The organism is Microcoleus sp. Pol12B3 (assembly GCF_036701355.1).
Classification (GTDB): Bacteria; Cyanobacteriota; Cyanobacteriia; order Cyanobacteriales; family Microcoleaceae; genus Microcoleus.
In genome coordinates, this window is record NZ_JAUBQS010000042.1 from 1 (window position 1) to 50,915 (window position 50,915).

The 50,915-nt window shown below is 44.5% G+C and carries 43 protein-coding genes and 1 pseudogene; 18 read left to right on the plus strand and 26 right to left on the minus strand.

The window, feature by feature from the left end:
* Positions 1-299: pseudogene (locus tag QUA53_RS19775) on the plus strand (hypothetical protein); the annotation flags it as partial.
* A 110-nt stretch (positions 300-409) separates the two neighbouring features.
* Here QUA53_RS19775 and QUA53_RS19780 read toward each other — a convergent pair.
* The 16 genes from QUA53_RS19780 to QUA53_RS19855 form a co-directional block, all read right to left on the minus strand.
* Positions 410-3,619: an eCIS core domain-containing protein gene (locus QUA53_RS19780; RefSeq protein ID WP_333099395.1), complete on the minus strand. Its 3,210-nt coding sequence runs from the start codon at positions 3,617-3,619 to the stop codon at positions 410-412.
* Positions 3,620-3,726: 107 nt separating this feature from the next.
* Entirely contained in the window at positions 3,727-5,088 is a 1,362-nt protein-coding gene (locus QUA53_RS19785; RefSeq protein WP_333099394.1) for an ATP-binding protein, read from the minus strand.
* The gene (locus tag QUA53_RS19790; protein ID WP_333099393.1) at positions 5,073-6,626 is read right to left on the minus strand and encodes a contractile injection system tape measure protein; all 1,554 of its coding nucleotides are present in this window, start codon (positions 6,624-6,626) and stop codon (positions 5,073-5,075) included. The genes QUA53_RS19785 and QUA53_RS19790 overlap by 16 nt, the downstream gene beginning before the upstream one ends.
* A gap of 6 nt (positions 6,627-6,632) precedes the next feature.
* Positions 6,633-9,353 carry a hypothetical protein gene (locus tag QUA53_RS19795; protein ID WP_333099392.1) on the minus strand — a complete coding sequence of 907 codons (2,721 nt, stop codon included), beginning with the start codon at positions 9,351-9,353 and terminating at the stop codon, positions 6,633-6,635.
* Between the two features lie 37 nt (positions 9,354-9,390).
* Positions 9,391-12,378: a hypothetical protein gene (locus QUA53_RS19800; RefSeq protein WP_333099391.1), complete on the minus strand. Its 2,988-nt coding sequence runs from the start codon at positions 12,376-12,378 to the stop codon at positions 9,391-9,393.
* A gap of 46 nt (positions 12,379-12,424) precedes the next feature.
* Entirely contained in the window at positions 12,425-15,592 is a 3,168-nt protein-coding gene (locus tag QUA53_RS19805) for a baseplate J/gp47 family protein (RefSeq protein ID WP_333099390.1), read from the minus strand.
* 33 nt (positions 15,593-15,625) lie between these two features.
* A complete protein-coding gene (locus QUA53_RS19810) occupies positions 15,626-16,045 on the minus strand; it encodes a GPW/gp25 family protein (RefSeq protein ID WP_333099389.1) in 420 nt (139 codons plus the stop codon).
* 16 nt (positions 16,046-16,061) lie between these two features.
* Positions 16,062-16,340 carry a PAAR domain-containing protein gene (locus tag QUA53_RS19815; RefSeq protein ID WP_333099388.1) on the minus strand — a complete coding sequence of 93 codons (279 nt, stop codon included), beginning with the start codon at positions 16,338-16,340 and terminating at the stop codon, positions 16,062-16,064.
* 22 nt (positions 16,341-16,362) lie between these two features.
* Positions 16,363-18,105: a type VI secretion system tip protein VgrG gene (vgrG, locus tag QUA53_RS19820; RefSeq protein ID WP_333099386.1), complete on the minus strand. Its 1,743-nt coding sequence runs from the start codon at positions 18,103-18,105 to the stop codon at positions 16,363-16,365.
* A gap of 2 nt (positions 18,106-18,107) precedes the next feature.
* A complete protein-coding gene (locus QUA53_RS19825) occupies positions 18,108-18,776 on the minus strand; it encodes a CIS tube protein (RefSeq protein WP_333099384.1) in 669 nt (222 codons plus the stop codon).
* Positions 18,777-18,779: 3 nt separating this feature from the next.
* The gene (locus QUA53_RS19830) at positions 18,780-18,941 is read right to left on the minus strand and encodes a DUF5908 family protein (RefSeq protein ID WP_333099383.1); all 162 of its coding nucleotides are present in this window, start codon (positions 18,939-18,941) and stop codon (positions 18,780-18,782) included.
* Between the two features lie 3 nt (positions 18,942-18,944).
* On the minus strand, positions 18,945-19,391 hold the full coding sequence (locus QUA53_RS19835; protein WP_333099381.1) for a phage tail protein: 447 nt from the start codon (positions 19,389-19,391) through the stop codon (positions 18,945-18,947).
* Positions 19,391-19,831 (minus strand): phage tail protein, encoded by a 441-nt coding sequence (locus QUA53_RS19840; RefSeq protein ID WP_333099380.1) that lies wholly within the window; start codon positions 19,829-19,831, stop codon positions 19,391-19,393. Before QUA53_RS19840 ends, QUA53_RS19835 begins: the two co-directional genes overlap by 1 nt.
* Positions 19,832-19,884: 53 nt before the next feature.
* Positions 19,885-21,840 carry a phage tail sheath C-terminal domain-containing protein gene (locus QUA53_RS19845; RefSeq protein ID WP_333099379.1) on the minus strand — a complete coding sequence of 652 codons (1,956 nt, stop codon included), beginning with the start codon at positions 21,838-21,840 and terminating at the stop codon, positions 19,885-19,887.
* Between the two features lie 12 nt (positions 21,841-21,852).
* Complete coding sequence (locus QUA53_RS19850) at positions 21,853-22,872, minus strand: hypothetical protein (RefSeq protein WP_333099377.1); 1,020 nt, start codon at positions 22,870-22,872, stop codon at positions 21,853-21,855.
* A gap of 272 nt (positions 22,873-23,144) precedes the next feature.
* On the minus strand, positions 23,145-23,714 hold the full coding sequence (locus tag QUA53_RS19855; RefSeq protein WP_333099376.1) for a DUF4255 domain-containing protein: 570 nt from the start codon (positions 23,712-23,714) through the stop codon (positions 23,145-23,147).
* Positions 23,715-24,256: 542 nt separating this feature from the next.
* Here QUA53_RS19855 and QUA53_RS19860 point away from each other — a divergent pair.
* The gene (locus tag QUA53_RS19860; protein WP_445304968.1) at positions 24,257-25,909 is read left to right on the plus strand and encodes a cytochrome P450; all 1,653 of its coding nucleotides are present in this window, start codon (positions 24,257-24,259) and stop codon (positions 25,907-25,909) included.
* A 16-nt stretch (positions 25,910-25,925) separates the two neighbouring features.
* On the opposite strand, the gene QUA53_RS19870 is transcribed toward QUA53_RS19860, so the two are convergent.
* On the minus strand, positions 25,926-26,876 hold the full coding sequence (locus QUA53_RS19870; protein ID WP_333099374.1) for a tyrosine-type recombinase/integrase: 951 nt from the start codon (positions 26,874-26,876) through the stop codon (positions 25,926-25,928).
* Positions 26,877-27,213: 337 nt separating this feature from the next.
* Here QUA53_RS19870 and QUA53_RS19875 point away from each other — a divergent pair, with 337 nt between their 5' ends.
* Together QUA53_RS19875 and QUA53_RS19880 are read left to right on the plus strand one after the other, a co-directional pair.
* Positions 27,214-27,630, plus strand: coding sequence for a XisH family protein (locus tag QUA53_RS19875; RefSeq protein ID WP_333099373.1), 417 nt, complete (start codon positions 27,214-27,216; stop codon positions 27,628-27,630).
* A complete protein-coding gene (locus QUA53_RS19880; protein WP_106332496.1) occupies positions 27,618-27,947 on the plus strand; it encodes a XisI protein in 330 nt (109 codons plus the stop codon). The genes QUA53_RS19875 and QUA53_RS19880 overlap by 13 nt, the downstream gene beginning before the upstream one ends.
* Positions 27,948-28,497: 550 nt before the next feature.
* Here the strand turns inward: QUA53_RS19880 and QUA53_RS19885 are convergent.
* Complete coding sequence (locus QUA53_RS19885) at positions 28,498-28,740, minus strand: hypothetical protein (protein ID WP_333099372.1); 243 nt, start codon at positions 28,738-28,740, stop codon at positions 28,498-28,500.
* 192 nt (positions 28,741-28,932) lie between these two features.
* On the opposite strand from QUA53_RS19885, the gene QUA53_RS19890 reads away from it, so the two are divergent.
* The 9 genes from QUA53_RS19890 to QUA53_RS19930 all read left to right on the plus strand — a co-directional run bounded on the left by QUA53_RS19890 (position 28,933) and on the right by QUA53_RS19930 (position 37,899).
* Positions 28,933-29,217 carry a hypothetical protein gene (locus tag QUA53_RS19890; RefSeq protein ID WP_333099370.1) on the plus strand — a complete coding sequence of 95 codons (285 nt, stop codon included), beginning with the start codon at positions 28,933-28,935 and terminating at the stop codon, positions 29,215-29,217.
* A gap of 318 nt (positions 29,218-29,535) precedes the next feature.
* Positions 29,536-29,778, plus strand: coding sequence for a hypothetical protein (locus QUA53_RS19895; protein ID WP_333099369.1), 243 nt, complete (start codon positions 29,536-29,538; stop codon positions 29,776-29,778).
* Positions 29,779-29,781: 3 nt separating this feature from the next.
* Entirely contained in the window at positions 29,782-30,297 is a 516-nt protein-coding gene (locus QUA53_RS19900; protein ID WP_333099368.1) for a hypothetical protein, read from the plus strand.
* A gap of 263 nt (positions 30,298-30,560) precedes the next feature.
* Positions 30,561-33,944: a DUF3854 domain-containing protein gene (locus QUA53_RS19905; protein ID WP_333099367.1), complete on the plus strand. Its 3,384-nt coding sequence runs from the start codon at positions 30,561-30,563 to the stop codon at positions 33,942-33,944.
* Between the two features lie 110 nt (positions 33,945-34,054).
* Positions 34,055-34,288 (plus strand): hypothetical protein, encoded by a 234-nt coding sequence (locus QUA53_RS19910; RefSeq protein ID WP_333099366.1) that lies wholly within the window; start codon positions 34,055-34,057, stop codon positions 34,286-34,288.
* A 769-nt stretch (positions 34,289-35,057) separates the two neighbouring features.
* Positions 35,058-35,264 (plus strand): hypothetical protein, encoded by a 207-nt coding sequence (locus QUA53_RS19915; protein WP_333099365.1) that lies wholly within the window; start codon positions 35,058-35,060, stop codon positions 35,262-35,264.
* A 1,149-nt stretch (positions 35,265-36,413) separates the two neighbouring features.
* Complete coding sequence (locus QUA53_RS19920) at positions 36,414-36,671, plus strand: hypothetical protein (RefSeq protein WP_333099364.1); 258 nt, start codon at positions 36,414-36,416, stop codon at positions 36,669-36,671.
* 35 nt (positions 36,672-36,706) lie between these two features.
* Positions 36,707-37,216, plus strand: coding sequence for a hypothetical protein (locus QUA53_RS19925; protein ID WP_332950409.1), 510 nt, complete (start codon positions 36,707-36,709; stop codon positions 37,214-37,216).
* Entirely contained in the window at positions 37,213-37,899 is a 687-nt protein-coding gene (locus QUA53_RS19930; RefSeq protein WP_333099363.1) for a hypothetical protein, read from the plus strand. Before QUA53_RS19925 ends, QUA53_RS19930 begins: the two co-directional genes overlap by 4 nt.
* Positions 37,900-38,138: 239 nt before the next feature.
* Here the strand turns inward: QUA53_RS19930 and QUA53_RS19935 are convergent, their stop codons facing one another.
* On the minus strand, positions 38,139-38,396 hold the full coding sequence (locus QUA53_RS19935; RefSeq protein WP_333099362.1) for a hypothetical protein: 258 nt from the start codon (positions 38,394-38,396) through the stop codon (positions 38,139-38,141).
* Positions 38,397-38,471: 75 nt separating this feature from the next.
* On the opposite strand from QUA53_RS19935, the gene QUA53_RS19940 reads away from it, so the two are divergent.
* From QUA53_RS19940 to QUA53_RS19950, 3 genes are all read left to right on the plus strand, one after another.
* Positions 38,472-38,651: a hypothetical protein gene (locus QUA53_RS19940; protein WP_333099361.1), complete on the plus strand. Its 180-nt coding sequence runs from the start codon at positions 38,472-38,474 to the stop codon at positions 38,649-38,651.
* Positions 38,652-38,880: 229 nt separating this feature from the next.
* A complete protein-coding gene (locus QUA53_RS19945) occupies positions 38,881-39,282 on the plus strand; it encodes a plasmid mobilization protein (protein ID WP_333099360.1) in 402 nt (133 codons plus the stop codon).
* A gap of 65 nt (positions 39,283-39,347) precedes the next feature.
* Positions 39,348-40,877, plus strand: a complete 1,530-nt coding sequence (locus tag QUA53_RS19950) for a relaxase/mobilization nuclease domain-containing protein (RefSeq protein WP_333099359.1) — start codon at positions 39,348-39,350, stop codon at positions 40,875-40,877.
* 894 nt (positions 40,878-41,771) lie between these two features.
* On the opposite strand, the gene QUA53_RS19955 is transcribed toward QUA53_RS19950, so the two are convergent.
* Positions 41,772-41,900: a hypothetical protein gene (locus tag QUA53_RS19955; RefSeq protein ID WP_333099358.1), complete on the minus strand. Its 129-nt coding sequence runs from the start codon at positions 41,898-41,900 to the stop codon at positions 41,772-41,774.
* 873 nt (positions 41,901-42,773) lie between these two features.
* On the opposite strand from QUA53_RS19955, the gene QUA53_RS19960 reads away from it, so the two are divergent.
* The gene (locus tag QUA53_RS19960; RefSeq protein ID WP_333099355.1) at positions 42,774-43,400 is read left to right on the plus strand and encodes a hypothetical protein; all 627 of its coding nucleotides are present in this window, start codon (positions 42,774-42,776) and stop codon (positions 43,398-43,400) included.
* 268 nt (positions 43,401-43,668) lie between these two features.
* On the opposite strand, the gene QUA53_RS19965 is transcribed toward QUA53_RS19960, so the two are convergent.
* Both QUA53_RS19965 and QUA53_RS19970 read right to left on the minus strand, forming a co-directional pair.
* Positions 43,669-44,346, minus strand: coding sequence for a site-specific integrase (locus tag QUA53_RS19965; protein ID WP_333099353.1), 678 nt, complete (start codon positions 44,344-44,346; stop codon positions 43,669-43,671).
* Between the two features lie 27 nt (positions 44,347-44,373).
* Positions 44,374-45,105, minus strand: a complete 732-nt coding sequence (locus QUA53_RS19970) for a hypothetical protein (RefSeq protein WP_333099352.1) — start codon at positions 45,103-45,105, stop codon at positions 44,374-44,376.
* Between the two features lie 70 nt (positions 45,106-45,175).
* Between QUA53_RS19970 and QUA53_RS19975 the strand changes: the two genes are divergently transcribed.
* Positions 45,176-45,940: an IS1 family transposase gene (locus tag QUA53_RS19975; protein WP_445304969.1), complete on the plus strand. Its 765-nt coding sequence runs from the start codon at positions 45,176-45,178 to the stop codon at positions 45,938-45,940.
* On the opposite strand, the gene QUA53_RS19980 is transcribed toward QUA53_RS19975, so the two are convergent.
* The 4 genes from QUA53_RS19980 to QUA53_RS19995 form a co-directional block, all read right to left on the minus strand.
* Positions 45,933-46,268, minus strand: a complete 336-nt coding sequence (locus tag QUA53_RS19980; protein WP_333099351.1) for a hypothetical protein — start codon at positions 46,266-46,268, stop codon at positions 45,933-45,935. The two genes, QUA53_RS19975 and QUA53_RS19980, sit on opposite strands and share 8 nt — an antisense overlap.
* 753 nt (positions 46,269-47,021) lie before the next feature.
* Positions 47,022-47,657, minus strand: coding sequence for a hypothetical protein (locus QUA53_RS19985; RefSeq protein ID WP_333099349.1), 636 nt, complete (start codon positions 47,655-47,657; stop codon positions 47,022-47,024).
* A 343-nt stretch (positions 47,658-48,000) separates the two neighbouring features.
* Positions 48,001-48,195, minus strand: a complete 195-nt coding sequence (locus QUA53_RS19990; RefSeq protein WP_333099347.1) for a WD40 repeat domain-containing protein — start codon at positions 48,193-48,195, stop codon at positions 48,001-48,003.
* Positions 48,196-48,559: 364 nt separating this feature from the next.
* A partial coding sequence (locus tag QUA53_RS19995; protein WP_333099345.1) for a CHAT domain-containing tetratricopeptide repeat protein occupies positions 48,560-50,915 on the minus strand: 2,356 nt, incomplete at its 5' end.

Below are 50,915 nucleotides of genomic sequence, written 5' to 3' on the forward strand. Positions count from 1 at the left end.
ATATGAGGACGACCAGACATTGTAATTCTCTCCTTTACTTTTTACACAAGTCTATCACATCTTTAAAAAAATGGTATCACGTCAAGAACTTTCTGGATTATTTAGAACGACATCGATGTAGGATTCCTGACTATCAGGCGATGCAGTCTCAAAAGATCACAATTGGTTCCGGTGCTGTCGAGGCTACAATTAAACAAATTGGACGGAGAATTAAAATCTCCGGAGCACAATGGAATCGTGACAATCTGGCTCAAGTTCTGAAACATCGTTGTGCTTATTTAAATCTCGCTTTAGCCTGAAGAGTATTTATACTCATTGCATATTTGAGATGCTCCCGATCGCACTCCTTGCCAAAATTATGAATTAGATTTGAAGTTGGAGCGCTCGCATTTTAGCTTTGGTCTAATAGTTAACTGCGGCGTGCAACAAATTGTTGCACAAAATTTGTATACCGAGATAAAGCTTCTGAATCTACTTCACCTAGTTGTGGGGTAATTCGTGGAGCAGATGTATTTCGGCTGACACTGATTCTGAACTCAAAAATTTTAGTGCGTGGTTCACCTGGCAATTGACCATACAATTCATAAACAACACGAGCCAATAGTTGAGTGCCTGAATGTGGTTCTGCTCTAGCTACTATAAAGAACTCAGCGCCAGGAAAACGATTACGATACATCCCTCTAATCAGGGCTTCTATACCTCGATTCTGGAGTCGCTGGTTTACTGCTTCTGGCGCATATAAAACACCTAACGGAGACTCAACTCCAAAGCCAGCCCCAACCAAATGGGCACGCTGATAACCTGGCAAGCCAGCCTCTGTTGGTGGCACAAGAACTTCCTCGAACCCTTGGCGAGGTTGAGATGGTCCGATTTGTGCTTCAATCACAACAATAGGTTCAGGTGGAAATGGACTAATCTGAAAACCATTTCCATCATAAGTTGGGTTGATAACAGCACGAACGTGAACATTTTCACGACCAGATGAGCGAGCATCAGTGACTAGTTCAAGTCTGTTCAATCGATAGCGCTGCTTAATTGCTTCAATCTGAATCCTACGTACACGTGCAGCTAAACGTTCATTTCTTGCTATTCCAGTTGCCTCAGTAACTGCATTCCGTAAATCAGCATTTTTTTGCTCCAACGTACGATTATCTATTCCTGTCGCAGAGCCACTCACAACAGCACTTGCCACTCTCTGTGCCATACTCCTAATCCAATCCACTGCCCGATCGAGCATCCCATCAACACGTGCTTGCAACCCCCGAATAGTGCTTTGGACTTGACCACCGACATCACCTAAACCAATAAAGCGGGCTAGGAAGTCAAGAATGACTGGGATTGTGCGAGCCATAGTGCGTTCGACTAAGGCTGCGGCTGAACCAATTGCACCGGAGGCAATGGCAGCGATGGAGTTGACGATGGACTCTACTAGATCAAGGATTTGGTTGATCTTCTGGATGAAGAACTGGATGGTGGTGTAGGTCTTGATAATCGCTTGAATCACCGCACCAACAGGACTGAGTAGGGAAAGTAATTGCTGAATTCCCGCCATTACCAATCGCTGTTGAATGAACGACTTAATACCGCCTAAAGCTGCTTCACGCAATTGTCCGAAAAATTCTGTCACGCGATCGCGCAATGCTTGGACTAAACCCCGCTCACGAATTTCTTGGATAAGTTGGAAACCAGCTTCAAGGGTAGCCACAGCCCGCTCACCCATAAGTCTTACCAGCTTTTGCCGGATGCGATCCCAAGTCAGTCCCAAGATTTGCATCACAAACCCAATAATGCCGCGCAGATCCCAACGCTCCGGCATCTGAATCCCAGCACGGGCTACCGGGCCAGTTAACCAGGCAATTACGCCTTGTTGCAGGTGTTGTAGAATATTGTTCATAAACTGCCGCACACCCTGCCCCACAGCCCTGAGCAGATTACCCAAAAACCCGACTGGATTACGGACAATTGTGAGAAATGTGTCTCTTCCTCGCTTCAGAATCGCTAGAATCCTCGCACCTCCAGCCCCCATTACCGCTTCAAAGATGAGTTCGAGCAGTTTCATTAACGCAGCACCAGCAAAGCCCACGAGGTCGCCCATCAATGGACGGAACATCGTCACCAATCGCTGTATTGTGTCAATTGGATGCAGCACATCTTCCAGCCGTAGAGAATTCCAGGCTTGGGAAAATGTACCTGTTACCCTTGCCCACGTCAAATTTCGGGCTTGGGTTTCCTGCACAAACCATTCATAGGCTCGTTGCAATCCACGGGATTCCACAAGCTGATTAACCTTCTCAGTGCCACCGGGGATAAATTCCGCAAAGGCTCGCACAACATTGAGTGCAGAACGATCTACTGCTGTATTAGTAAAGGGATCGCGCCCTAGCATTACTGTTACTAGTGTATAGCCGGGAATCTCTCGACAGAAGTTGCTGAGGGGCTGCATAAAAGTTTCTTTCAGCCATGCGATCGCTTGGTCAATCAACCGCGAGATAAAATTGCGGATGCGCGTAATCGGCTCAGTGAAAATATTTTGCGCCCTCCGCCAAACATCCCCAGGACTAAAGATATCCGTCCAACTCAGGGAATCTGTGAAGGTTGTAAAGCGTCTACGCAGGTCATCGTAACTCAACCCGATGGCATTCATCTGCTGCTCAACCCAAATACCAATGCGCTGAACGACTGCATATCTTTGAAGCACCTGGAACAGAATTTCGCCACCAGGAATTAGACCCATAAAACCCCTCAGCAAATTCGTGAAATTACGCTCCACAACTTGCAGGTTAATCGGATTGCGTCCAATAATCACAGTCAGTAGAGTGAAACCCGGTACATTTGCCGCTAGGTCGGCTAGCCCATCGAGAATGTCACTAAGTCCTAGCCGTTGCATCTGGATCGGTGATTGTTGGGTGACAGCTACATCTTCACTGCGCTGAATAGCAGCCCCTTGCTGAATGGTGTGCGTCAATTCGTGGGCAATCAGTTCCTTCCCTTCTGAGGTTTCCGGTTTAAATTTATCCTTGCCAAAAAAGATCTGATTTCCCATGGTAAATGCCTGGGCGTTTAACTGGCGATTGAGTTTTGCAGACTTATCGCCAGTATGAATCTTGACATTGCTAAAGTTAGCTTGGAAGCGTGGTTCCATGAAGCGGCGCACACTCAGAGGCAGTGGAGAACCAGCAGCCATACTGTTTTGGATATCTGCGGCCACATTTGAGGCGACATTTGGTTGTCCTTCCGCTTTCCGTTGAATATTTTCGTCTTCTTTCTTTTTCGGTTGAGTGAAAATACCCGAATCGGCAAAACGAGTAATGTAGGGCGATCGCAATTTAGTCTGGACTTTCTTTTCCTTTTCTTCCTGTTTCACCTGCCGAAATAGACCATCACTGCCAGTCTTCACATAGGCGATCGAGCTTTCCGGTATCGCCATCCGCATAATCTTTTTGGCGGTAGCATCCGCTTCTTTTTCTGCTGGATCTTTGGGAGAAGATACCTTCATCGAGGCTTGTATCTGTACCGAACTTCTGGTCGTCACCGCTTGGCGCTGCACCCCCTTTAGCGCGGCTGCTGGCTTCTGCACTGTGGCAGCACGGTTAACAGTCTTGTGTTTGACATTGGTCATGTTCGGTGACTCCTAAAAGGGAGGGGAAAGGGAGAGAGTTCCTAATCCACAATCGAAAATGGTATGAGCTTGCCTGCGATCGCTTTTCAGATAGTTGGTCGTTTTATTTATACGGTTCTCCCTTCTTTGAGAAACTCTCGGCGGATTCCTTCTTCTATATCTTCCAGCAAAATCCTATTCTCGTTGCGGCTTAAGGTTTTTAGTGAAGAATAACGCACTACATTCATAATAATACCTCCTGAAATATCGTATTTATCAGCCAGCCTGCCGAGATCTATTTTCTCTTCTAATACGGCTTTGATAGAAAACGCATTTTTCCAGAGCCTCAGGCGTTCTGCTACTTTAGGCATAGGAAAATGTACGACTGACTGGAAGCGACGAATGAAGGCATCGTCGATATTTCCCTTCAGGTTAGAAGCCAGGATTGTCACCCCGTTGAACTCTTCAATCCGTTGTAGCAGAAAACTAATTTCCTGGTTAGCATAGCGATCGTGAGAGTCATCTACTTTGGTTCGCTTACCGAAGAGAGCATCCGCTTCATCAAAGAAAAGAATCCATTGCTTATGCTCAGCCATATCAAAAATTTTTGCTAAGTTCTTTTCGGTTTCGCCGATATATTTTGACACGATCATACTCAGATCAATTTTGTAAACATCGCAGCCACAGTGCTGGCCTAACAAACAAGCCGAAAAAGTTTTACCTGTGCCCGGAGACCCATAGAATAGACTGGTAAACCCTGGTCGCAGTTTGTAGTGCATCTCCCAATCTTGAAGCAAGGTGTGTCCGTGTAAGATCCAATGTTTTATTTCATCTAGTTGCTCTAGAATCGAAAAAGGCAACACTAGATGCTCCCAATCGAGTTGCGTTTCGATCAAGCGGGCGGGAAATTCACTGTTAAAGTTTGGTTTGCGTTCAATGCCAGTGGTCAATCGGTAAAGGTACTCCCGTGAGAAAGTCAACGCACCACTCAGCAGTGGCTCGCCAGAGGCAACTGGAGCGAGATAGAGGATATTATAACGGGCAAAAGGATGGTCGCCTCCAAACAGACGCATGAGCTTGAAGCGAATAGAAAGATTGTCGCCAGCTAACAGAAAAGCAACGGTTTCGCCTGTTGGGATGAAGCCGCCGTGGGTTGTCCCTTGCAATCCCCCAAATTCAGTAAAACCCCGATCGATCGCTTCATTCTTATTCCAAAGTACATCGAGTAACTGCGGGCGGATGTGAGGAATGAGTGCTAACAAAATCGTTAAGCGTTCGTCACTAGAAAATTCGTGCTGCTGAATAAATTCGGCGTAATAGGAATTGCTATCGCTCAGATTGGGAGGGAGAATATCAAAAATAGACGCTAGGGTAGCCTCACTCTCCTGGTCTGGTTTGAAGTATAACCTCAGCCGAGCATCCAGAACTTCCGCAAACCAATTTAGTTCGCGTTCCAAATCCTGGGCGTTATCGCTTAAAACGTCTGCCATTCTGTGTAGAGGGGATATTTCATCCATGATAGTTTGATAATGCTGATACTCCAAGGAAGATGTTCGAGCAACATATCGAATGGTTGAGTTTCTATTTGTAGCTTCCAGCTATCCCCTGTTTTACGCACTAACCCTGAACGTTGCAGAAATGACGATCGCAGTCCATCAACTGATGTATTCCTTAAGACAGTCCAGTAATTGATAACAGATTGCAAAACTGTTTCAGCTTCTTCTCGATCACCCTCTTGCATCAATCCTTCCCCAACTAAAAGGGTTGTTTCTGGTTCTAGCCCTAACAAGATTTTGATTAAGCCCAGTTCATATTCATAGAGTTCTTCCTGTCCAGTTGCTAGGAAATGAAGCAGGGCGGCTGCCCGTGCTTGATTAGTTGCTATCGCCTGACTGCCAGTTTGCTTAACACCAGTTGCCTCAAAAAATGGGCTGATAAACGGGTGGAGCAAAATTATGCCTGCATGGTTGACGAAGAGCGGGAATTCATCACCAGCCGAGGCAATTTCCACCGCAGGAGTTAGCGCAGAGTCAGATAATTCAGCCTCACGATTCGACAGTTCACCTCTGTTCTCGAATAAACGAATAGAAGCTGGATTGGGAGGCGATCGCATTGCTTCACTACCATCATCAGCAGGTTGCTGGTTTACGGTTCCTGGTAAATTTGTAGTAGGAGTAAATGAGGGATCGGAGCTTGATGATGGTTGGAACAAAACGGCAGCAGTGGCTGGAAGGGAGGAAATGAAAAAATTGCGATCGATTCCTTCTTGTGATAGTACGCTGTTTAAAATTCTGCTGAAGTCAGGCGGGCTGAAGTGCTGTGGCGATCGGCTCAAACCTTGTGATAAAATGGCTGCCCCTAGTTGCAATTTTCTATGGCGATTCAGAAAGCTCTCTGTTGTGCCGAGTACAAATTTGACCGATGCCGTAATTGCTATCCTCCATTCTGGTAAAAATTTATCTGACACCGCGTCAATTAGCGTTAGAAATTCTGTTACTGGCCAAAGTTGGAGCAACCGAAAATAGAAACCTATTGTCTCCCCTTGGCTAGATAAGTAACCCATAAGTTGCGATTGCTGTTGGCGGCAGGTTTCCTTTAAACTAACTGCGATTTCGGAGGTTGAGGTATAGGACGCTTGCCAAGGCATTAAACCTGTCTGCAAGTAGTGAAGTAATGTGGCGAACCGATCTTGTTGGGCTGTAGCCTTTTGCCAAACTACCCCCGACTGAGTAATCGGAATTGTCGCCAAATTAATCGACTGTAATTGCTCGTTGAGTTTCTGTTGGATTAACTCAGGTAATACTTCCACAAGTTCCTGTTTAGAATTGACCTTTAGATGGAGTTCCAGTTTGGAAATGTGGATTATGCCATCTCCACTAGCCATTTCTTCAAAGGCAGATTCACAAGCGGGTATTAGAGTATCGAAAGTGCGATCGCGTAAGTATTGGCGGATGGCAAAAGCTTCTGTTTGGTTAGCCGTAAAAACCAAACAGCGCAATCTGCGGATGCGGTGGGAAAAGTTTGCCATAACTTTTTAACCCAGCCTACGTAATATACTTTCAACAATTGCTGTCAGTTGTTGGTTAGTCCGATAATCGCGAAGTATAAGTTTCAATCCTGTGCGTAACGTTTCCAACGGCTTTCCTTGACTTATCGTCACAGAAATGTCAGAAACTACTTGCATTGCCTTGCTTCCCTCACTTCCGGTCGCAACACTAATATTTGATGCCCCAATGTATTCGGCGATGGCCAGAAGTGATTGAGCCAATTCTACTTCTGCTTGAATGGCGCGTTCTACTGTTCGCCCGTCTGACGAGGTTGCTCGTTGTTTCAGCAAGGCAACTTTTTCTTGTTCGATCTCTACCTCGCGAATCTGCACGTCCAGCACGGCATCGGCATACTTTTGTGGTTTGATATTGCCAGCTGCAGTAAAGATCCCTGTGCTTACATCAACAAATCCTTTATAAATATCGAAGTATTTTTCTTGTAAAGTAAACTTTTTAGTCAATTCGGGTTCAAGAACTCCTTTGAAGTCGAATAAGCGTTTATCAAGTGAAGGTAGAACTCTAATTCCGCGATTGATGATTATCTCAGGTCTAGTGCTCGGTTTAGGTAGAGTTGGTTCTACGGGAGCTTCCTCGACTTTATCTTCATGGTAATAGGGCAGCATAAAGTCAGCCACTACAGTATTATTGTTGTCATAAACCAGCACCAAAGTTCCACCTCGTACCACTCCCGCAAAATGCTCTATACCGGGATTTTGAGAAACAAAGCTAGCAAAGAGGAGCTTTTCATCCTCTGCCTCATCCTTCTTTTGGATAATTTCATCAAGCCAATCCAGCCATAAAATGCGTGTATTGCTAATCAATGAATCGAAAGGAGTTGTAAATTCGGTCTTGACGACAGGACTAATGTTAAATTTAAATTCGCTAGCTGCTGTAATCGTTGCAAGAAAATTAGGCTTCCATGATTGATCAGCCTTATAATCTCTATAGCTGCGATTCAATTTTTCACCAACAGCTACTGCATTCTGCGTAACAGTTCCGTTGCTTTGGGTGGCAAGATCTTTCAAGCTTTGAGCATTACTTTCCCCTGTTACATTTTCATCTACTTTCTTCTTAAATTCTCTACTAAACTGCGTTACTTCTTCTAGTTGATGATAGGCATCTTGCCGCAGCAGGTAGTGAAAGCGATGCAAATCAGAATAGCGGGTGCCAGGTCTCTTTACTATTTTCGTTTTATCTTGTCCCAGGAAAACAGACCGAACAGTAAAGGGCAGATTTTTGGATTTGATCTCGCTTTCAATTTTAGAAAGGGCTGTTTCCACCTTCTCCCCTAAATATCCTTCACAACGGAAGAAAGAGAATTTACCAATTTGTGAAGCAAGTGGATTGGCTGCCGCACCCTGCACCATGTAGTTAGGCGCGTTGTAGGAATAATTACGATTATCCATGCGACGCTGGCTAAGATGATAATTCCAGCTTTTATGGATGGGATTGGCTTGTTGCAGATTGACCTGATAGTAATAAGGAATCGCCCGTTCTTCCAAAGGTTGATCTTCAAATAAGCTTGGCGTGATGCGAATGGAATTAGCAGCAGCAGAGACAGCAGGGATTTGAAAAGTTTTGATCAGTGTATCAAGTTTGCGAACTAAAAATTTAGCATGATTCAGAGATTCTACTGTTTGGCTAATTGCAGGTGAGGGATAAAAAGCGGTGCGATTATTATCAGGCTCAGAATCAGAATTTCCCACTAAATTTCCTAACAACAAGTGTTTTGGAAACCAGTTAATATCAGGGCAACACCAAGTATTATCTCCAAATAATAAATCCCGATATTGGTTGTACGTTTCTACAATATCTTTAAGAAAGTCGTAATAATACTGGATACCTCGATTGTTAGTGGTGAAGCTGCTCTGGATTTCTGTGAGCCGAGTTACCCATTCAGTAGTAGGGTTGGACAAAAACACATCAGTGAGAAAAGCAGCACAATTAACATAGATCTTAGAAAGCTCTGTAACTACGTTGCCATGAATATTGGAGCAAACGGTTCGATAAACATCGGCTAATGCGCTCACAGAAGTAATTGATGAACCAATTAAAGGGCGCTCGGCAACAATTTCATTGAAAGCGTTAAAAGCTACATCGGGCGTTGCGATCGCAGGTTTTAACAATAAATTAATAGAATCTTTTTCTACTAATAGTAACTTACGAGTATTGACGCAATCTTGACCCAAATTGTCACAATCAGTCCCCGTACAGACATCGGGGTCATTCACATAGCTTTCCATCAGTAAGACTGCGACCATATTATTTAGGTCTTTGCTGGTTTCTGTAGCAAATTGGCTTAATGGAAAAACTGGGTTTCTGGAATCTGTTACGCCTTTAGGAATTAACTCATAGACTGCAATCATTTCCTCTTTGCTACCTTCACTTGTTAGATAGAATGGAGCATACTTCGGATAGGATTTGTCATACAGTGTGAAGCGATCGCACACTATATCATTGCTGTAATAGAGTAAGTCGCCATCGGTTGTGATGCCAATTCCTTTTGTAACTGCGATCGCATCGCTAGACAGCGAAACCCGTAAGCCGGAAACAACTCCCACACCCAATAAATAGATGGAAGTGAGGCGAGTTTGATCGTTTAGATAGTTGGTGATGCTATTGAGTTGGCTTTCAGTTAATACCTGATCTTTTTCAAAAATGCTGTAACCTGTGGTAATTTCTTGGAGAATTTTTAGTGTGGATATCATGTTTTTTGTCCTTTTGAATCAATTGCAAATAGAGAAATCATTCAGTTTCAATCGTCTTCTCAGTCCCTAAAGCCGTGCGCCCAAGGATAAATTTGACTTCATCTTCACCGCTGTCGCATTCACGCAACTTCTGGTGATCATAAACGCTCTTTACCTTAAAGAGTTTGTTAATAAAACTCCTCAGCTTCCCTTCCCGATTCGTCTTTTCTACACCTGCTTTGAGGTAAATCCAATCTCGATAGAGCTTTTCTAATTCAGCCATATTTTCTTGATTAATCCAACATATTTTAGGCAAGATATGCGCTGGAGTCTCTTCTCTAATTACCTCTTCGGCAAATCGCCTAAAGTGCATATTGCTAAATCGGCTGCTGTAAGCAGGTAAAATGATATGAATACGGTAAGAGTATGGGTCTATTTCAGCACAATCGGTGCAGTCGGGTGTGGGACAAAAGGGAAGAAATGGATCGGTATTTTGCTCGGGTCGTAGCAGTATATTTTCAATTAAATACATCCCTTCATCGCTGTAATTTACCTTCAGGTATTCCATCACTTCATCAAGCGCATGGTTCATTTCTGCTTCCGTATTAAAATATTCAATCCGCCGAGCCAGAATACCTCCTATATTATCAATAATGTTGAAGTAATGCCTGCCGTCGCTCGCTACTTTGCGTTGGTATCCCGAAGGCAACAAACCTGCATGAATCGCTTGTTCCATTGCCGTTCTTGCTACCTGCTGTGTTGGGTAGTACGTACGGCTGCTAAGAATGATTTGTAAACTATCTCGCTTGCGAATGCGAAACCGAAACTCATTTGTCTGATCTTCATGCACCTCTGCGTAAACGTCGTATGTAATCTCTCCCAAATTTCGGCGTTGATGATTGCGAATGCCTAATAGTTTAGCTAGTCGCTTTTCTAAGCCCGATACATTGTTTGTATTCCATAAATCTTGATTTTGGTTGAGGTTATAGTTGTATGCTAAGGATCGCTCTTGACTAATGATAGGATAATTTTCTAGAAACTCGCATTTATAGCGAATAATGCTTTCATGACTTTCACCAAATGCAGAGTACATCGTATTAGCAAAATCATGGAAGCGTTCAGCAAAGCGAGCGATTAAGTGATCTAGAAAACGGTGGCGACGCTCGAAGCCTGTCGCTGCTTCGTGACTATTATTCTCAGCTTGCAAGGTGTCTATGACATTGTTTGTAGCGTAGATTTTGTTGTAATCAGCAAACGAGTCAACTACCTGATAGAAATAAGTTGACGGCAGGTCTGGATCGGTCGAAAACAATGACTTTACTTGACTAAGCTGAGCCATGTAATTTGCCATAATCTGATCGAAGAATAGCAGATAAGCTTTCAATTGATAAGCTAGTGCTTGGCGTTTGTCGTCTGCTGTGGTGCTTAAGCCAACGTTGCTCAGCCCATAAATGGCAGGAAAATGATTTTGAAACGAATAATACTTGGCTAAATCTCGGTATGTCCCTAAAGGAATTTCCAGGTCATTTTCCACCTCATTTGCAGGTGGTACAGTTGATGATACATCTTCTACACTACGAGCAATTACAGGCATATTTCGCTTGTAGAAGACCAAACGCGATCGTTCTACGTTCAATTTTGCTTGCTTCCCTACCTCAACTGGGATCACCCATTTATTGACTAAAGGAACTTTATTCTCCTCTGGGTTGATAACAATGTCTCGAACTGCTTGTACTCCTTTAATATCCATGATAATACTAATGATGTCAGACAGGCGAATTTCTTTGCGTAAATCGGCGTTTTCTAGTTCATCATTATCAATGAAACCGCGATCGAGTGCAGGCCCATCAAAAATTTCATCTACATCGTAGGGAGTTCCATCTGCTTTTTTGCGTACCAACATTTCACTTAGCGAGTAAAATCTGACCGATGGAGATAGATATTGTGGCACTTGAGATAGAATGGCAGCCTTTACCTTTGTCACATCCGCATCAGGCGCTAACTCTAGTTCAGCACAAAGTTGAAAAGACTGGGTTTCTACTTCATTAAATTGTACAAAATCTTCGCATAGATTCCGATTTGCCTGCAATTTATGCTGCACAACTTGCATGACCTCTTGTTGATCAGCAGTATCCCCATACTCAATCTTTACTTCATACAATCCCACCAAATTAACTTTTTTCAGATCTTGTTTATTCCGTAGCCATTGATCTTGCGATATCTCCTGCTCATAAGCGTCCTCCAAAAGCATCCGATTCAGACGTTCAATATCTACTTCGCCTCTGTTTAGGTTAAGTAATTTCTGGGTGCTATCGGACAAAGTGACGTTAGCAAATCGTTGCGGATCGTAAAGTGAAATGCTGTGACTTCCCCCATTTTGCCCGGAAGTTTGAATTATTCGATTCAAATCCTGCACTAACAAAGTTTTTAGCGATTCCTCTAGTGACTGCTCTTCAGGTGTAGCTTGATAAGCAGACATAGTTTTTTTAGTTTTGGTTGTCAACCTTTTTTTTAGATATTGCGATAGTGGGTCGGAAGGCTGATTTAGTTTACCCACTAAAGATGACAGATTGATAATGTCATTGACAAACAAAGTAGCACAACCAAGTCGTGGTGGATCGAGGATGTCTTCGGCATCTGAATAGAAAGAATTAAGGATATCTGCATAGTAAGAAAGAGAAGCAGGTTGCAACCAAGCATTTTTTACGCCTTCAATATCAATTAAGAGCTTTCGGTAGTCCAAAAGCGTCAGTGGACGGTTGGGCAAGATTTGGCGCGCCGTGAAGAATTGTTTCTTCATTTCGGCGGCATTGTCGGTTGCACTTGCTAACAAATCTGCGATCGGAAATGAGGCGCGGTAGCTTAAATCTGTCAGGGCGTAACATAACAACTCAAGCGTTGTTATACCTGGATCGTGAAGGTTATAATCTGTCCAGATTTGGCTAGACAATTGCTGGATGTGCTTAAGCCCGATCGCATATAATTGCTCGCGATCCATTGCCAATAGTTGAGTATTCTTCTTCGGAATAGTTAGTTGAGAGAGCATAGTTACTTACCTAGAGATACTTAAACAAAATTAATTAGAGGAATACTTACCCAGGCGCTGGATTAATTATATGAGTCGAATCTGAGACGAGAATGGCATCAGGCGTCAGCGGCTGCACCTCATTAATGTCATTATAGTTACCTGTTTTTGCGCTCGTCGGGCTATACATTTTAAAATCGGTAACATAATCGACGTAGGGCAAATCTTCAACAAAATTTAGTAGGACTGATTTATAAATTTTGCCACTCAAAGAAAGGTCGCGATCACTTTGATAAACCCAAGGAGATAGAAACTCGATGATGGTCTGCTCTAATAGAGTTTTATAATAATTAAATTCGTAGCCTAGGTGGAATTTAACTTTAAAATCGACCTTAACCTTCTGATAGTTAGGATTTTTAACCTTGACGCTTACCTGCATTCCTGCACGGTTTTTCACATAAGTAGTGATGCGATTAATCGTGTCGGCATCTACTTTGGGCGCCAGTGGCTCCGCAACATTTTTATTTTTCAGATCCGGGACGACTATAATTAAAACGTGTCCGGGCGCAAGCCATACATTCTCTTTAGCATGGGGAATACATTTCACCTGATGTACTTTGGGAAAAGCTTCTAAAATAATCCGTTCGTAATCCCAAGGGGTGAGGCAGCGATTTTTGTGGCGCAGTCGCTCCGAGACGCGGGCGAAGAAAGTTTTGTCTGTTTCCACGGCACTGCCACCAAAGGAGGCATAAGGTTGTTTGACGGCTTTGATTGCTGATAGTCCGTTTTTGAGTTTGGTGATTTTATTCGGTTCTAAAGCAGTCAGTAAGTGGTTGCGATCATTATTTCCATCTACAAACTGCACTTCCACTGCATTGGCGGCGACATCAATTAATTGGCAGACAGCAGTTACATTGCGTTTAATGGCTGCTTTTATCCAGATTAAGTTACTTGGTAAAATCGTATTTTGAGTCGTTGCTTCAGGGGGAATGACAAACTGGATAATGCCGCTGGTAAGGAGTTTATTTGTCGTATCCAATACCACTTCAGCTCGACTCAACGGTTTCCAATAGTTGTCACACAACACAAACCAATAAAGATCCTCTGAGGGCAAATCTGGATTAGCGCTGCCTTCGGCAACTTGGAATAGTACACTTACACTATCACTAGGATTTAATTGGCTAAAACCAATCAATAGTTCGCCTGCATTGCTGTAGCTGGGCAGAAGCGGAACACTTGTACTGATTCCTGCTTTAATTTTTGCCTCAATCTGTTGGCGCTGATAGCCATGTTCGCGCCTTTGCCCGAAGTAGGTGATATGGAAGAAGTTCAGGTTAGGATTGGCAAAATTATCTAGTGAAGTAGAGGAAATACTCACTGCATCGGAATGTGCTTTGTAGGATAGTGCAATACTCTGAATTGTGGGTGTATAGGGTTCATTTAAAATAACTACTGCTTTTTTAACTGAACCCTGTTTACTGTATTTCATCACATTTTCTACATATTTCTGCCGATAGATGGCGTGTAGAAAATCTTGTTCAAGAGAAAAAGTGATAAATCCCGCGCGTGTTTCAGGAGTGATTACTGGAGCGTTCTCTTGAAAAGATACCAATTTGTCAGGGTAGGAAAACGACATCAATACAGGTTGGGCCAGCACAGATTTGTTTGCTTCCTGCATAGCCCAAAAACTACCATTAGCCTTGAGCGCAGATATTTTCAGGCCTGCGTTGATTTTTGATGATACAGATGCAGGAGAATCTTGATAAAATGTAAAAGTATGTTCAGATAATTCGTTACGAGGCTCAAACAGTTTTTCTAAGCTCTGTTTTTTCAAACCCTCGCTATCTTTCAAATAAACTTTTGCAGTAAAGTAACTATTATTTACAGTTATGTCTTTGTTATTTATGTTAATAACTACTCCATTAGTCCCAACTACCCCATATTTACTATAGTGAGCTGCAAAATCTGCAGGTGCATCTTTCCATTTCACTTTAATACTCACTTGGGACAGTTTTTTAGAAAGTGCTTCAGCATAACCCACCATAAAACGGGAACCTTTGGTGGGCTGGGGGCCAAATGGCAAAAAGGCTTTTTTCGGATCCAGTGTTCCGCTATCACTTTCTAGTGTCAATGAGGTAATGTTTGAGACTTCAACTGTAACAGCAGCAGTTTGCAACGTCACGTTTCTAAAATTGTTATAGCCTATATTGGCATTATTTGCTCTCAATAAAACTTGGACGATCGGTGTCGGACAATTATAGAAGTAGCCATGAATTGCGGCATTATAATCAATGATTGATTTTTCAGTTTCAGGCACTGTAAAACTGAACGTCAGCAAATTGTCAGGACTTAACCTAGGAGAGACGGTATAGGATAGCCAATTCTTTTCACCTGTAATGTATACGTCAAAGGCATTCTGGAGTGATTTGTTATTGAGTTGCTTTGAGTCTACATTATTTAATTGAAGGGATACAGTTACTTTGCGATCGCCTTCCTGCATTCTCAAGACAGGAGAGGCGATCGCAAATCCCACTTCGGCTGCGGGTAGCTGTGGTTTGCCAAACCCCGACCACTTCGGTGCATTTTCGACGAGTTTTCCGCCCAAACCATCTGATGATTTAGCAATGGGGGCGTAGCGAATTGTGCCACGTCCTTGAGAATCGAAAAATACGGAGCGCAATGACTCGACTTTGGCAGCGTTGATGACGGTTTCCCGCGTTGGTGCATAGATTAATTCAACATTGGTCGCATCTTTACCGGCTGAAAATAAATGTTCAGGCAAAATGCGGATCGGGGCGACATTTTTTTTGAGTTCGAGTAGCAGATGCACTTTATCGGCGATCGCAGCTTTCTTTTTCAGGCGCAATACATCTTGGTAATAAAAATCTAGGTGGCGAGCCGTAATGTTGTTGATAATACTCTGAGGCTGTTTGTAAAGTTCCAGAAACGCGAGGAAGAGGGCGAGATGGGGAGACGTATATTCACTCTCGTTATTCAGCAGTTTCTCAATATTAATATCTTCATGGAAAAAATTAATCCAGTTGCCAACAGGCGTTGCAGGATTATTGCGATAGTAGTTAACGAATTCTGAAAATGCTTTGGCAAGTCGCAGCAAATCTGCCGTTGTCTGCTCATCAATATCAGCAAAATGTATCTCCAGCTCTTTTGGCAGGCGATCGTCTTGGCTTTGCGCGAGTTGGAAGATCCGATTCTGAATGATATCTTGTTCAGCCATATTGCATTACCGATTTTACAAATTTTCTAGCATTTATCTGATTTCGTTAGCATCAGTGGTACTAAATGGATATACAAGGTTGTAGCGCGAGTTGGTAGCCCGCACTTTATATTCCATGAGGATGCCAATCCTGCCTTCATTTTGAGCTGTTGTATCTAAATCTAGTGACAACATTTCGATCCTGGGTTCGTAGATCAAAATTGCTATTTTTACCCGATCGATCAAGTATGTTTTCATCGTGGTACTCATCGGTTCAAAGAGCATTTCCTGCATATCAAGTCCATATTTAGGATTTAAAAAACGCTCACCGATAGCCGTCCCAAACAGAATTTTTAGACTAGATTGAATATCTTCTTCATCTGCTGTCATCACTACCTCGCCGGTTTCCAGGACGAACTCTGGCGGAAAACTCCAGCCAGTCCCCAGAAAAGATGTATAGGTTAGGTCTGACATGACGATTTACACTCCTTCAATTGATAATGACTTTTGGTTCGCCCACAGCCGCCATTGCGCCACACACGCACGCATCCGATATCCGCAGTGCGGGTCTTCCTGCGATTAACACTGTCGTGCTACCCATTGGAAAAACACTTGCGGTGGGTTGATGACCGGGGGGAGGCAACGAACAGATATGGGTATCACCTGCCACCGCCGCCGGTTTGCCACCTATTAAGACATTGCTGACACCAGGCCCGACAATGGTTCCACCGTGATTGCTGATATCGCCGACTCTTGCTGCTGCTGGCATAGGATTAATTGAATAGATTAATTTAGTTGATCTGTACTAAACCGCCTTTGACGGTGGTTGTGGCGGTGCTGGACAATTCTGCACCGGATGTTCCCTCTAGTTTCAGGTTGGTTCCTCCTTTTGCACTTAATGATGTTCCTGACTCGATCGTCAACTCGGTTCCAGCTTTTAGGGCAATTGCTTTACTGCTTTCGATTTTGATGCCGTCTGCGGTCATAGTAATTTTGTTGCTGTTTTGGTCTTCTATCTTGATCGCTTTATCCTCCTCACTTAACGTCAGCTTATTGCCTGCTGGTGTTTCCAATAGGATTATTTTCTTCTCATCATTGAAGTAAAGTTTCATTTTTGAGCGGCTTTGATATGCCTTCTCATGATTTTGATCGGCGCCTTGTAACGGTGCGGCTTTAGCACTACTATGCAGCATTCCCAGCAGCACGGCCTGCCGAGGATCGTCATTCAAAAAGCCCAATACTACCTCATCTCCTATTTCGGGACGGAAAAAGAAGCCACGCTCATTGCCAGCATCGACTGCCGCCACCCGCGCCCAAGTACCATCCTCTTCGTCATTCACCAAAGGCATCTTCACGCGCACCCGGTGTTCCCCATCAGGGTCTTCATTGCTAACCACTACCCCGATTTGTAAGCCATTCACCCCTGGCAGGAGGCCAGCCGCTGGCGACGCGGAAATATTGTGTTCTTCTGCCAGCCATTTTTCAACATTTCCAAACTGGATGTGGGTTTTCCACCCCTGCACTAGATCGAAATCTTGCCTAACCCCTGTCACAAATACGTTGCCATTATAGCGATCGCCCACCCCACTCAAAGTGACAATATCGCCCGGATTGACTATAGATATACCTTCACATTTGACCCGACCACTCACCTTGCTCATTTGGGATTTGAGCCATTGGGCATCTGCCCAAGCTTGAGCTTCATCTTCGCTGACAGCTATATGTTGCAGCCGATAGTAATCCAATGCCATCACCGCCGCCAAATCATCACTGCTCAAGTTGCCTGGTGCATTAAAATTGGGGTTTTTCGCCTCTTTTTCCAGCACACTTTGTTGGGTGGCATCCCAGGTTAAACTTTTGACAGCACTGTATTGCAGGCGGGCATCGATTTCAGCATCCAGTTCCAGAATCGTTGCACCAAACTGGAGGTTACAGACTGGCGTATCGCCAAAGGTAGGTGCTTTCACCGTCACGAGATCGCCCTTGGTAAATACCAGCTTGCCATTTGCCTCAGCTCGCGCCAACAGGAAATCCCAATCCGTGCTGTTATACTGCACCTGCTGTTGGTGAGTTACAGATGTACTGTCCACCTCCGCATCAATCCCTGCTCTTTCTAACAAGGTACTGATAATCTCGCTATCAGCTTGCTCGAAAAAGTAGGCGTTTTTACGACCTACAGTTAACTTGACTGTTGAATGCCGACATTCGATAATCAACTGAGGGGCTGTGTGATCGCGCACTTTTAACTGCTGCCGAATCACAATCCCTTTAAACAAGGAGACTGGATCGTTACCAGTACCGGCAAGAATTTCAACTGCTTGGCCCGGAATAAAAAGATCTGTATTACTCAGAGGGAAATCACTTGCAGCAGCAGCCCCATCCAAATATACTAAGCGTGCAGCAGCAATCTTATTCACTGCTTTAATCACATACACTCCCAACAACTGATGCTCGCGCACCACTGCTTCGTCATTCACTTTGACAGTGAATTCACGATGTTCGGCGGGAATGGGCAAAGTTCTGATTTCCGGCATCGCTACTTCTCCAAAGGGGGAAAGAAAAGTTTGCTACCGGGGGTGAGGTTGCGGAAGTTGTCGATCCGGTTAGCACGAGCAACTTCCAGATAATAATTGGGATCGCCATAGATGCGATCGCACAAACTAGGCAAGGTATCGCCTGCTTTCACGAGACGAACATGAGTGAGATCCGGCGATTGATCCTGCGTCAAAGCTACGCGCGTCTGGTCATCTGAATTATCGGTAAAATTGGCAGTAATAACTGCCCGTAAGGGAATGCCATCTGGTTTGAACAACTTGTAGGCGATCGAGGCGCTTTTGAGCACGCAGCGCTTTACTTGCAGTTTGCCCCATGTCACTTTTAGATAATTTGTTCTGTGAATGTTACCGTTGTAACCCGTGACAATCTGAAACTCTTCGATCTTCTTCTGCACATCAATCTGGTTGCCATTCGCACCAGTGCCGTCAATAAAGAAGGCAAGCGACATTTCTCCCGGCTTCAACTTCTTAAAGTTCATCCGACTATTATTTGTCCCAGCTCCTTGAGCGCTGTCGTATTCAATTTCATAAGACAAAGTAATCTCGTTCGGATTTACATAAGCCGAGAACTCTCCGATAGGTTGCCCAGAATAATCAGGCTTATCAAAAGCTTTGATCAGCAATTTCTCTAGTGTTCCCTTGTCGCTCATTGTTTAACGCTCTTCCTTTTGTTTCAGAATGTCGAGCACCCGTTCTACACATTCATTGATAATGATTTGTTTGTCCTGAGTAGCACCAGGTGCTGAGGCTGCACCACCGGATTCTTGGTTGGTGACTTCTACAGAGATCACGACTTCATCGACAATTATTGGCATGGTTTAAGTTTTAACTAAGGTAAAATATTGATAAAAAAGCTGTAAGCTTTCAATTACCACCGCATTATTCGAGGCATTGAGATCGCTCACCGACCATTTAGTTGGGTAAGCATTGACCACATTCCAAGTCAGCAGAGGTTGGTGCTCTTCATTCAGTAGTTTGATGAAGATATCTTTGGGCTGAATCTTGTAGTCTTCAAGACACTGGCGAATCCAAGTGAGAATCTCAGAATTTACTAGCAGTCCGCGTTTTAAGATTAGTTCTGGGTATTTGGTACGGGTGGGGTATTTCTGGATAAACCGGTTTTCTCCTCCTTCGGCTATTTCTTCAGTGCCCATTTCCACTGAAAGACCACTAACTTCTGTAAACCGCACATCATTATCGTTGGCTGGCAGATTCTGCACCTCAACTTTAAAATGAAACCCAACAGGTGGATAATAATTCGGCATTAGAGATTCTCTATTTCTAGTCCTTCATGGGCAATTTCGATGGATTCGATCGCGACTTCGTTACCCATCGCTTTTAATTGGGGACCTTCCAACTTGACCGGGAAAGCCCTAATTACTTTCCATGTCATGACTGGTTCGTGCTTTTCGTTCAGCAAGCTGATGGTAAGATCTTTTCTGTCTACTTTACTCAGCTTCATCCCACTACTTAACCATTGAAAGAATTTGTTATCACTTTGCATGATTCCACGCTTGAGAGTGATGTTGTTGAACTTCCTCAAACCTGGCATTTTGATGGAAGAATACTCAGGAAAATCACCTGCGCGATATTCAATCATCTGGTTTTCTTGGGTTAATCCCGCAACTTCAGTGAATCCGAGCTGTTCTGTGCCAAACTCAACACGAAAATGAAAGACGGCAAGGGGATATAGTTTATCAGGCATGATTTTTCGCTCTATTTACTTGAGTTAGTTAGCGATTGGTTGGCTTGAAGTTGTCAAGAGGTCTGTAATTTGTGAGAGAACTTCAGGATGATAAACTCGGCAGGACGCACTACTGCCATGCCAATTTCCACATTCATTCTCCCCTCAAGAATATCAGATGCAGTCATCGTAATACCGAGTCCGCATTTGACAAAAAAGGCATCTCTGGGAGTGGCTCCAGCTAGTGCACCTTCCCGCCATTTCTGGGTTAGGTAGTTCTCGATCATGCCGCGTACTTTGACCCAAGTGTTAGCATCATTTGGTTCAAACACTGCCCAGTAAGTGGATTCCTTCACACTCTGTTCGATCATATTGAAGAAGCGACGCATCGAAATGAAACGCCATTCGTTATCGTTTCCTGCCAGTGTCCGCGCTCCTAACACTAATGTCCCTTTACCCGTGAGGGGACGGATGGCGTTGATGGATTTGCCAGCATTCGCATCAACATTCAAACTATTCGTTTCACTTAGATCGAAGTTGTAAGTTGGTTCAATCACACTAGCCAGACTCACATTTGCTGGAGCTTTCCACACACCACGCTGTCCGTCTACCATTGCGTAGATTCCAGCGATCGCACCACTAGGCGGAACGACAGTTGCAGTGTCATTAATGCCTTTAATGATATTTTGGTAAATTGGATAGGTATCGTATAAGCTTTTCTCGTAGATGTTTACGTATTGCGAAGCCCCGGAAACAAAACCGTTGATAGCTTCACTGACGATAGTGAAGTTTTTGTTGATGTTAGGCAGAAGAGCATCACACTTGGTCGCATCGGTGGTGGCTGTATTAGGAATGACGTTTGATGCCTCGACGACTGACGATGGTGTAAATATGTTATCCCATAGGGTAGAACTAGGATCGGGATCGACATCCCATTGAGGAGTATAATCACCGACAGCTTTTGTATCTAACTCTTTTTCATTGCCGATCAGTTCACTAAAAGCATTCTTCAGTGAAGTGGTGATTGAGTTCTCGATATTTTCCTTCAGATCAGCCCCTTTTACTCCAGTATTAACATCTAAAAGACCATCAATAAGGTCAGCCAATTGAAACAGAAATTGAAAAATCGCTTGCATACTAGCAGGTGTCTTATCATTCTTATAAGCTGTGAGTACCGTGTTGTACTTAGCACTTATCGATGTAGCATTTGCCAGAGCCGTTGATATCTTTGTTTTAACGGTATTTACATCCGTTACTGCATTCTCCAATTTAGTAATAATAGCTTGTATGCCAGCGTCGGTAGTTAGTGTGTTCAAAGTAACCGTTACAGCCCCTTTTTTAATGACACCTCTAACATCTTCATAGAAGACATTTTTGCTGTAATTTACCTTCAACCAAGGACTATAGGCAGAACAATATTTAAGGTGATTAATGCCTATTTTGTCGCGGAACTCTGTGATATATTCGTCAAAAATGGTTGTCTTCGGGTCATAATATTTGGTGTCAAACACCCCTACGCGATCGCCCAGATTAGCACATTGAGCTAGTGCATGAGTTTGAACCGATCCTAATTCATTAGCATCTAGACCAGCGGCATCGGGGAAAAGCAGTATGGTAGGCTCATCGTATTTTTTCAACGCATCTATACCGCCCTTCAACTTACCTGGGTCTACTTGTTCTGCGTAAGAACCTACCGCTACTATGTAGCAATTGCCACCACCATTATCAAAGAACAACCTGATGCTGTCGTATAAATAATAATTGTTGGTAAAACTAGATTTGAGGAAATTGTTGTTTTCGTCAATTACCACTTCGGAAAAACTTATTCTAGGTGCATTGCCAAAATAAGTCTCGAAGTCCAGCAATGAACTGATTTTTGTAGGGGTTTTCAGGAGATCGTTATCTGAGAGTTTGGTTGCTTTGGCGGTATAGCCAATGAAAGCTGGAATAGCTGTCTCCACCTCCGCCACCGAAGGGGGAAAAATCGAAATTTCTTCTACGTAAACGCCCGGGGTTTTGTAAGTTGGCATAGGTTTGAGCCTTTATGGTTGTGGTTTTGAAAGCTGGACGATCTTATCTGAAGTTGCTTTTTCAGCACCGGGTTGAGGAAGATGCTTTATCAATTCCTCTACGCCTCCATTTTTTTGCTTTTGCAACCGAATATTCTTTCGAGCCTTTTCCTGTCGTGTCACGGCTGTCTGCGATTTAAATAGAGCAATCTTGGTATCGCCATTACCTAGTAGGCTGGGGGAAATATCATCATTTTTGAAGGCCGTAGGAAGAACTTTTGTAAAGTTAATCTGCGATCGCCCCTCTTCTCCCGCATCGGCAACAGACAGTTGATTGAAGTCCGCATCAGAGTAATTTTGAGCTATTACATAATATTTCAGCGTCTGTTGTTTGGCGGTAAAGGCGATCGCAAAATTAGGAGGGGTGGTATAGAAGCTACTGGCGATCGCAATTTCAATAATGCCAAAAACTCCTTGCTGTTGTAATTCAAAACCTGAATAATAACTAACAGTTTTGATATTTCCTAGATAAGATTCTTCGACGCTATAAGCCCCCTCCACTTGGCCTGTGAGGTCGTAAGAAACGGTTAACCGATCGTTCGTAGCAGCGATCGTATCTGTTTGCAGCACCTGACCGTCACTATTCTTTAGTATTACCGTCACAGGTCGTGCCGAATTTCTCAGCAAATGGCTGAACACTTGACCTACCAAAGTGATAGTTTTAGCCGCATCCAGTGTATCAGAGTTAGTGAAATTTCTGTAGAGAGGACGGGATAAATTGAAATCGAAGTCGAAGTCGGTGAAGTTGCTAAAGAGAGGATTGAGGAGTTTCAAGCCGATGCGTAGGGTCTTTCCAGTCAGCAAAACCAAAGGGTTTTCCGTCTCATCTGCTGCAAACAAAACAAGCAGTTTATCCTCAGCTATCTTCGCTATCAGTTTGCCGTTTTTCAACAGTTGGGTACTATCAGGAGGGATAATAAACCTGAAGTCTTTGCAGCCCTGACTATAGTAATTGTGGGATATGCTGACCGTGAATAATAGACGGAACTGCATGGTCACTGCGAGCCTTCCAGACTCGATGAGAGTAGGCCAACAATCAGCTTATCTTATACAGCATAATATTCCATATAATATTCCGTATAGATGTGGTACACACAATTTTGTAGTAAGGTGCGTCGCCATTAACAATCTACAAGTTCCATTAAACACGAGCAGCGACGCACCCTACAGAACACGTACTGGACAATATAGCTGCTACTGTACTCTATGGACTTGGAATATGCTGTAATTAGATACTTACTCAATAATCATACTAAATCACAGGGTCATTGGGTGTGAAGATTTGTGTTGATTTCTATGATTGGACGTTGAATAAGCGTTGGAACCCTAGCCTGTAGGGACACCATGCGAACCTTGTAGATAACAGATGGCAGTTGCTTCCCACCGATAAAAGCCCATACTTGGTTTAATTGCTCGTAACTGAGCGATTGCAGTTCTGTTGTTAGTTTCTCAATACTTGGATCGAGACCGGGATATTCTACCGATGTGAAGGAGGGATGGGACTGAAAATACGTCAACACGTAGGAAATATACTTCAGTGCTTGATCGTAAACTTTGAAGTTGGCGGCAAATAGCACATGTAAGTTAAGTTTTAATTCAGGCTCCAACACGATATGTTGCCCGTTTGTATAAATGCGTTCCGGAAGCTGGGATTTGAAGATGCGCTCCTCTTCTATGTTGATAATAGAAGCCGCAATGGTGTCTAGCTCAAACGCATATTTACCGGCCTCATCTACCAACTTACTCATCTCCACCTTGATCGAGTCTGAACCTGCCTGGGTCAGCAAGTAAGTATTTAATTCATCTTTGAGAAACTTAAGTGCAGTGTCTAGCATGGTGTTTTCTTGACTTCAACATGATTGCTGAATAATGAATATAGTGAAATAGTATAACCGAATCTCAGAAACTGTTTAAAAAGGGTCTTGTACAGTAAAAGGGTCTGCAGGAAACCCCAAACATGATACAATAACCATACGATACAGACTTCGCCTGCGGATTATTCAAGAAATCAGCGGTCACAACAACCTCGAACAGTTGCAGCGCGAAGAAAGAGGTGAAGCCGGATCGAGTCAAAGGAGCGATCGCCTCTCTTTCCATGCTTTCCTAGAGGGGGAAATACTCTTTTTTCCCGCCCTACCATTCTCAGATAAATCAGATTGAGGATGAGAGTTCCCATCAATAGCCGGAAGAATTAGCTTGTCGCATATTTTAGGGCGAGTACGAATTCTGGCAGATTATCACTAAAGGAGTTAATGCTAGAGCCACATTAGACAGCTACTAACGCGAACGTTTTATCGTTAATTAGGGTGACTTACTTAATCTCCATTTCAAGGTAGTATATGGAAAGAAAAAAGTTGGGATAGACTTGGGCGGATTTATGTTTCAAAGCATTACTTCTCAAATAAATAGTTCTTCTGACTTTTTATTATATTTAGGTATAGTATTAGTCGTTACTAGCATAGCGTCTGTACTGAGTTGGCGATGGTGGAAAGAAAAGGAGGCTTATAAATCGCTAAAATCACTTCCTTCGCCTCCCCAATACTGGGTGTTAGGAAATCTGCCACAAATATTAGCCGCAGTAAAACAGAAGAAATTATTTCAGCAATCCTTTGATTGGAGCCAGCAGCTAGGCCCGATGTACGTCATCTGGAATGGCAGGACTCCATCTGTGATTTTAAGTAAACCAAAAGTAATTGAAGATACCATTATCAATGGGATGAGAGATGGTAGCTTAATTAGATCCAAGCAAGTACGTCAAGCATGGAACGATATCAGCGGTTCTATTATGCTCGGAGAAACTGCAACCGAGTGGCAGTGGCGACGCCAGGCTTGGAATCCAGAATTTAGTTCGAGCAATATTTCCAAATATCTGGAAATAATTAGCCAAGCTTGCGAACAAGTCATTGAGACGCTGAAACAAGTTGCCCCCACAAAAGAAGTGGAGGTAGATCCTCTGTTTGTGGAACTAACAATGAGGGTGATTTCCTCTTTTGTACTAGGTATTCCTGTAGATAGAAATAGTACCACTCAGGAAGGTTCGCCCCTGGAAGTTAGCAAGGTGTACGAAGCGATGTCTATTGTAGGTTATCGTCTCCTGCGACAAGCTACGGGGGAGAAAAGATGGATGAAATATTTGCCAACTCAGAATTCACGGGATTATTGGGCAGCAAGGCGATATTTAACGGAATTCCTTACTCCCCCCCGCGTTGACTTAGCTTTACAGATGAGAGAACAAAATCAAGGTGATTTCCCACAAGTCAGTAGTTTGTTTAGGGAATCAATGTTAGTCAAAATCGCGGCTAAAGAACCAAAATACGATCGCGAAACCTTAATATCAGAATCGATTGAACTATTAATCGCGGGTACTGACACCACAGCCCATACTTTATCCTTTGCAGTTGGCGAATTGAGCTTAAATCCAAGAGTATTTCAACAAGCACGAGATGTCGTTGACCAAGCTTGGCAAAAACAAAGTGGGATCAACCTAAAAAACCTCAAAGAATTGGCTTATATTCGTGCCATTATCAAAGAAACACTGCGCCTTTATTCAGTGGCCTCTGGCTCAACTACATTAGAGGCTCAACGGGATACTCTAATTGACGGTACAGTGATTCCGCGTGGGACGAGAGTATCCTGGTCAATGCTTGCAGCCGGAAAAGATCCAGAAGTTTATGCTCATCCAGAGGAATTTCTGCCGGAACGTTGGTTAGACAAGAATAAGGAAACAAGTTCACTGCCAATGATAGACTTTGGCGAGCGGCTCGCATCGTTGTTTAGGAGAGCATCTATCAATGCTGGAAGGAACGATGATGTTAGCATTATTGGTGCGCCACTTCGATTGGGAGTTAGTCAACGGTCGTTCTTCTCTGGAACAATTACAGCAAAACCTGTTAATTTATCCGTCAGATCGAATGCCAGTACGCTTTCGAGAGAGAAACTGAGCCTAAACCTTTCAAACACCGCCATTTTTAAGAATGTACAAGATAGCCTGATTAGGGTGAATTGGCTGGCTCAAGAAAATCTGCGATGAGCTCTCCACCCTCAAATCAAAACCCCAAATGCTGCACAGCCCGTCGCTTCGTTTCTTCGCCCCGGCGATCGTACTTAGCTGTCGTTACCGGCGATGCGTGCCCTGCTAACTTTTGCACTGTCACGATATCGACTCCAGCATCGAGGAGGTCTGAGCAAAACGTCCGCCTGAAATCGTGAGGCGAGAAAGAATCCACTCCAGCGAGGAAAGCCCGTCGCTGCAAAATCTTCAAAACACCATCGTCCGTCATCCGCCGAAATTGAATTTCTCCTCCCTTACGGATGGGAAAAAGCAACGGGCCCGGTTCCTCTCCTCTCAAATTGAGCCACTTTTCTACCAACGCCATCGCTGCCTCTGGGAGATAAACCATCCTGTGTTTCTTCCCCTTCCCGAATCGAATTTCCAATGCTCCCGTAGAGCGGTTGAAATCGTCCAAATTAAGGCTGACTGCTTCAGCGCGGCGAATGCCTCCCCCCCGCAAGATAGCGATCAAGGCTGCATCTCGAACATCAACGGTACTCTCACCAGAGCAGCTTTGCACCAGCGCTGCAATTTCATCCGGGGATAGCGCCCGCCCCCTTGGCTTTCCCGATTGCTTGACGCTTCTCACGTCCACCGCCTTGCTGTAATCCAGGGGGTCGATTAAATCTAACCGCAAAGCTTCCTTGAGCACCCGCCGTAGGGCGCACAGCATTTGATTGACCGAAGCTGGCGCGTACTTTTTCTCCAGAGCCGAGCGCAGCGCTGCCGTGTGCTTGTAGCGCAATGCTGCCCAATTCAACGTCATCCGGTCGCACTCGGAGCCCGCCAGCAACTTCGCCATGATGTCGAGTCCTGCCGCCATCGTTGCCTTCGAGAGATCGCTCCCCAAACTGTCAAGGTACACCGCTGCAGGATGCAATGCCAGTGGCACCGGTGCCTGCAACTTCAAGGTTTCCGGCTGTTGCTCTTCAATTCTGTTGAGCATTTACTCTTTATAACTTCGCTTATAAAGAGTAAATTTTACGCCTTTAACGGTTCACGCGATCGATCGATTTGGCTCTTCCCTCGTGAACCCTCACCGTCCGGGGACGAGCCCGTGTGTTTGCTCCTGTTCGTAGAAGAAGAACACCTTTATGCAGCTTTAGCCTGTTTTTTTGGGCTAGTTGCTGTGAATGACCTGATATTGCTTTATTGCTGGTGGGTGGGAGAGTTATGCTCCGTGGGGGAATTTTTGGGGAGTGCGATGATCGCGAATGGCTGTAATGATATGATGGCGGAATGGCAATCAATACTGCTCGGTTAAGCAATTTCGTGGGTATGATATGTCCGCTAAAGATATCTTTCACAATGCTGTTCGTTCAGCTTTAGAAAAAGAGGGATGGATCATCACTCACGATCCTCTTTTTATCAAGGTAGAGGAACTTGATTTTTTTATCGACTTAGCAGGGGAGAAAATTTTAGCAGCAGAGAAAGATGGCTTCAAGATTGCTGTAGAGATTAAGTCTTTTATCGGTGCATCTGATTTAGCCAGCTTTTATATAGCTTTGGGTCAATTTCTCAGCTATCGTTCTGCCCTGAGAAAAAAGCAACCAAACAGAATTTTGTATTTAGCAATAAACCAAGATGTGTATAATGATTTTTTCTGCAATCGTTTTATTCAAGAATTAATCGCTGAGCATCAGCTCAAATTACTCATTTTTGATGCTATTCAAGAGGAGATACTTTTATGGAAAGAGTAAACTACAGAGAATTAATCCAAACAATTCTGTCTCAACACTCAAGGAATGATTTGGATACTGAAACAGAAGTTCAATTACTTTTTGATACCGAACGGGAGCATTATCATGTGGTTCATTTGGGCTGGGACGAGCAAAAACGGGTTTACGGCTGTGTGATTCACGTTGATATAAAAGATGGTAAATTTTGGATTCAGAGGGATAGAACGGAAGCAGGAATAGCGAATGAGTTAGTAGCCGCCGGAGTTCCCAAGGAAGATATTGTTTTAGCTTTTAAAGCCCCTTACGTGCGTCAATTTACTGAGTTTGCAGTGGGGTAATTGGGATACGGAAGATTTACATTTTCATCAAAAATAAAGTATTTAGTTTTGTCACGCGAGCGGAACTTACGCTCATAAACCGGGTTGATCTGAAAATCCTGTGTTTGGAAATGTCGAGGAATAGCATTGGGGAAGAGATTCATAATCCGGGTTAGCTACCCCCTTTATCATCGGCAGAAAGATACTCACTTTCTGCTCGCGCAGAATAATCTGCGCGAGCGTTATTTTTCCCTCAGCAGGATTGTCAGCTTCCCGCTATCTTGGCAACAAGCCAAGACTTCTGGCTCATAAAATATGCAAAAAGATCATAATTTCAGTTAAGAGAGTGAAAATAACGATCGCATGGTTACGGGCGAGATTGAAGGACGGGAAAATGCCCCTACATTATTCGGATGCCGGAAAGAGTGATCGCTCTTTCTGGAGCTTCCCCGGCAAACCTGCGGACTAGAGCCCAGCGAAAGCTCTGTGCGAAGCCGAGGGTTGCTTCATGTTAGCGTGAGGATATTAATTGAAAGGTTCTTGCTATGAAGCAATACAAAAACTTTTCCCATCACTGGACACGACGGCAACTACTCGAATTTGGGCGTTGCATTTCAGGGGGCGACAAGCGCCCCTGAAGGGTGTCCCTTTGGCGCAGTGAATAAACGGCCGCTTCCATCAAAACCCAGAGTTCTGGGTCTGCCATCGTTTCCACGGATGCCAACAACGAAGGGTACAAAGAAGCGCTCGTCACCTTTGGCGTTGCAGCAGCAGCGGACACCTCAACCGTTAGCGGTATCGGTATTTGTGTCATGATTGAAAAACCTCATTAATGTGAGTGCCACACCCCGCCCCAGAAGATTTCCAGTCAGAGGGAGCGGGGTTTGATTTTGGTGTTAAACTATGCCTGTGTATGCACAAATATGCTTATGTATGCACATACATAGCACTTTTATTTGGGTATTGTCAAGCCCTATGATGAAAATTGTTGTGCATACACAGACAAATGACCAGAAAACCCGCAGAACGCAGCGCTTGGGGCGAAAACAAAGAGCGCTACAGCATTTTTGTAACTCCCACCGCGATGAAGGCGATCGACACCAGGGCTGAGGCTCTTGACATATCGCGCTCTGAATTCTTGGAACAGTTCGCCCGTCAGATGGTGGGAATGACCGATACTGAAATAGCAAAGGAGGATAGGGAGGAATTGACCAAAAGTCTTGGAGCAGAGTATCGCATTAGCCCGCGAAGAACTTGCTGGCAGGGGTTTGTTTCTCAAGCGCAAGGCTAAAGGCGATCGGGTTCAATTGCTAAAAAATCAAATTATGGAATGGGAAACACTACTTGAAAAACTAGGCTGAACTACGGGTATACAGCAAAATTTGTTTATCTCGCGTTTTGTGTATACCCAAAACAACAATGCCAAGTGTGCTGGATTAAAAGTTCAAAATGTCTCAGATTTTTTGCCAAAAGCTTTTGTGGGCTGCATTTAGGTAGAACCAGAGCTAAGAACGGCATTTCAATTTTTTTGAGTTCCACGACCCCCCAAACCCTTACTATAAAAAGCTGGAGGCGTTTTAAAATACATCCATTTAAAGGAGTGACTGCAATGATTGGATGGCCGTTTAGCAAAAGTGAGGATGACGATTCGGAGCAGGAAAACAGACATTCGGCGTCATCTGAAGAAGATTGCAAGGAGATGGAAAAAAAGTATGGGTGGGAACTCAAAAGAGTCGAACAAAACGAGGACGATTCAGACCTATCAGTCGATTGCGTCTTCAAAGGCAAACAGACGAGTTTTTGGGATATGTGGGGCGACCATCAAGATAATAGGGATGAGGGCAAGGTATAAACAATGACATTACTCGAACAAATAACTGAAGACATCGAACTCTACGACCCATTGGCAAGGAAGTCTACGCTGAGCCTCTACCTAGTCAAAGAGCAAGAAAAATGGGTGCCGATCGAGAGCAAAGAGCTTGTGATTGGCAAGCAATTAACTCGACTGTTGCAGCTTTCCCACGATTCCCGCCCACTACTCAAGCGTCAGGTCAAACTTGGCGAACGGCTCACCTACCACGTAAAAAAAGAGGGCAGCCCTTGGAAAGCTTACCTTGTGGTTCCCTCGGACTGGATAGTGGTCAAGGTGTTTCGATATGAAGCCGACCTATCAGAAATTGAGGGGGAACTGCCGGAGTTTCGGGATGTACAGATTGCTTACTGCGAGCGACAGCCTTTGATGCCAGAGGAAGCTGAAGCAATGACTTATGAGATTGTTAGCCAGGTTTCTGTGGATTCATGCGGTGGCGATAAGGAAGCTTATCAGAAATTCCTTGCCAGCGAGCAATCTAAGCCATACGTTCGAGTTTAAAATTGGAAAAGGCTGTTGCCAACAAGCGACCGCCCGCATCGATTAGACCAGACCAAAAAAAAGAGTCCGCAGTCTTTAGAAGAGACGGCAGACAACAAAAAAAATAAAATTTCTAAGACCATCATAGTCTATTTCTGCCATTACCGCAGATTTTGCACCTTTGCACATCAACGGTAGTTACAGCAGAGCCGTCTCTTCTACATAAGCGCGGGTTTTTGTAAAAAAACCAGTTAGCACCGCTATGAGTAGCGAGAGAGGCATCTATGAACGTTGTTGCAAATCAATTTTTATCAACTACCACTTATCTTTGCCCCAAACACAAAAGCCACATTGAGAGCCGGGGGCTGTTGAACGACTGGAGCTACGCCAACTGCCGCACTGTATCTGCGGATGAGGCATCAGTTTACTTGGGCTACGCGGCGAAGTCTGGCGGTATCCTGTTTGTGGGAAAAACCACACAATTCCAATTCAGGCCAGACAAGCCTTGGAAATCAGAAAGCTGCAAGAAAGCGCCCAAATATCGCACACCAGTGGGAGAATACGACGCATTCTTGCCCCAGCATCCCACCGACAAAAACTACTGGGAGCCCGAAAATCTCAAGCAGCACTGCTACCGCATCAACGACCATCCGTGCATTGTCCTCACTGAAGGCCCGTTCAAAGGAATCGCCGGGTGCGCTAACGACATCCCAACTATTGCACTGCTGGGCGTTTCAATGGGTCTAACCTCTAAAAAAGGAGACATTCAAGGCAAGCGCTACTTGGTCGAAACTTTAGAAAAGTACGCCCGTGCCGGCTTCGGGTTTATCTTTGCCTTCGATGCCGACGCCGCCACCAACCCAAACGTCACCTGGGAACAGCGGAAACTCGGTCTTGTGTTGCTCAAGTTCGACGTTCCGGTCTACAGTGCAACTGGAGGTTGGGATGCGGGCATGGAAGGCGAAACCAAAGGCATGGACGATTTGATTCAACGAAAGAGCATTGAAGCTTTTAGAAAAGTGCTGGCCACGTCCGTTACTTTTAAGGACTGGGAATCAAAAACCTTTGGAGGCGACGGCGGCAGTGGTGGAACTAGAGACAGATACTTAGTCCCCAAGTCCACAACGTTTGAGGCACACTGCCTCAAGAATTTATTCGGAGATGATTGGATAGTTGTCAATGATGCTTTCTACCAATGGAACGGGCGCTATTGGCAGTTCCAAGATGAAGCGGACGTAAACAAACTCATCGGCGACTTTACCGAGAATTGCTACGAAACAGCAGAAGTCGGCAAAAAGTTTAAGTTCGGCACTAACAAATTCTTAGATTCGGCTTTTAAATATTGCCGGAAGGTGCTGCACCAGAAGGTTGACACTTCTCGGAACCACCTCAAATCATTCTCCAACGGCACTGTAGATTTGAGGACTGGCGAACTGTTCCCACACGACAAGGAACATTACCTGCTTTCTTGTTCCCCCTGCGATTATGTGCCAGGGTCAGAATGTCCAGCCGAATTTAAGCAATTCATACTTTCTGCCTACGGTGTCGAACAGATAGAAGTCATCAGGGCCGTAACTTCGATGTACTTAGACCCAACCGCACCTTACGGGAAGTTTGCTTACTTGATTGGGGATAGCGGTAGCGGGAAAGGCGTGATGCTGCGGACTTGGGCAAACTTACTTGGCGAAGAAAACAGCGTTAGTTCCAATAGCTTGACCGAGCTGACAAAACCTGAAGGCCGGCATCAATTATTAACTGGTAAATCCTTGTTTTACATCCCCGATGCTGGCGGATTTCTGAGCGGGCTCAAAGCTTTTTACGAATTGGTGGATAATGGCGGCATTTCGGGACGGGCGCTATTTTCGGCATCGGCTTACCAAAAAAAATGGAACGTGCGATTTGCGATCGCCTCCGTCGAACACATCCAAACGGAGAACAGTGGCGATGGTTGGGACAGGCGCTGCATTCCGTTGCAAACCCGCGCCCGAACGGCAAGCATCGAAGATCCGGAGCTAGGCCGCAAACTATCGGCAGAGCTGGGTGAGATCGCTGGTTGGGCGCTATCAATGGACAAGACAGAACGCAATCGCATTTTGCTCGTACCGTCAACCAACCCGTCAATTGTCGCGTTGAAACAAGACGGCGCGATTCTGGGAGATAGCGTTCGCTCTTTTGTAGATCGCTGTTTGAGATCGGGTGGCGATAGTTACGTCGGTAGTGATCTGCACAGTTGGTACGCGGCATATTGCAAAGCCCACAATCTCTCGCCAAGCGGTTACAACAAATTCGTTCACCACTTGCAGCGAGTATTGTCAAATCACTGGCGAGCTTCCGAGGTTGTGCGAGAAGGCGACAAAATCAAGCGCATTCCCGCTCAGTGGCGGGGACTTCAGATTTTACCGTGCTTTGTTGATGTAGCAGTCGCGGAGGATGAAGGTGGCAGCAACCGACCGCACATCCCGAACTGGGCTTGCATCAAAACTATTTGTGCTGATGGCGGATTGCAAGAATTAACTCTAACCCGCACGGTTACAGGCACTTCAAAGATTGCAGAAATTCCAGCACATTCTAAAATAGCTCAAACCGTTGTGGTTACAGACGTTACAAGCAATTCTGAAATTGTTACAACATCTAAAAACCCTAAAACCCGCATGGTTACAGACGTTACAGCGTTACAGGATGAAAGTAGCCAACATGAAAAGACCTCATCATACGAGATCACAGATGATCTTAATAACACGGCTGAAGGTGAATCCTTAACTGATGTAACTCCTGTAACCACAACTGTCACACCCACTTTTGAGTCCTCAGCACAATCCTGTAACAGCTCAAAAACTTGTAACAACCCTCAGCTATCCGAGCCAGGGATGATCGCCCCTCTGGAATCCAAACCAATAGAGCCAACCGAACCAACAGAGCCGCCGAGCGTCCTGATGGTGAATTGGAATGTCGGCGAGCGAGTAAAAGTTTCGACCCAGTATCCCGGAGCTCAAGAATATATAGACGAGCGGGCCATCGTAGTTAAGGTGTGGAGCGATGGGCTATGCCGGATTGAGCTTGACCGCGAGATTTCAGTCAAAGAAGGTAAACCTACCAAACAATTCAACCTTAACGGGCGTTACTTAGTTTCAGAGTCCGCGACCGACTCAAATCTCAACGAAGAGGAACTAGAACTCGTTAACCTGATGCGGTTCGCGGTTATACAATCAGACCCCCTAGTTACCGATGCCGTGAAAAAATGTCTCACGGAAACTTGCGACAAAGGTTTCGCTAACCGAAAAAAAGTTTGGTTCGCGTTGACGGCGAGTGAGCAAACTGTATTTAAAGCGCTACTAGCTAAGTTAGAAGCTCAGCCTCAGCCGAAACAGTTACCTCACGCCCCCGCTCCTTCCGAGACCGAGCCAAAAACTCCATCTGAACAGATCGAACTCTCGAAGCAGGAGTGGGAACAGCCGACAACAGAAGCAGTGACAGAAGCACAGCCAATACTGACGCCGACGCCAGAAAAGTCATCTGTGCCTCACGCCCCATTGGAATCAGAGCCAGAGCTGGAATTGCCAATCTTCACAGCAGAGACTGAAGCGCATCAGCTTGATTTGCTGCCAGATTTCAAGTCGCTTTCAGACTCCGACGGGAGATTTTCGCCCGAATCTGAAGATTGGGCTTAATCCAAGAACACACTGCGAGCCTTGTCCCGTCTAGGCTTTCGTCTCTCTGTATCGATATTGGCTCTTAGTCAGCTTCACTCCAAGTAAGTTAGTTATTCCCATGAAAACATTTGTCGAATTCCAGCAGACTTATCTGTTCGCGACTCGCACCGTCGAGAGAAGCCGCCATCAATCGCATCATGAACAACCGCGAACATCAAATATCGCAGGCGAAACTCGCAATCGCCACCGCAAACCGAAAACTTGAAAATTTAGAATCTTTGCGGATAGTGTTTCAAAGCTTTGCTGAGTACGAACAGGAACCGCCCGATGTGGGGGAGTTGCGGGAGGAATTGGTCGCCTAAATCAGCGACTGGTGGCCACCTATCAACTTCCTGAAATTACAGCCTCTAAACGCGAGAAGTGGCTGCTGCGAGCGAGCAAGCCCAAGAATTCATTGAAGGCGTGATTCTGAGTCTCAGTACCGAATCAATAATCAGGTGGAATCCACCTGGGGGGGTGTTGACGGGGTGACAAGCAGATTGAAAGCAAAGGTGCGTCAAGGTTTTGAGTTGAGTGACCAAGCGAAAAGATACGCTTGCTGTAATTCAATCCAGATGCAGCAACTTGACTATTAATTCAATCCAGATGCAGCAACTTGACTATTAATTCAATCCAGATGCAGCAACTTGACTATTAATTCAATTTAGATGCAGCAACTTGACTATTAATTCAATCCAGATACAGCAACTTGACTATTAATTCAATCCAGATACAGCAACTTGACTATTAATTCAATCCAGATGCAGCAACTTGACTATTAATTCAATCCAGTCTTTGTTAAAAACGCTAAAAATTAGCTAATTTTTGTGCGCCCAAAAATCAGGGATTTGCAGTATAAAGTCAGGCGTTTGCAGTACAAAATCAGTGAGGAGACAGGCATTTGCAGGGGCTGCACTTTACCTGCAAATGCCTGTAAATATCCTGCAAATGCCTGCAATTTTATGCCAAATTACTGCCTTTTTGTGCTGTTCGTGCCATAACCTGTTGGGACTGGTTATGGCTGTTCTCGATCGGTAGCAAGCAATGGTTTTGTGATCACAAACCTGACTTTTACGCGCAGAAACAAAAACGATGCACCCTTATGAATGGGGAATCCTAGGTGTCAAGGCGATCGCGCTCTTGCTGGCTATCGGACGAACGATTCCCTCGCGATCCTCGACATCAGCCGGCTGCTTCGCTTGCAAACAGGAGGGCAAGGCGCGATCGCGTCAGGCATCCGCCGCCGATATTCAACAGCACCAACTGGCTTGCGTCGTGCCCGGCGACGCTCCATCGTAAAGGCGGCTGTCCTGTACACTCGCTCTTTGAGTCGATATTGAAGCCAAGAGCGAGTGTACAGCGGGCGTCAAAATCCAAACAGCGAGCGAGTCAAACTTTCTCTTCAAGGCTTCCCAGAGTGAGCGTGAGCTAACTTCAATTTCTAACTGTTCTCATTGCAGTCTTGCAAAAACCCTAAATTGGTAAAAAGTGCTCAAATTCGACTTTTGTACGTCTATTTGACATGGCTTGCTATGCGACTAGCGCACTAATTAGGAGGATTCAAGAGGTGTCGGAGTACAAAAAATCAATTAAAAAGCAGCGAAATTTAATTTAACTTAATTAAATTTTGTGAATTTTGGAGGAAATATTAGGAAATATTAGGGACAAGTAGGAGATATTAGGGAATATTAGGAAATATTAGGAAACAGAAGGGTTAAAATATAAAGCTTTTTATTGCCGTCAGTAACAATTGTGGTGTTATTTCTTCTTACAAAAAGTTGCACCCTCTGTGTGGAGAATGCAACTCGCGCTTATTGCTGGCAGGCATTACTTCTTAGAAGAACCTGACCTTTGTAGTAGTCGTAACATCACTGGCATTAGTACCTGAATCAGCGAGGCAACAGAGCAGATGAAGATAGCGAACACTCTGCATGAGCATTCTGGCAGCCCGAAAAAAATACTCTTCCACTTCACTTCTCTTATACAAAAGTGCGTTAGCACTGCATTCAATCAAACTCGGCTCCCTGTACTGCAACTCTTGCTAGAAAAACGCTACCGCTATTGTTCCGATAAATTAATATGCTATAGCTGAATGGCTAATAACGAGGCGGCAATCTTTTAGGCAACCTTAACAGCCTATTTAATTAGTTCGACTTGCTCAATTGTGAAAGTACAGCTTGCTATAAATGCTACCACTTTTGAGCCTCTTCTACATTTGCTTAAAAAATTATTGTAGAGTTTGCTGTTTAGTTGTTAAATAAATCTTAAGCGTACCGGGACAGGAAAACCCCTCAAAATTAACTTTTTGGGGCCGCTCGACGATGAGTTTTTCTGAGTTATTGCTGTGGTTTTTGAGTTTTTATGAGTAAAAAATTGTAACCTCAGCTTGAATTGTTAACCCTCTTTTGGGCGGTATTAGCAACAAAAAACTCAAATTTATGCAAATTTATGCAAGCTGGGAAGAACTGGAAAAAAGCAGGGAAAGATGGTAGCAATAGCAATGTTGGGCGATATATTTATATCGGTAAAGGAAAGTTCTGGCTAAGTTTTCTGAAACTTATAGTGCGATCGCTCCTACCTACAACGGTTTCAAGCAACCGGGGCGAGCGCTGTATTCGCTACATGGCGATTGCCCTTCAACGAGCGCCGAGCAGTCAATTAAAGTCGCCACACCTTGATTATTCGCTATTCGCGAATGTAGAATAAAGGAAACAAGGAAACAATGCGCTCGCTCATCCGCTATGCTAAAACCCCAAGATATCCTTGCAATACTCAAAGTCCACAGTTGGGATTCAACGAACTGGACGTACAGTTCTCTCGCTCAAAGCTTGGGAATGAGCGCATCAGAGGTTCATGCTGCCCTTGAGCGTTCTGAAGCTGCCGGTCTGTATTATGGCTCCGAGCGGAAAATTTTGAAGCAAGCGGTGTTGGAATTCTTGGTTCACGGGTTGCGCTATGTATTCTACGCCCAACCAGGCCCCCTCTCGCGGGGACTGCCAACTGCACATTCTGCTGAGCCATTGAAAAGCAAGCTGGTTGCCTCACCATCTGAGGTTTATGTCTGGCCTGACCCTCAAGGTGCCGTGAGAGGGCAGGCAATCGCGCCTCTGTACCGTTCAGTCCCCCAAGCTGCCAGTAACGATCCAAAACTTTATGCCTTGCTCAGCTTGATTGACGCTATTCGAGTTGGTCGGGTGCGGGAGCAACGTTTAGCCGCTAGCGAACTTGAAAAGAGGATCGTCGCTCTATGAATCAGCAGATATTCATGCTGGAAACAGTCGCCCGGATACTCTCTCAAGTACGCACTACCATCGTCTTCACAGGAGGAGCAACGATATTCCTGTATCTGGACGAAGTGGCTGCTCCTGACATTCGACCTACCGACGATGTTGATTGTGTTGTCGAAATCATGTCCAGAGCTGAATATTACAACTTCTCGAACTTGTTGCGAACCCTTGGGCTTCAAGAGAGTACAGAATCAGGCGCACCCCTATGTCGCTGGCAGTACGAGGGCATTTCAATTGATGTCATGCCGTGCGACTCCTCTGTATTAGGGTTTTCCAATCGCTGGTACAGGCCGGGCATTGCTAACTCTATTCGCTACCAACTTCCAAGTGGTAGGCAAATCCTAATTTTTTCAACGCCTTACCTTCTAGCTTCCAAAATAGAAGCTTTCATTGGTAGGGGTGGGGGTAACTTTTATTTTAGTTCTGATATTGAAGACATCGTGGCATTGCTTGACGGGCGTTTTAGTTTGTTCGAGGAAGTGCAACAAGCTGACGAAGAAGTGAAAGCATTTTTATCAGGATGGTTTCGAGCCGAGCTTGCAAATCTGTGCGAAATCGCGCCTGCTTTCCTCTCACCCGTTGCTAAAAATTCAGGTCGCACTCGCTTGCTCTTGCAAAGAATTGAAAGGCTGGCGATGGTAGTTTAGTAGTTGACTGCTAGCAATAGACGGCAGCGGACACTCGATCGAGGTAAGCCTTACACTCGCGAACAGCTCGGCGGGCGAGCGCAAAAACCAGATAGTCCAGCCTCAACTTTATGGCTGGCATAGTGGGTACTACGCTACAAAATCGCTTCTAAAATTTTAGCTACCTGCCAATTTTCTCACACTTGCTCAACTTGCTTCTTAATTCAATTCCGATGCCGCCACTTGACTATTAAATCAATTCATATTTTGTTAAAAACGCTAAAAAATATCAAATTTTTGTGGAGCGCTAAAGTCAGGCAAGTGCCGTATAAAGTCAGGCAAGTGCCGTATAAAATCAGTGAGATTACAGGCATTTGCAGGGGCTGCACTCTACCTATATTTACCCGAAAATATCCTGCAAATGCCTGTAATTTTCGGTCAAATTGCTGCTTTTTTGTGGCGAGCGTGCCTTTGCCTGTTGAGGCTGGTTTTGGCTGTTCTCTCTCGGTAGCAAGCAATGGTTTTGCGATCGCAAACTCTGACTAATTCGTGCAGACCAAAAATAATGCCCCCTTATGAATGGGGCATTCTAGGTGTCAAGGGGCTTAATTTTTACCCGATATTCGACTCTGCCGATTACTCACATTGCTCCTGCTGTTGTGGCGGCTTTTGTGGCAGCACAGGCATCAATTGCCGCAATTTTTCCATCGCGCCTGGGTAGCGATCGCTCAAAAGCTCGCTCTCTTGTTAACCAGCCATCGCTCTCTTGTTAACCAGCCCTCACCATCAGACGTTTAATCGTCCTTCCAGTGCGATCGCCTCACTCGCTATAATTTATACAAACAAATTAAATTAAATTAAAGTTGGGTAGGGGTCAGTCTCACTTTGATAAACCCTCTAATAGCCCTCTCCAATTGGGGGGGATAAAATCACCTGACTAGCGGTTGTCAATTACAGTGGTTAACTTGTATCTTGGGAAAAGGTTTTTACTGATTAAAAACTATGAAAACTTTATCGGAAGTCAAACCTAGAGAGCTGCTATCAAACCATATTCACATTCGCCTAACTGACTCAGACTACAATCAAATTAAAGCAAGAGCAGAGCAAGTCAATTTAAGCATGAGCGACTTCATGCGCCGTGCAGCTTTGAGGAGAACCATGCCGCGCCCTCTAGCTGCATTTGACTTAAAAGCCTATCAAGTGTTATGCAAGATTGATGCCCAATTGAGAATTGCCGGAAACAACCTCAATCAAATTACTAAAGCTTGCAATAGTTCTGTGGCATTGGGAGAACCCGTTATTGTCAATACAGGACTCTTAGAAAGCGTACAGCAACTCATTCGAGAAAACGGGGGTGCAATTAAAACAGTAGTTGCAAACCTCGCCCAATCTACAGTACGCTAATTATTAACAAGCCTGGGCTTTACCGCCTGAGCAATCGATTGTGTGCAACTGACGGCTTTTCGGTTATGATTGGCAAACAAATCAAAGGTACAGGCTTTCGGGGCTGCCTGAACTACGTGCTAGGTAAAAAAGACGCTGCTCTAATTGGCGGTACTATGTGCGGACAAACTCCTGAAGAACTCGCTGCTGAATTTGGCATCGCCCGACAACTAAGACCTAACCTGAAAGTAGCAGTTTTTCACGCCACTTTATCTGTCGATAGCACCGAAAAACTCGAAGATTCTGAAGAAAATGACCAACGCTGGCTGGCGATTGCAGCCAACTACATGAAAGCGATGGAATTTGACAACAACCAATACGCAGTTGTCAAGCACAGCGATACAGCACACGACCACATTCACATCGTCGCCAGTCGCATTTGCCTAGATGGAGGTGTTGTTGACGATAGCTGGGACTATTACAAAAGCCAAGAAATTATTCGCCAACTCGAACGGAACTACAGCCTGGAAACTGTTACACCCAGTTGGGAAACAGACAAGCGAGCTCAGACTACAGGAGAACACAGGCAATTAAAAAGCAAGGGAAACAAGAGCGTCAGAGTGCAATTGCAAGACCTAATTGATGAAGTTACCCAAGACAACCCAAGTATGCCAGAATTCGTTGAGCGGTTGCAGCAACAAGGCGTAGAGGTGCAAGTCACACGAACTGGAATCGGCTTGAGTAAAGGCATTTCTTACAATTTAGATGGGGTCGCTTTAAGTGGCACTCAGTTGGGTAAAGCCTACACTTTTTCTGGATTGCAGAAGCATCGAGCCGTTAGCTATGACAAAGGGCGAGATAACGCCCTAATTGATGCTTTAATGCAGCCACAACACTTAGCTGTTGCCCCCAGTGAAGCAGAGGAAAATGAGCTAGAGTCGTCACAATTCGAGTTAGTAGCAGGCGCGCCTGCAATTCCTGCAACAGCCAATGAGTTAGAGTTACAACTGTCAATCCTGCCTGAGCCTGATGAAACTCAGTGGCAAAAAGTGCGTTCGCATCTAGCAGTCGAGTACAGTTTACCTTTAGAATTGCTTGAAAAATTGCACTCTCATTCTTGGCTGTATGCCGCCTCTGAAAAGGCTATCTTTACAGGACGGACGCTTGACGGAGAAGCCAGCTTCGCTTTTGTTCTCGATGAAAGAGGCAACTTTAGTACAACCCATCCCCTGTCATCTGAAGCTGCTTTCTGGGTAGCCACTACTGGAGAAATTGAGCGAGCTGTGATTGCGTGTAACCCAATAGAAGCCCTTTCAATTTTGCTTATTGAACAGGATAACTCTACAACAGCACCAGCGACACTTTACCTAGGAATTGAACGAGCTTCACAACTGCCTATACAATTCTTACAAGAACTCGATAGCGTTATTATAGCGATTGCAGAAGATTCTATGCTCGCTAGAAATGCGAGTGTGCTCCTACCGAATGCAGAACTTGTTAATCCACCGTCAAGTTGGAATGAGAGCTGGATACAATTAATTGAGCAAGAACAGCAAACTCATAAACAAAATAACCAACAGTATAAACGGCGTATCCAAGAAATTGAATTGGATTAGCTTTTACAGTTTTAAAAATTGATACGACTTACGCAAATGAGTAATTTTTAGACTATCTGTGGCGTAAGGTGCTCCGTGCGCGGCATACAGATAGAGCCTTTACGTAAGTCCTGTTGACTGTGGTTTAAGCAAGCAAAACGCTAGCTAAAAATTTTCCTAATTGCGACATTAATTATTGATACCGCTGCCAATAATTATTATAAGTGTTCCAATATATTTGTCAACAGTTTTCGCTGCACATACAGCTTTCGCGAACATTGCGGTGCATCCGGCTATCGCCGTTACTCCCTAAAAAATCAAGTCGCGATCGTAGTCAGGGGGTAAATTTTTACCTGACTTTTAAGCTCGATCGGACAATAATTGTTTAGCCGATTGCAAAGCGCGAGGCCGACAACAGCAATTTATGAAACTGTCAAGGCTGACATAACGGCTGCTACGCTGCCAATTTTTTCGCACTTGCTCAACTTGATTTTTAATTCAACTTACCATACTGTAACTTGACTATTAAATCAATTCAGTTTTTGTTAAAAACGCTAAAAAATTAGCTAATTTTTGTGTGCCCTAAAGTCAGGCATTTGCAGTATAAAGTCAGGCATTTGCAGTATAAAATCAGTGAGATTACAGGCATTTGCAGGGGCTGCACTTTACCTGCAAATGCCTGTAAATATCCTGCAAATGCCTGCAATTTTATGCCAAATTACTGCTTTTTTGTGTCGAGCGTATATTTGCCTGTTGAGGCAGGTTATGGCTGTTCTTGAGTAGTAGCAAGCAATGGTTTTGTCCGTACAAACCTGACTTTTACGCGCAGAAACAAAAACAATGCACCCTTATGAATAGGACATCATAGGTGTTAAGTAGCTTGATTTTTACCCGCTCTTCGACTGTGCCGACTGCTCACATTGCTCCTGCTGTTGTGGCGGCTTTTGTGGCAGCACAGGTATCAATTGCCACAACTTTCCCATCGCACTTGGGTAGCGAGCGAGCGACTTGAGGGACAGCTCGATCGCCCACAACGGAGCTCATAGAATCAAACAGGCGATAGGCTACCCATCTCGCGCCGTAGCTTCAGCTATTGAGGAGGATTTTGTGGCGGCAACCGACGCGGGCTTTTCTTGCATCGGTCAATATTGTGGTGATAGTTGGCGAGACGCAATTTGAAGTTTAAGCAGCTAAAAGGTGAGGGGCGCTCTCATAAAAACTCATAAAAACGCATATTGCCGAAAGTTTTCCTAGGTCTGCCGCTCTTTGATTTTTCCTTGCTGACCACGGAGAAACCAGGAGCGATCGGCTTGTTGGGTAGCCTGATCGCCCCTAGTTGATTCCCCGGTAAATCTATAGAGAATAAGGAAGCCACCATTTCTATGAACGGAGAGGCGGGAAAGTCAATTATGCCCTCTTTCAAAAAGAGGGTTTTTTTGGATTAAATTATTTCTTGGCGATGCAAAAATATGAGATGAATATTATTTTTGCAATCAAAATCTTTCTTGAGTTCAGCTTCTTCCTAGTAATCTTCAGGCTTTTCAGGGGAGAGTGAGAATGATTCAAATTCAAGCATAGTTACCCCTTGTGGGAAGTATTGATGGGGGTCAAAGTATTGATCTATCAGCTTCCATCCCTTCTTTAGCTCGTGAGCTAGTATCATTTCTAAGATAGATTTATCTGGCTGTCCCAGAATAGGCATACGTTTGTTATTGGGTGCCATAATTAAATTCAAAGTATTACGTAACAATCGCTTTAGGCAGTGGCGTATTAGTATTATAGTTAAATTTTAATATTAAATTCAAAGCTATAAATGCTAGAGCTGGGATACAAAATTTAACGGTTTCAGCATTGACACTTTGACTCAAATACTGCGGGAGAAGTTTTCACTAAACGTATAAACAGGACGCAAAACCAATGAAATTCTTAACCACCAAATTCGCTCAAGTCAATGCCAATATCTCCGAGACTCAAGCTCAAATCGCCGCACTCCAAACCAAGCTCAGCGAGCTTCAAGACTACCATCAGCATTTACTCTTGGTTGAGCAAGCTTGCGAATCGGTGCTGGAACAAATGGAGACGGCGCTTGCGATGCTTAATAATGTTGATCCAACTCAAATCGCAATCTTCAAAGCAGCAATCGAGCTCAACTTCATTTCACAAGCAATTAACATTTTTGAGCCGACCGCATCCATTGAAGCAGCCACACCTGAACCAACCACACATACAGAGTCAGAAGTGTCTATAGAGCAGGAGGTTCAGCTTACGATTAATACGCAGCTTGAAACAGACGCGATCAACATTCTTGAACCAGTCTCTGCGCTCACCGAACCCCTTGCACCAAAATTAATTGCACCCATAATGCTAGAGACTCCAATAGAATCTAACCATGAGCTTGCGATTAATGTCGAAGTTATGAACACCACAGACGAGCAGATCGACGCAATACCGGAAGTTATGAACACCACAGACGAGCAGATTGACCCAACACTCGAAGCTATGCCAACTCCTGATAGGATAGCGAGGCGTTATTCAAGAAAATGAGGTTTAGTTTATCGGCAAGTTGATAGCAGCGAAGTAAACAAACGAGACTGGTAGAGGAGCGATAGTCAGCGACAGTCAGTTTCGGCAGCAGCGAAAATACAACTCCCCAGAGCGATCTGGATTTAGGTCACGGAATCAGTATCCGATGTCAGAATTTAACTGAATTTATGAAATACAGCGTACAAACCGGAATCGGGGCAGGCACGGGGGTTCTGCCCCTAAAACCGAGTTGTTTGTACTTCACGAACCTGCAAAAGTGCAGTAATAATCAAGTTTCAGCATCATTCTCAAATGAAATCACCCTCAACGGTTCCACAATTGGTTCAGGCAGAATGCCGGCCGAGAGCGACTGCAACGCTTCCAAAGCCGGAGCCACCTTCTGAGAAGGAGTGCGGCGATCGTAGATTTGACCCTGAGTCTTCTGAGAGTGAGCCATCAAGTCGGCCAAAGCTGCCAGCACGGTATCCTCCGCTCCCGACAATTTAAGGTAAGTAACAATGGAATCCCTCACCATATGCGGTGTAAACACTTGGCCTGTCAACCGATAGCTCCGACTACGGAAGTAATTACCCAAAGCGCTGGTGTCAAGCGGATCGCCGTTGACTTTTGTAAAAAAATACCCATGCTTAGGATTGAAAATAGGCCGCCATTTTTCCAGCCATTCCGTAAAAAAGGGATACAAGCTCTCTGGTAGTTCTATTACCCGCCTTTGACCATTCTTGCAAAAACTATCACCAGTCTTGAAGTCAGCAGCACTGTGCTCAATAAACCACTTGTCATCGCGGTTGAATAGAGTGCGGCCAACCTCTAGTTCCCTCAGCGTCCGGCTGCGGTCTGGAAAAGCACTCAACAGCATAAAAATCAAAGCTATTTGGTAACTTTGGGCAATCGCCTTCAGTGGCCGCTTCTTGCCACAAGCACTCCGCTCCTTACATTCCTCTACCAACTGTTTTACACAGGTTAAGAAGACTGGCTAATCGAGCCATTTCTTCGATTCATCGGAACAGCGCGGGCTTTGATTTACCCTGACCATAATCTCGCCTTCCAACAGCCTCAATTCCTCAATAATTGGAATATCTTTGTACCCGACCTGCTTGCCACCAACAAGGTAGCGACTGCGCTGTTTCGATGCTTTATGATAAAGAAATTTCGCCACAGCTACCAGACATTCCACAGCTTTAAGTTCAGTATTAGGAGACGCTCCTCGGGCTTCCCTCAACCATTCTAAGTGAGAGTCAATTAGCTCTATCACTGCCTCTATCTCTGCTTCATCTTTCTTGCCTTCAGGAGTTAATCCACTGTAAGCCACCAGTTTTTTGAGACTTAACTCATCAAGAGAAATGCCCTGATAACGGTGAAGCCAACCTAACTGCCTCTTCGCGGCTGTAACGTGAGCCATTGCACTAACAGGGCGCAGAGCTTGATCTTGGCGATTGCGATTCCCAACCAGAGCAGTTTGGAATTTCAAGAACAGATCGAGTTCCTGCTGTAAATCAGGCGAAATCTCTTCAGCTTTCAAGGTGTATTGAAAATTAGGGCAACCCCGATTGATCTGGCGCTCGGTCACACGAGGTTTGTCCTTACTGAAGCTTCTTGTATTACGCATTTTCGGACAGCGTTTCTCTCGGTCTTTCTCGCTAACAATAACTGCTCCATTCCACCAAGGTTGTTGCTGACTCCACAATAGAACCTTTGTCAAGTGCATTCGATGGTAGTGTTTTTATGTAAAGGATAGAGGATAATAGCTCTATGCCAATCTTTTGAGGAGTCTCATGATGAAACCCTATCTGATTTGTCCCACTTGTGGTTCTGACGATGTGATGAAAAATGGTATGACGCGTCGCGGAAAACAAAACCATAAATGTCGTGACTGTGGTCGCCAGTTTGTCGAAAATCCTCAGTGGCAACCCAAAAACACCGACACCTTGGCAAAAATTGAGTTGCTTCTCCTTGAACGGATTTCTCTTAATGGCATTGCCCGAGTCATGGGTGTTTCCAAGAGCTGGCTTCAAAATTATGTAAACCACTTGTACACTGCCGTAGAACCCAAGGCTACAGTTATCCCAAAAGAAGTCGGAAAACACACCGTCCAAATGGATGAACTATGGTCTTTTGTAGACAACAAAGGGAATAAACAATGGGTTTGGTTAGCAATGGATGCCAAGACTCGGGAAGTGATCGGATGTCATATTGGAGACCGTTCCTTAAAATCGGCTCTTGCATTATGGGATTCCCTACCGAGTGTCTATCGCCAATGTGCCAAGATTTATACCGATCATTGGGAGGCATATGCTGCGGTTTTACCGAGTAAACGGCATCAGCCTGTGGGGAAAGAAAGCGGATTGACGAGTTACATTGAACGATTAAATAATACTCTCAGGCAGCGAATTTCGCGATTAGTCAGGAAGACATTATCGTTTTCTAAGAAGTTGGAGAATCATCAGGGTGCTATTTGGAATTTTATTCATGATTACAATCACCGAATTAGATTAGCAATGCTGAAGACTCAACCGCCTCAATTTTCTCCATCCTTTACATAAAAGCACTACCCATTCGATAAGTTCGACAGATAGAGAGGGTACACCTCAGGGCACTAAAAACCTCATCTTGATAACTCAGAGCATTCTTTAATTCATGGGTAGGAATTTGTTTCATCAATTCCCAAGCTGCGTGCAACTCAACTAAGGTTAACTTTTTTCCCTCCGGGAAAGGCAAGCCATACTTAGGTAAAAGATATCGAAATAAAGCCGTTGGCAGAAGAGCTAATTGATGATTTTTTGCCTGAATATTTTTTGCCGTTAACTCTTGCTCGTAGAGGCGATAAACCTCAGCCAAACTTTGCGGTACGGTATTGATGAGTTTGTTCATTCTTACTCCTTTTGGGTGTGATATATTACACTTTAACATCAAATAAATGGCACTCTTTTTGCTCTTTATCTATTAAGATATAAGCAAATAAATGCGGTGAAACTCTTGCTAATAAGCCTTCACAGCCTCAAGCTTTAGTTCAAGCGTGATAAATAACTGTCAGAATACTTATCACGCTATTTAGACTTGAGTTTCTGTTAGCAACTCCTCGAAAAAAATAAAAAAGCCGGGACAGTAATCTGCCCCGGTCAAGGGTGTTTTATTCAATTATTGCTTTGACTCTTGTAACCTTTTTTGTCTATTTCAAAGTCTCCTTGTTGATTGGATTTTGCAACCAGCTCTCACTTCGCTCTGCTCTAGAAACGAGCCAAAAAAAAGGAGCTCCTAGTTAGGGCTCCTGTATAGGTCGTTTTATTATGATTAATCGGAAAGCCGATTCTTGGTTGTGAGGCGTTAAGAAAAAAAGCGCCTGCAAAACAAGATGACTAGCAGAATTTTAGAGAGATGTATGAGTGCTGGGTGGATACAGCCGTGCTGATTTGTGGGAAAACATTAATGCTCTCTTTCTAAAAGCTTGGGCTGATGTCCAACAACATTATACTGTAAATGTCTCTGAAGTTGCAACGCTTAGTAAATTCTCAGTGATTTAGCCTTTAAGTTTCTGCTCGATTGCCCTTAGCTCTTGATAAGAGCAGAAATGCTAGTAGCTGAAAAGTTAAGTTTTATTACAGTATGCTTTCCACCCTATCTAGTTTATGTCAAGTTTTTTCTCATTTGCGAGAGCGCTTGATTCAATCCTTCACTGTGAATCCAGCCCACAAAGCCACCGTAAATCATTTTGCCATCGGGATCTGCTAAAAAAATGTGGTCAACGCCGAGGGGGTTTTTCCAAGCCCTAACGGCTGTTCCATCCCTAAGTCTGATAATCGGATTGGAACTGTTAAAATCCCTGTGGTGTGCTGGTGTCATTCCTGGGACAGCTTCTAAAATGGCGCGAGCCTCAAGGGTAACATCTGAAATGTTTGCAGCGCTGGCTGCTGAACAGCCACATCCATCTGTCACAGTTTGCTTGAGCCTTTCTTTGATATCGCCATCAAACAGGGATAATTGCTCAATCTCATCTAAAAGTTTCCCGTGTGGCTCAGATAAGCGCCTTTGGCAATAAATTGCTGTCAGCAAGTCCTCTAACCCTACTTTTGTTAAGGCATCTGCAATCAATCCCGTTAAACCTAGTACGGCAATGCCTCCGAGCATTCCTGCTGGGCCGCCTAGAAATGCTAGAGCTGCTGTGATTGCAGCCGCTCCTGTTAAACCTGTCGCAGCCATCGTTACTACCAGGATGATACCTGGTAAACCCAAAGCAGCTATTTTTTTGACGAGTTCATCCATTTTATTAACCTTCGCTGTTGCTCTTCTTGCTGATTCGTACAATTTTCCCGTTTGGACGCGGTGATGTTTAATTCCTTAAATCTGAGTATCCCAAAAATAGTTTGTATAGCCAGCCTTTAGTTGTACTGTACCGAAGCTGTAGTGTTTGTTTTAATGGGGTCTTTCCGAGATGTCTTACGGAGTTGTCTCACAACAGTGTAAAACAACTTTGTAGGACACTGCGTTTTTTGTCTTACTACTGAAGCTTTTGGCCTTACATAGTGGTCAATTAGTTAGGGATTGTGTACAAAAAAGGAAATCAAGTTAGGAAGAAAAGCCAGAAATTGGGGTAAAAATTGTCATTTTAAGGATCTTTGTATCGCTGACAAGTCTTCTTTGCTTCCCTGGCAAGATCGGTTTCAGGTTCAACCAAGACAGAGTGATAGCGGAGTTGGTCGCAAGCCCTATGCAATAACCCCTCCAAGGAAATATCCCCCCACAGCCGCACCGTCTTGTCGTAACTGCCAGAGACAATCTGGGTGCCATCGTGAGGGCGCATAAGGTTTCTTCCTTCTTCCTGATTGTGAGAATTTAACAGGCTTCTCAATTCACATATCATTTCCAGTTTGTTTTGTCAACTCCTGAGACTGAACCGACGCCCTAGGAGTAATCTTCCTGTCTCTTTTTTTCGCTTTAGTAGTGCTTGTACCGTACTTTTACGCTCCTTGAAATCTTTCTGCTACTTTCCGAATAGAGGTGTTACCTGCCTCGTAAGTGTCAACGATCTTTTGACGCATATCTAGGGAGTAGGGTTTCATTTTTCTCTTTTTTACCACCTCTACTATTGTACCTAATTGTTAACCAAAGTGCTGTAGTACGCCCCTACATCTATCTCAAAACTCTTGATTCTTTTTAGGAGATATCTACTTTAACTTTTGCGACACTGCCCCCATCGGAGTCCAATCACCAGAAGGAATAAAAGACGCCCAATAATAAGGATGCTGATAATTTTCACTGCGCAACATTTCTAACTGAATCTCGCGCAACGCAGAAGAACGCCCTTCATTCTGCAACAAACGGCGATAATAATTCACCATTAAATCCTTAGTTCCCTCATCATCAACTTTCCACAAACTCAACACCTGACTTTCCGCACCTGCTATGACAAACGCACGGCGCAAACCAAAAACACCCTCACCATTCGCCACGTCTCCCACCCCCGTTTCGCAAGCAGATAACACGACTAACTTCGTACCCCATAAATTCAGTGCCGCAGCTTCCATCGCCGTTAAAACGCCATCTTCATCGCCACTTTTACGAATATTAAAACCTGCCATCGCTAAACCCGATCGCAGTAACGGATTTTCTTGATTTCCTGCTACCGGACGGCGGGGTGTAATGCTAAAATCGGGTTCCACCAAAAGACTTCGACTCAACCCGGTTGACGGCGCGACTAATTCCACATCTTCTAAGAAAAAGCCGTGGGTGGCAATGTGCAGAATCTGAGGGCTTTTGACTTGTTTGATGGCGTTTTCTGTGGCTTGGGAACCTGTTAATTGTTGTACACCAGATAGTAGAGGTGCAATAGCTTCGGCTTCTTTGAGCGTACCGGGTAAAGCGCCGAATTGGATTTGGGCTAAATTGCTGGAACGTCGGGTATTATTACCTCGGTTTGCACTCGGTACTTGCACCGAGCCGGGATTACTATAGTCGGGATTAGCTAGTAGGATAGGATTAGAACGACTGGCAACGGGATTTTGCAAGCGTAATAAATCGCGTCCAGAACCGAGATAAGTAATCGCATATTTTTCGACTAAATAGCGGTTATTTTCATCCACTAAAGCGGCGAAAGGAATCAGGTTAAGTTGGCTATCGGGAGAAATTAAAATTGTGCGAGTATTGCCCAAACGCTGACGAATCGGTTGCATGAGTTTTTCATCGAGACTGCGGGCAATTTTTTGGATAGTGGGAGACTGAGATTGCAAGGCTTGGCGAAATTCGGTAACGGCTTGATTGATGGGTTCTGCTTCCCCTAAATCCACCCATTGAATGTTACCGGAAGAGTTGAGAATATAAGCGACATAACGGGCGTTTTCTAATTTGAAATTTTTGGCATCAACAGGTTTGTAAAGCACCAATTCAACTAAAGCCGCATTTTGAGGAATAAGTTTTTGAACTGCTTCAATGGTTGCAGGTTGAGAAACTTTGCGGAATTCACCCGAACGACGCGCTAAATCTGCTTCCTGTTTTTCAGCTTGGCTTTTCAGCGTAGCAACTTGATTGCGATATTGTTCCAGGGGAAGGTTTTCAGGTTTATTGAAAATCAAGGCAGCAAGTTGGCTGCGAGTGGCAACCAGTTGGTCAAGTAATTGTTGGTTTTCCTCTGTGAGGTTCTGACGCAGGGTGATGAGACTGTCGGTGAGAACTTCCAAGATGCGACCTTTGCGACGTAAAACCGTAGTGAGGGCAAGCCGTGCAGCGTCGGGGTTGTTGGGTGCGTCTTGGATGTGCAGAGAAACGGCCCAGTATGTTCCCTGTGAAAAAGTGTCCATATAGGCACGTTTTTGAGATTCAGAGCCAATGGTGAGGTTGATAGCAAGATGTTGTTCTTGGAGATTCACACCACGAGCCAAAAATTCAACCCCACGCGAGATGTCTTCTTGAGTATGGTAAAGCAAAGCTAGGTTATTGAGACTTTGGGCTACATCAGGATGCTCGGAGCCTAATACTTTCTCCAGAATTGCTAGAGAACGTTGATACAGGGGTTCGGCTTGGGTATAGTTGCCCATCTGTAGGTAAAGCACAGCCAGGTTGTTGAGGCTGGTGGCCACATCAGGATGCTCTAAGCCAAGTGCTTTTTCCGAGATAGCCAGAGAACGCTGGTATAAAGGTTCGGCTTGCCTGTAGTTTCCCATATCTGTGTGCAGTAATGCCAGGTTGTTGAGGCTGGTGGCCACATCAAGATGCTCTGAGCCAAGTGCTTTTTCCGAGATAGCCAGAGAACGTTGGTATAAAGGTTCGGCTTGCCTGTAGTTTCCCATCTGTCGGTACATTTCCGCCAAGTTGTTGAGGCTACCGGCCACATCAGGATGCTCAGAGCCAAATAGTTTCTCGCGGATAGTCAGAGAACGTTGGTATAAGGGTTCGGCTTGGGCGTAGTTCCCCATCTGTCGGTACATTTCTGCTAAATTGTTGAGGCTAGCGGCCACATCAGGATGCTCAGAGCCAAATAGTTTCTCGCGGATAGTCAGAGAACGTTGGTATAAGGGTTCGGCTTGG

Coding starts and splice junctions, on each gene's coding strand:
- QUA53_RS19780 (WP_333099395.1), bottom strand. CDS start 3,619: ATGACCAATGTCAAACACAAGACTGTTAACCGTGCTGCCACAGTGCAG.
- QUA53_RS19785 (WP_333099394.1), bottom strand. CDS start 5,088: ATGGCAGACGTTTTAAGCGATAACGCCCAGGATTTGGAACGCGAACTA.
- QUA53_RS19790 (WP_333099393.1), bottom strand. CDS start 6,626: ATGGCAAACTTTTCCCACCGCATCCGCAGATTGCGCTGTTTGGTTTTT.
- QUA53_RS19795 (WP_333099392.1), bottom strand. CDS start 9,353: ATGATATCCACACTAAAAATTCTCCAAGAAATTACCACAGGTTACAGC.
- QUA53_RS19800 (WP_333099391.1), bottom strand. CDS start 12,378: ATGCTCTCTCAACTAACTATTCCGAAGAAGAATACTCAACTATTGGCA.
- QUA53_RS19805 (WP_333099390.1), bottom strand. CDS start 15,592: ATGGCTGAACAAGATATCATTCAGAATCGGATCTTCCAACTCGCGCAA.
- QUA53_RS19810 (WP_333099389.1), bottom strand. CDS start 16,045: ATGTCAGACCTAACCTATACATCTTTTCTGGGGACTGGCTGGAGTTTT.
- QUA53_RS19815 (WP_333099388.1), bottom strand. CDS start 16,340: ATGCCAGCAGCAGCAAGAGTCGGCGATATCAGCAATCACGGTGGAACC.
- vgrG (WP_333099386.1), bottom strand. CDS start 18,105: ATGCCGGAAATCAGAACTTTGCCCATTCCCGCCGAACATCGTGAATTC.
- QUA53_RS19825 (WP_333099384.1), bottom strand. CDS start 18,776: ATGAGCGACAAGGGAACACTAGAGAAATTGCTGATCAAAGCTTTTGAT.
- QUA53_RS19830 (WP_333099383.1), bottom strand. CDS start 18,941: ATGCCAATAATTGTCGATGAAGTCGTGATCTCTGTAGAAGTCACCAAC.
- QUA53_RS19835 (WP_333099381.1), bottom strand. CDS start 19,391: ATGCCGAATTATTATCCACCTGTTGGGTTTCATTTTAAAGTTGAGGTG.
- QUA53_RS19840 (WP_333099380.1), bottom strand. CDS start 19,831: ATGCCTGATAAACTATATCCCCTTGCCGTCTTTCATTTTCGTGTTGAG.
- QUA53_RS19845 (WP_333099379.1), bottom strand. CDS start 21,840: ATGCCAACTTACAAAACCCCGGGCGTTTACGTAGAAGAAATTTCGATT.
- QUA53_RS19850 (WP_333099377.1), bottom strand. CDS start 22,872: ATGCAGTTCCGTCTATTATTCACGGTCAGCATATCCCACAATTACTAT.
- QUA53_RS19855 (WP_333099376.1), bottom strand. CDS start 23,714: ATGCTAGACACTGCACTTAAGTTTCTCAAAGATGAATTAAATACTTAC.
- QUA53_RS19860 (WP_445304968.1), top strand. CDS start 24,257: ATGTTTCAAAGCATTACTTCTCAAATAAATAGTTCTTCTGACTTTTTA.
- QUA53_RS19870 (WP_333099374.1), bottom strand. CDS start 26,876: ATGCTCAACAGAATTGAAGAGCAACAGCCGGAAACCTTGAAGTTGCAG.
- QUA53_RS19875 (WP_333099373.1), top strand. CDS start 27,214: ATGTCCGCTAAAGATATCTTTCACAATGCTGTTCGTTCAGCTTTAGAA.
- QUA53_RS19880 (WP_106332496.1), top strand. CDS start 27,618: ATGGAAAGAGTAAACTACAGAGAATTAATCCAAACAATTCTGTCTCAA.
- QUA53_RS19885 (WP_333099372.1), bottom strand. CDS start 28,740: ATGACACAAATACCGATACCGCTAACGGTTGAGGTGTCCGCTGCTGCT.
- QUA53_RS19890 (WP_333099370.1), top strand. CDS start 28,933: ATGACCAGAAAACCCGCAGAACGCAGCGCTTGGGGCGAAAACAAAGAG.
- QUA53_RS19895 (WP_333099369.1), top strand. CDS start 29,536: ATGATTGGATGGCCGTTTAGCAAAAGTGAGGATGACGATTCGGAGCAG.
- QUA53_RS19900 (WP_333099368.1), top strand. CDS start 29,782: ATGACATTACTCGAACAAATAACTGAAGACATCGAACTCTACGACCCA.
- QUA53_RS19905 (WP_333099367.1), top strand. CDS start 30,561: ATGAACGTTGTTGCAAATCAATTTTTATCAACTACCACTTATCTTTGC.
- QUA53_RS19915 (WP_333099365.1), top strand. CDS start 35,058: ATGCACCCTTATGAATGGGGAATCCTAGGTGTCAAGGCGATCGCGCTC.
- QUA53_RS19920 (WP_333099364.1), top strand. CDS start 36,414: ATGCAAGCTGGGAAGAACTGGAAAAAAGCAGGGAAAGATGGTAGCAAT.
- QUA53_RS19925 (WP_332950409.1), top strand. CDS start 36,707: ATGCTAAAACCCCAAGATATCCTTGCAATACTCAAAGTCCACAGTTGG.
- QUA53_RS19930 (WP_333099363.1), top strand. CDS start 37,213: ATGAATCAGCAGATATTCATGCTGGAAACAGTCGCCCGGATACTCTCT.
- QUA53_RS19945 (WP_333099360.1), top strand. CDS start 38,881: ATGAAAACTTTATCGGAAGTCAAACCTAGAGAGCTGCTATCAAACCAT.
- QUA53_RS19950 (WP_333099359.1), top strand. CDS start 39,348: ATGATTGGCAAACAAATCAAAGGTACAGGCTTTCGGGGCTGCCTGAAC.
- QUA53_RS19955 (WP_333099358.1), bottom strand. CDS start 41,900: ATGAGCTCCGTTGTGGGCGATCGAGCTGTCCCTCAAGTCGCTCGCTCG.
- QUA53_RS19960 (WP_333099355.1), top strand. CDS start 42,774: ATGAAATTCTTAACCACCAAATTCGCTCAAGTCAATGCCAATATCTCC.
- QUA53_RS19970 (WP_333099352.1), bottom strand. CDS start 45,105: ATGCACTTGACAAAGGTTCTATTGTGGAGTCAGCAACAACCTTGGTGG.
- QUA53_RS19975 (WP_445304969.1), top strand. CDS start 45,176: ATGAAACCCTATCTGATTTGTCCCACTTGTGGTTCTGACGATGTGATG.
- QUA53_RS19980 (WP_333099351.1), bottom strand. CDS start 46,268: ATGAACAAACTCATCAATACCGTACCGCAAAGTTTGGCTGAGGTTTAT.
- QUA53_RS19985 (WP_333099349.1), bottom strand. CDS start 47,657: ATGGATGAACTCGTCAAAAAAATAGCTGCTTTGGGTTTACCAGGTATC.
- QUA53_RS19990 (WP_333099347.1), bottom strand. CDS start 48,195: ATGCGCCCTCACGATGGCACCCAGATTGTCTCTGGCAGTTACGACAAG.